Genomic DNA, 57671 nt, shown 5'->3' with positions numbered 1-57671 from the left:
AGCAATGAAGCATTATCAAATTGTTGTATCAATTGTAGTTTTAATGATGATTTTAGGTGCTTTGGGTTTAAAAAATATGCCAAGACGCGAATTCCCTGAGTTTACAGTACGTCAGGGTATCGTTGTTGGTGTTTTTCCGGGCGCAACATCATTAGAAGTAGAAGAAAAATTAACAAAAGTTGTTGAGGATTATATATTTGGTTATGAAGAAGTAGATAAATCAAAAACCCATTCGCAATCCAAAGAAGGGCAAATGATTGTTTATGTTGAGCTTAATGGAAATATTAAGGATGCAGATAAATTTTGGTCTAAATTTAGACACGGACTTAATGAATTACAAGTACCGGCAGGCGTTTTGGCTTTAATAGGAAGTAATGACTTTGGAGATACCTCAGCATTATTAATTACAATGTCTTCAGACCAAAAAAGCTATAGAGAACTTGGAGATATTATGGATGATTTAGAAGCTGAAATACGAAAAATACCGGAAGTTTCTAAAATAAAAAGTTTTGGTGAACAAAAAGAAGAAATCTATGTATATATAAAACCTGAAAAACTCAAAGAATTTAATTTAAAACCCACCACAATCTTAGGTTCATTTCAACTACAAGAATCAATCAATTATTCGGGAACTTTAGATAATGATGATTTGGTAATGCCAATTCATTTACCTCCAAGATTTGAATCGGAAGAAGATTTGGAAGAACAAATAGTATATTCAGATCTTCAGGGAAATATTGTACGATTAAAAGATGTAGCTTATATAGAACGACGTTACGAAGACCCTACAAATTTTATTAGAAACAACGGGAATAATTCATTACTTCTTTCTTTAGAAATGCAAAAAGGAAATAATATTGTGCATTTTGGAGAAGATGTTCAAGCAGTATTAGATAAATTTTCAGAACGAACAGATAGTGATGTCAAATTAAATATCATTTCAAGTTTACCAGAAGTAGTAGATGCTTCCATTTCTCATTTTTTAAAAGAATTTGTTATTGCAATTGTTGCGGTAATTATAGTTACAATGTTGTTATTGCCATTTAGAGTAGCGGCAGTAGCAGCTGTATCAATCCCCATTTCTATTTTAATTACATTAGGAGTAATGCAGTTGGTAGGTATTCAATTACATATTGTGTCTTTAGCCTCTTTAATTGTAGTTCTTGGAATGGTAGTAGATAATGCCATTGTTGTAATAGATAGCCATGTAGAAAAATTAGACCATGGCGAAAATCCGTGGGATGCGGCTTGGAAGGCGGCAACAGAATTATTTATACCAGTGTTAACTGCTTCGCTATCAATTTCAGTTGCATTTTTCCCAATGTCACTTTTCTTAACAGGTATTGCTGATGATTTTGTGGGGAGTTTACCTGTTACTATTGGCATAGCTATAGGTATTTCTATGCTTGTGGCACTTTTGCTAACGCCTTTTATGTGTTATGTCTTTATAAAAAAAGGACTTCATGATGAGACCAAAAAAGATAAGGAAAGTCTAAAAGATAAGAAGAGCTTATTGGATTATGTGCAATATTGGTTTGATAAAGCGCTTAGTATTTGTTTCAAAAACCCTAAACTAACCATTTTTGCAGGAATTTTATCTATAGTAATCGGAGTATTGCTTTTTATGGGCTTAGACCAAAAATTGTTTCCTGAAATGGAACGAAAACAATTTGCGATAGAAGTGTATTTGCCTGAAGGATCTTCTGCTATAAAAACAGAAAAAGTAATAGATAGTTTAGAAACCATTTTAAAACAAGATGAGCGCATCACAAATATTGCCAGTTTTATAGGAAATGGTTCACCAAGGTTTAACGCATTATATGCACCTCATATGCCGGCAGAAAATTATGGACAGCTTTTATTGAATACGGTATCAAATGAAGCAACCGTTGATATAATTGATGAATATACGGTAAAGTATAGAAATGCTTTCCCTTTTGCACATGTAAAGTGGAAGCAGTTGGCAATGGAAGATTTTAAAGCTCCTATTGAAGTTAGAATTGCAACAAATAATATAAAAGACCTAAAAGAAGTTGGAGAAAAGGTAAAAGATATATTAAATAAAAGCGGAGATTTTGAGTGGATTAGAGATGATTGGTATGAGAAAAGACAAGGAATTTCAGTAGAACTAAACAAACATAAAGCCAGTCAATTGGGATACGCAAAATCTTTAGTGGCTTCATCATTATTAATTTCTTTAGATGGTTTGCCTTTGACAACGGTTTGGGAAGATGATTATCCTATTAGTGTAATTTTATCAAAAGAAGATTATCAAAAAAACAGTATAGATGATTTAGGGAATCAATACATTACTTCTATGCTAACACTCGAAACATCACCTCTTCGCTCTATAGGTACTTTAAAGCCAGAGTGGACCGAGGGTACTATAGCTAGGAGAAATGGAGTGCGTACACTTACAGTATTGGGAGATATAGTTAGAGGAGGAATTCCAAATACTGTTCTTAGTAAAATACGTCCTGAAATTGAAAAATTGAAGTTACCGGAAGGCGTAACTATTGATTATGGAGGTGATTATCAAGCAAGTTTAGAAAATTTTCCACCAATGGTTGCTTCTTTAGGAGTTAGTGTTGTATTGATCTTTTTCATCTTAATGTTTCAATTTAAAACCATTAGAAAAGCATTGCTTATTATGTCAACTATGTTGTTGAGTATTTTTGGTGCATCATTGGGCTTAACAATAATGGGGTATCCATTTAGTCTTACAGCTTTTATGGGAATTATGGGATTAGCAGGTATAGTGGTTAGAAACGGTATTATTCTTATAGATTACGCAAGTCAATTGGTTCATAAGGACGGAATGTCTTATGAAGAAGCAGGTTTAGCAGCAGGTAAACGTAGAATGCGTCCTATCTTTTTAACATCACTGGCAGCTGCTGTAGGTGTAATACCAATGATTATTAGTGGTTCGCCATTATGGGGTCCGTTAGGTACTGTAATATGTTTTGGTTTACTTACAGGTATGGTACTTACATTGTTGGTTTTACCGGTATTATACTGGAAGTCAGTTGGTAGAGCGGCAGAAAGAAAAGAAGCAAAAGCTATAGAAAACTAATTAATAATTTTTTGAAAAAAGAATAAAATGAAAAAATTAAATATCGTAATAATTACACTATTATTTTTTAGTTCATCTTTAATTGCTCAAAAGCTAACTTTAGATTCGTGTAAAGTGTTGGCAATTGAAAACAATAAGCGTTTAAAAGAATCACAATTAAAGTTAGAAGCTTCCGAAAAAGTTAAAAAAGATGCTTTTACCAAATATTTTCCAACAGTAAGCGCTTCTGGTTTTGCATTCAAATCTTCTAAAGATTTTTTAGATATTAAAACAGAAGCTATGGATTTACCGGTATATGATGGTAATACTGCCAATTTAGCTGCAGCTACACAATTTGCTTATGTTCCACCTATTAGTATACAAACGTTGGATTATGCAAATACTGCAATGGTTACAGCAGTACAACCTTTATACGCGGGTGGACGTATTAGAACTGGAAATAAATTAGCTGAATTGAATGAAGATGTTACTCAATATCAATATAATTTAACCAAATCTGAAATATTGGTAACTACGGAAGATTATTATTGGAATTTAGTAGCCTTAAATGAAAAGATAATAACACTTCAGGATTATGAAATGCTTTTAAAAGCATTACTTAAGGAAGTGGGGGATTTTTATGACGCAGGTTTAATTAAAAAAAGCGACTTATTAAAAGTACAATTGGAATTAAATAAAGTTGATGGAAATAAACTAAAACTTAATAATGGAACCGATATTTTAAAAATGGCTTTTTCGCAACATCTTGGTATACCTTATGATGAGAATTTTAATGTTCAGGATTCAATTGGAACTATTTTACCTCCTGAAAATTATTATACTGAAACAGGTTTAGCATTAAAAAATAGAGAAGAATATAAAATGCTTAATAAAGCTGTTGAAGCTGAAGAATTACAAAAGAAAATGACCGATGGAGAATTGTTACCTCAGTTAGCTGTTGGTGTTGGTGGAATGTATTTAGATATGATTGATCAGGATGACACATACGGACTGGCTTTTGCAACATTATCTATTCCTATTTCTGATTGGTGGGGAGGTACTTATAAAAAACAAGAGCATAAAATTAAAATAGATATTGCCAAAAATAGTTTAGAGCAAAATTCTGAATTATTACAATTACAAATGTCTAAGGCTTATAGAGATTTGACTGAAAGTTATAAACAAATTGATATAGCGCAAACATCGGTTAATCAATCTTTAGAATATCAAAAAGAAATGGAAGATAATTATGATGCCGGATTAGAAAGTTTATCAGATTTATTAGAAGCAAGAGCTATGGCTCAAGAAGCTAAAGATGCTTTAATTGATGCTAAAACTCAATACAAAATAAGAATAGCTGACTATTTGCAAACGTTGGGTAAAACAAATTTTTAATTTTTTTTTAAAAGTATGATATAAGTCATACTTATAATTGAATTTTCGAATTAGTTTTACATCATCAAACAATTGCTTAACCTTTTAAGTAATGTTTTTGATTTTTTTAGTTAGTAGTAAAAAAAGAGGGTTTTGTTAAAGCTCTCTTTTTTTGTTTTAAGAGTTCAGATACATGTTTTCAATAAAAATGCATTAAAATTTTAGAGATTTATATTATTGAATAGCACCAATTCAATATTTTAAAAAAGTATTTTGAATAATACTATCTTTAAATATTAACTTAACAGTATTTAATTAATTATGAAAATAAACAAGTTTAATAAAGTGAAAAAAGCATTCTTTTCAGTAATACTATTTTTTATTTGTAGTACAACAACATTCTATTCACAAGTTTTTTGTATCAATAAAACATCTGATCAGGTGCAAGGAGAATTAGATGGTTATCGATATGAGTTATGGAATCAAAATTCAGAAGGAACTGCCTGTATGACACTTGGAAAAGGTGCGTTGTTTAGTGGAGAATGGATTGATATACATAATTATTTAGCACGCAGAGGTTTAAGCTTTGATCAAACTCAAGAACATCAAGAAATAGGCTCGTTTTTTACAACGTACAATTGTGAATATAATCCTTCTTCAGCTAAAAAAGGTAATTCATATTTATCTGTTTATGGTTGGACAACAAATCCTTTAACAGAGTTTTATATACTTGAAGATTGGCGAAATTGGATACCTTCAATGGATAAAAATGCTGTTTTAAAAGGTTCGTTTTATGCAGATGGGAGTATTTATGATGTGTATGAGTGTGTAAGGGTTAATCAACCATCTATTGTAGGAGTTACTACTTTTCCACAATATTTTAGTATACGAAGAGATAGACGAAATAGTGGCGATATTGATATTTCAAAGCATTTTAATAAATGGAAATCTTTAGGTTTGTTAATGGGGAAAATGTATGAAGTATCATTTGTTGTTGAAGGTTATAAAAGTAGCGGTAGTTTTAATTTTAAACAATTAGAGATAGTTGTAAAGTAAGATTAAAATACAATATTTAAGAAGTTTTCTACTTAATAAAGTATATAAGTGGAGACGCCGGGAATCGAACCCGGGTCCAAACAAGCAACCAAAATACTTTCTACATGCTTAGTTTTTAATTAATTTTAGTCTTAAAGCTGATTAAAAACTACCTACTTTAAGCTTAGTTTCTTAAGTTTCAAAATAATATCGAAACACTATTATTTCTATGTTAACTTTTACGATGCCTCTATGTAGAACGCCGCTAACCAAGGCTTTCAAGAGACATTTAGCTTTCGTACCTAGTACGACAAGGCTCATCTTACTGTGATTCAGATTAAGCAGCTAAAGCGTAGTTATCTTCGCCGTTTATGGTTTTGAAATTGAGATTTACGAGTGCTATTTCATTACTCGGCATGCTTATATTTTAATTGACCTTGCAGTCAAAACCAGTCGTCCCCAATAAATCAAAGAACTAATTCTTGTAAAGGACAGCAAATGTATAAAAAATAAGTCAATTTAATTATTTGTTATATCCTTTAATTCATAATATCTTAGTATCAAAATATATACCAATTTTATAGAATGAAAATAGGAATTATTAAAGAAAGAAAAAGTCCACCAGACAGGCGAGTTGTATTATCACCTAAGGAATGTAAAAGAATTTTAAAAAAATACCCTCAACTTACTATTAATGTAGAAAGTTCTGAAGATCGTTTTTTTACGGATGAAGACTATAAGAATGAAGGAATTAAAGTTGTAAACAATGTTTTGGATTGTGATGTTTTGTTGGGTGTAAAAGAAGTACCTATAAATTATTTAGTTCCTAATAAAAAATATTTTTTCTTTTCTCATACTATTAAAAAACAAAAGTATAACAGAAAATTATTACAATCAATTTTATCAAAAAACATTGAATTATACGATCATGAAGTCATAGTAAATAAAAAAGGGCAACGATTAGTTGCTTTTGGTAGATATGCCGGTATTGTAGGAGCTTATAACGGATTTAGAACCTATGGATTAAAATTTAAGTTATTTGAGTTACCTAAGGCTGAAACACTTCACGATCAATTAATGCTTATTCACGAGTTACAAAAATTAAAACTTCCTAATATTAAAGTTGTTTTAACAGGAAAAGGAAGAGTTGGTAATGGAGCAAAAGAGATGCTTAAAGGAATGGGAATGAGGAAGGTAAATGTAAAAGAATTTTTAGAGAAAACGTTTGATGAACCGGTTTATGTTCAAATTGATGTGTTGGATTATAATAAAAGAAAAGACGGTTTAGTGAAAACTCAGAGCGATTTTTTTGACAATCCGACAGAGTATGAATCTAACTTTATGAGGTTTGCAAAAGTGGCCGATTTATATATTGCAGGACATTTTTATGGAGATGGAGCTCCTTATATATTTACTAGAGAAGACGCAAAATTAAAAGAATTCAATATAAAAGTTGTAGCAGATATAAGTTGTGATATTGACGGTCCGGTGGCTTGTACAATTCGTTCTTCAACAATAGCAAAACCAATTTATGGTTACAATCCACAAACTGAAAAAGAAGTTGATTTTAAAAATAAACAGGCAATTGCAGTTATGGCAGTTGATAATTTACCGTGTGAGTTACCCAAAGATGCATCAGAAGGATTTGGAGATAGTTTTGCGAAAAATGTTATTCCGGCTTTCTTTAATAATGATGACGAAGGAGTTCTTTATAGAGCAAGAATGACTGAAAATGGAAAACTAACCGAACGATATAGGTATCTTCAAGATTATGTAGATGGAAAATAATCAGCAACATGAATTGGAGAAATTAGCCAATACTAAAATGCCTTACGGAAAATTTAAAGGAAGATATTTAATTGATTTACCGGAACATTACTTAGTTTGGTATCGTAATAAAGGTTTTCCTAAAGGTAAATTAGGTGAAATGTTAGGATTAGTATACGAGATTCAATTAAATGGATTGGAAGATTTGGTTAGAAAACTAAAAGATAATAACTAAAAGGGAGTAAATTATACTCCCTTTTTTTCATTTTTTAATATTCCCAGTCAATTTTTCGAGACGCATACATTACTATTGATAAAATCACAAATAATCCTAAACTGCCTACTAATAGGGCATAATTTTCTAATTGTATAATTATAAATATAAACGTGTATAAAGCAGTTAATGATAAACCGATTAATAAAGGAAATTTATAGGTTTTTAGTATGGATTTTGAATACAAGGTTATTAAAACGATGACAGAAATTCCTGAAATTATGTATGCTGTTAAAAAATTGGTATGTTCAGAAATTGAAATAAGTAACGTATAAAAAACGGTTAAAGCTAATCCAATCATAAAGTATTGAAATGGATGAATGTTAATTTTACTTATGCTTTGTATTAAAAAGAAGATTAAAAAGGTTAAGGCAATCACTAAAAAACCATATTTAACCGAACGTTCGCTTTTTTGATATTCATCAATAGGAATCATAAAATTTACACCAAATGCAAACTTGTTAAGATTAGGTAATATTTCAAAGTATTCTTGCGAAAAAGGTCTATTAATGTGTAATACTTTCCATTTAGCATCAAAACCACTTTTGGTAATTTTATCTGAATTTAAAGGTAGAAAATCACCAATAAAATTTGTAGTATTCCAGTTAGAAACTATGTTTAAATTTGTTTCTTTTCCAATAGGAATAATTCTAATTTGTTTGCTGCCGCTAATATTAAAATTAATGCTGAAATTAGAATCTAATTTATCAGTAGGTAATACTTTTTTATCTAAAAAGGCAGTTTCAAGTTTGTTTAAGGTAATGTCGTTTAAATTGAGTTTATTTTCAACTTCATATTGAGGTAAAAAAGAAAATATTTGTTGGTCAAAATTAATAGACACTTGATTGTTAATACCTTTTAAATTTGATGTTTTAATTATAATGGTAGCCTTGTTCCACATAATATCTGTTTCATTTACATTAATGGTTGTAAAATCAGGTTTTTCATAAGTGCCGTTTATTTTAAATTCACCTTTATAAACTGATGTTTTGTAAATGCCTCGTTTTTTTTCTTGCGGTGTAATATTTGCATACATATCCAATTTTTTCGGAAAAAAATAGGCGTAATTAATGTGTTCAATTTTTTCTGTTCTGTTTTCTCTTATGTTTGTTGATGTAATAATTTTTTCAGAATACGTTTTATAAGGGATTTTTAAAATAGGTCCGTAAAATAAAACTTCGTTTCCCCATTTTTCATTAATTTCATTTACAACAGATTCTTGTCTGTTCGATCGTTCGGTAATTAAAGTGTTAATGTAAGATAAAGGAATTAGTAACACTATTACTAAAAAACCTACCATAAGCATTCTTGCAGTTACTGATGTTTTAAGCCAATTGCTAAATTTGTTTTGTTGTTTTTCCATGTTTTAAATATTAAAAGAACTTTGAAATACAAAGTAAAATTGTAAAAAAATTAGTTATTATTTAATAGTTTTTCAAGAGCGTTAATGTGTTTAATAAATTCAAGTTTTCCAAGTTTTGTAATGCTGTATTTTGTATTGGGTTTTTTCCCAATAAATTGTTTTTTTATACTAATATATTCTTCTTTTTCCAATGATTTTATATGACTGGCTAAATTGCCGTCAGTAACTCCTAAAATATCTTTTAATGAGTTAAAATCAATAGTATCATTAACCATTAAAGCAGACATAATTCCTAATCTGACTCTATGATCAAAAACTTTATTTATATTTTTTAAAATATCTTTCAATGTATATTCTTATCATATTTATTGTACAAAACTGCACCGTAAACAATATGCATAACTCCAAATCCAAATGCCCAAAAATACAGTCCGTATCCTATAAATTGAGTTGAAACTAAACCTATAATTATTGTAGCTAAACCTAAATATCTTATATCACCCAAGGTGTATTTACTGGCATTTAAACAGGCTAAACCATAAAAAATTAAAGTACATGGAGCTATTAGGCCTATTAAATTATTTTGGTACAATACAATACAAAATGCACCTCCGGTAAATAGAGGTATTGAAAAATTTAAAATAAGTCTTTTTGAAGTAGCATCCCATAATTTTTCTCCACTTTTTTTAGCTTTTTTTGCTGATAGAATATAAGCTGATAAAATAGAAAGTAATAAAACTAACAATGCAATAACAATTAACGTGTATTCTAGATAAGAGATTGGAAGCAGTGAGTAACTGCTACTTGAATTTTTGTAATTTGTAAGTATTAGTTGAGCGGTAATTGCACCAATAATTGCATAAATACCTGCTAATATTCCAGATAAACCACTTAATGAAATAAAACGTGATGAGCGATTCATGATGGTTTTTATTTCTGCTATCTCTTTTAAATAATCTTCTTTGTTCATAAAAAAGTACTTTGAAAAACAAAGTAAGTGAATTTTATTTAATATTCAAATTAATTTTTAAACTTTTCAACAACAAAATGTTATTAACTAATTTATGTAAAAGACAAAAAGGTTTTAATTATTCAATAATTTTAATGCTCAAATTTCAATAACAATAAACCAACTTAAAATGACTGAACAATTAGTTTTCCCAAAAACTTATACGTATAATGAGGTGTTAAATAGCGCTTTAGATTATTTTAAGGGTGATGAGCTTGCTGCAACAACTTGGATGAATAAATATGCCATGAAGAATAAAAGTGGCGAATTTTTAGAGGCTACACCTAATGATATGCATAAAAGAATGGCAGCTGAATTTGCCAGAATTGAGCAAAAATATGGCAAAAGAAAAAATAATGTTGAAGGGTTATCTGAATATGGACAAAAGCGTGAATTTTTGTCAGAGACTGAAATTTTTAATTTATTTAAAGATTTTAAATATATCATTCCGCAAGGTAGTGTAATGTCATCTTTAGGCAATTATAACGTAATAGCTTCATTATCAAATTGTGTTGTTGTACCACCGGTTTTTGATTCATATGGGGGAATTTTCTATACCGACCAACAATTGGCACAGTTGTTTAAACGAAGATGTGGAGTTGGAGTAGATTTATCTAATTTAAGACCAAATGGAGCTAAAGTTTCTAACTCGGCGGGTACTACTACCGGAGCGGTTTCATTTATGAACAGGTTTTCAAATACAACTCGTGAAGTAGCCCAAAACGGCCGCAGAGGAGCTTTAATGCTTACAATGGATATTGCGCATCCTGATATTGAAGATTTTGTGAAAGTGAAGCAAGATTTAACGAAGGTTACCGGAGCAAATATTTCTATTCGTTTATCAGATGAGTTTATGATTGCCGTAGTAAATGATGATGATTTTACCTTACGTTGGCCAATAGATAGTAAAACACCTAAATATACTAGAACAATAAAAGCAAAAGAGCTTTGGGAAACAATTATACAATGTGCACATAATACAGCAGAACCTGGCTTAATATTTTGGGATCGTCAACATTATTATTCAACATCATCCATTTATCCGGGTTTTAAGAACAGCTCAACAAATCCTTGTTCCGAAATTGCAATGCAAGGAGGTGACAGTTGTCGTTTAATAGCCATTAATTTATACAGTTTTGTAAAAAATCCTTTTACTGAAAATGCTACGTTCGATTTTGACAAATTCTATAAAGTGGTTTATGAATCTCAACGACTTATGGATGATTTGGTTGATTTAGAGTTGGAAGCAGTTGATAAAATATTCAACAAAATTATGCACGATAAAGAACCTACCGAAATTAAACAAGTTGAAATTGACACTTGGAAATTATTATATAAAACAGGTAAAAAAGGAAGACGTACAGGTTTAGGTTTTACCGCATTAGCCGATGCAATGGCAGCTTTAGGCAAAAAGTTTGATACTACTGAAGCAATTGAAGTGGTTGATGAAATTATGAAAACAAAACTTAGAGGTGAGTTTGATAGCAGTATTGATATGGCTATAACCCGTGGTAAGTTTGAAGTATTTAATCCGGAAATTGAAAAATTCTCAGAATTTGTTCAAATGATGGAAAAAGAATTTCCTGATATATATGAAAGAATGATGCAATATGGTAGAAGAAATATTTCAATAAGCACAGTGGCTCCAACAGGAAGCTTAAGTATGTTGGCACAAACATCATCAGGAATTGAGCCTGTATTTTTATTATCATATAAACGAAGAAGAAAAGTAAACCAAGATGATACCAATGCCAAAGTAGCTTATATTGATGATATGGGTGATGCTTTTGAAGAATTCGAAGTTTACCATCCTAAATTAAAAAAATGGATGGAGGTTACAGGAAAAACAGATATAAAAGAAAGTCCTTACAGCGGTGCAACTGCTCCTGAAATTGATTGGTTAAAACGTGTTGAAATGCAAGCCTTGGTTCAAAAATATACAACACACTCAATAAGCTCAACTATCAATTTACCAGCCGATGTATCTGTTGATTTAGTAGGTGATATTTATATCCAATCATGGAAAAAAGGTTTAAAAGGTATTACAGTTTACAGAGATGGATCTCGAAGCGGAATTTTGGTTTCTAATGAAGATAAAAAAGAACAAAAAAATAGTGAATGTTATGCCGAAACCAAGTTTCCGAAACGACCTAAAAAAGTAAAAGCAAAAGTGGTGCGTTTTCAAAATGATTACGAAAAGTGGGTGGCAGTTGTTGGTTTAATTGATGGTAGACCTTACGAAATATTTACAGGTAAAATTGAAGATGCATTTATTTTACCAACATGGTTAGAAGAAGGTTGGGTTATTAAAAACAGAGATAAAAACGGAGAATCTCGTTACGATTTTCAGTTCTTAGATAAACAAGGATATAAGGTTACTTTTGAAGGACTTTCACGTACGTTTGATAAAGAATATTGGAATTATGCTAAGTTAATTTCAGGTATATTACGTCATGGCATGCCAATACCTTATGCTGTAGATTTAATTAATAATTTAAACATGTATGATGATAATATTAATACATGGAAAAACGGTATTGCACGTGCGTTAAAACAATTTGTTGCTGATGGTACGCAAGCCGTTGATAAAAAATGTCCTGAATGCGGTGACCCTGAAGGGTTAATTTATGAAGAAGGTTGCTTGAAATGTAAAAATTGCGGACATACAAAGTGTGGATAATTTTAATTGAGTTAATATGTAAATTAAAAAACGTCATTCATTTTATATTGAATGACGTTTTTTTAAGCACTATTATATAAATTTTTATAGTGAATTTACTGTTTTTCTAATAGCAACCAAATTACTCAGTAATTTTTCTAAATATTTTATATCCAGCATATTAGCGCCATCACTTTTTGCTTTTGCAGGGTCAAAATGAGTTTCTAAAAACAATCCGTCAACACCAACAGCAACACCGGCTCTGGCAATCGTTTCAATCATATCCGGTCTTCCGCCTGTAACACCGCTTGTTTGGTTAGGTTGTTGTAAAGAATGCGTTACATCTAATACAACAGGTGCAAATTGTTTCATTTCAGGAATTCCTCTAAAATCAACAATCATATCTTGGTAACCAAACATAGTGCCTCTATCAGTAATCCACGCTTTTTCGTTTCCGCTGTCTTTCACTTTTTGTACAGCATGTTTCATGGAAGAAGGACTCATAAATTGCCCTTTTTTCAAGTTTACAACTTTACCGGTTTTAGCTGCAGCAACCACCAAATCTGTTTGACGAACTAAAAATGCAGGAATTTGCAATACATCAACGTATTCAGCTGCTTTTGTGGCATCAGAAATCTCATGAATATCTGTTACGGTTGGAATGTTAAAAGTTTCTGAAACCTTTTTTAGAATTTTTAACGCTTTTTCATCTCCAATTCCCGTAAAACTGTCAATTCTACTTCTATTAGCCTTTTTAAAACTTCCTTTAAATACAAAAGGAATTTCTAACGTATCTGCTACTTTTAAAATATGTTCAGCAATTTTTAAAGCCATTTCTTCTCCTTCAATAGCACATGGACCGGCTAATAAAAAGAAATTACCACTATTGGTATGTTTTATGTTTGGTATAAGAGATAAATTCATTTATTAAAATTTTTACAAAAATATGAAATAATTATTGCTTTTGATTTTATAACTTTAAAGATAAAAAAGGGATTGAAAATGATAATTTAGTTTTTAAGGATTATTAATGCGTAAGTTTTAATTATTAATAACAGTAAATTCTTTTAATTATGACAAAAGTAAGATTAGAAATTGATGAAGTTACTATTTATCGACCTAAAAAAAGATGGAAGTTGTATTTTGTAATTGTTGCTGAGCATCCTACAGAAGATGATAAGATGATTGTGGCTACGTTACCTCAAGAACCTATTAAATTAAGTAAACGCCACGAAAACTCTTTTCAATTTGATACTGATGAAAAAGGCTCAGAAGGTTTATTTGTTTTAAGTAGAGAACTTCCAAAAGATAGAGAGTTGAATGTTCATATTTATTTAAGACACACAAGAAATTCAACAAGAGATTTGGGAGAAATACTTAAAGATATGGAAAGCGGTATTGGAGGTGATGCTTTTGGTATTGTTACCGATATTGTTGGTACAACAACAGTACCTTGGCTGGTTATTGCAAAAAAGGCAATTCCTATGATTGGAAAAATTTTGGCTAAAATTCCGGATAGAGATTTTGGATTTCTTAGTGCATTTGAAAGATTTGGAGAGGAGTTTGAGGAGCAAATAGAAATAGATAGAGCAAAAGATTTTAGCGGAGATGCTTCTTTAGTTTACAGTTGGTCTGTTGATAATGAAAATTAAAGTATATAAATAGGAAATTTATAAAGGTTAAAGACTAATTTTGTTAAGAGATTCAAGCAAATTTATTATGATGAAATATTTAAGATTTAGTTTGTTGTTTTTAGTAGTAGCTTGTTCAGCTCCAAAAGTAGTATATGATTATGATACAAAAGTTGATTTTAGTAAATATAAAACTTTTGATTTTTATGATGAAATGAATACTGGTTTAAACGAATTGGATACAAAAAGGTTAACTGAAATGATTAGAGGTAAACTTACTTTTAAAGGGTTACAACAATCTAATACACCTGATTTCTTTATTAATTTAGCTTCCGGAATGCAAGAAGTTTATAATAAAAATACTGTAGGTGTAGGAATTGGTGGAGGTGGAAGAAATGTAGGGATAGGAGTTTCCGGTCAAATTCCAATAGGAGGAAATCAAATCAACCAAGATTTAATTTTTGAGTTTGTTGATGCTAAAACGAATCAGCTTTTTTGGCAAGGAATAATTACTAGCAGTACTGATGAAAATATGACACCTCAAGAACGTGAAGCATATCTTGGAATGATTGTAGACAAGGTTTTAAGCGGTTATCCTCCGGTAAAGAAAAAGAAATAATACTTCGGTTTCGCTCCTATAGAACACACTTCGACTCCGAGAAGTATTCAATTCAAAATGAAAACTTAAAAATTTTCTTTAATCGTCATTCTGAACTTGTTTCAGAATCACATCATACTGTTTTTACAGTTGAAGAGAAGTTAAAACAAGTCTAATTTGACATATTTTTTAGATGTTTACTACTCAATAGTAACTCTAACGCCTTCGCTATGGCTACTAAACTCTGGAGCATACATACTTTGTATGGTGGTAATTCCATTACTAAAATCCCCTTTATTATTTACTCTTAAATCGTATTCAAAAACATAAACGCCTTTTGGCAAATCATCAAAAAAGAAATTGGTACTGGCATCTTTTGTACTTTCATAATAACCCAAACCATCTTGCCATTTGTATTGAGAAAGTACGCTTACAGGTTCCAAACCACTGGCGCGCATATCTTTCATATGTACAAATTCCATTGCTCGGTCAACTTTCAATTCAATTCTAACAGTAATTAAATCACCTATTTTTAAGGTTGAATTTGGTTTGATTTCAACCAATTCTTCACCTGTGTCACTATGTTTTTTTAAGAATAGCTTTTTCGATAATTTAAGTGGAGTTTCAGCAGATGTTATTTTATCTAAATCTTCAAAATATTGCCAGTACAAAGCTCCCCAAGCAATACCTTCTGTATTTTTGGTTAAAGTAACTGTTGCCATTTCAGGTACAATTTCATTTTTATAAAATGAGGTTTTAAAATAACCTGTTCCTGCTTCAATTTTTGTTTCTTCCAACGCTAAAGGGTTTATTTTTTTATTACCTATTTGAACACCTAAAAAATCACTTGTTTTTAACCAATTAGTTCCTTGCAACAATAAAGCATATACAGCTTCGGTTGTAGATTTGGTTGTAGCCCAGCGGTTTGTTTGTTTATTTTTTAACAGCCAAATTTTAAGATTGTCAATAGTTTCGGTATTATTTTCTATCTCTGAAAAAGCTTCAATCAATAGCGCTTGTGTTTCAATTGGTGCTTGAAACCAATACCAACTTGCTGTATTTTCTTTCCAATACATTCCTAACTCTTCATTGGTAATGCTATTTTCTTTTAATGATTTTAAAATCTTTTCTGAAACAGTTTTATTACTGATTCTATGTTGAACCAATGCAATTAAACCTTTTGAATACAGATTGAAGTCTTTCCAAAACTCGGCAGCTTGTTTTAAGTAATAATTGGATGCAGTTTTTACACTATCATTTTGCGAAATATCAGGATAAAAACTTCTCATATACAAATACTGTAATTGAAAATGACCTAAATGATTTTTTGCTAAAAATTCCTTTTCGGCTTTAATTCCTTCTGCTTTAGTTTTTGCTCTCTCTTTTATTTTTTGAGCTTGTTCTAACAGTTTAGTATAATCTTTTACAATTTCAATATCTAAAAAATTTACTGTTTTTTTAATTATTTTTTCTGACATCTCGACTTCGCTCGATGTGGTATTGCTTGATATTATTCCTAATTTTCGTAAATGTCCAAAACCGGAAGCAATATGTTGTGTTATAAATCTGTTCGGATAACGATTTCCTTTAAACCAAGGAAAACCACCATTATTAAATTGCATTTCAGCCAATTTAGTAAGTGTAGTTTCAGCTTCATTTTTCATTTTATTAAGGTCAAAAAGCAGTGCAATGCGCTTTTTTTGTTCTGTTTCACTTTGTGCATCTCGTAACCAAGGCGTTTCTTGTATAATAATCGATTTTAATTCTTCTTTTTTTTCTAAATTAGAAAGTAAAGCACCACTGTTTTTCCATTGGTTGAAAACTTCTTGAATTCTCGGATTTGAATTTGCAATATGTGTTGCTAGTATATTCGCATAATAACGTGCAAAAGTTTGTTCGGAGCATTCGTAAGGGTATTCCATTAAATAGGGCAATGCTTGTACTGCATACCACGCCGGGTTTGAGGTAACTTCTAATGTTAATTTATGATTACTTAGTGTAGTTGATGTTTGATTTCCTGTAGGAGTTGAAGTTTGGTCACTGAGCGGAGTCGAAGTGTTCTTCAACTTATCAAGCGTAAATGTTTTGGTTTCGTTACTCTTAATCCACATTGGTAAGGTTTCAGTAACCAACATTCTGTTAGATAAAACAGGTAAAGCATTTTGTTCTCCATCAGAAAAATCGCCGGCTTTTGCCACAATTTTATATTGAACAGCTTGTATATTTTCCGGAATAGTTAAAAACCAACTTACGCTAGTATTTCCTTTGGCATCAATGGTAAAATTCCTCTCTGCCTTTGGCATCTCTCCCGAAGGGAGAGAAAGTAAGTTTTTTGTAATATCTTTATTTGTTATGGCATCGGTTAATTGTAATTGTGCAATACCTATAATTTGTTGTTCAGTTAAATTTGAAATTTTGCTTGAAAACACAATTTTATCACCTTCACGTAAAAAACGAGGAGGATTTGGTAATACCATCAGCTCTTTTTGAGTAATTGTTGTTAATGTTTTTGTTGCAGATTTAACCTCTTTGGTATGCGCCAGTAATTGTAATTTCCATCGTGTTAAAGCTTCAGGAACTGTAAAATTAAAGCTTATAGTGCCTTCTTTATCTGTTGTTAGATGTGGAAAGAAAAAGGCGGTTTCATTAAAGTTTTTTCTGATTTTTACAGATGAAAAATCTATAGGTTCTAGTTTTACTTGAGGAATAGAGTCTTTTTTCATACCATAGCCAACTACCACAACTTCATCAAGTGAATCATTTTCTGAAATTTCCATAAAAGAAATGTCTTCTAATTCTTCAGAATCTTCAACTATTTCAATTACATTATTTCCTTTTTGTAAAGTTTTAGCCGAACTTATACCTCTAATTCTTAAATTATTATAAAACCCAAACCCAAACCAATTTAGTTCATCATAATTGTTTGTTGGATAGCTAAAATAAGTTCGTTCTAAATTTCTAACATTGAAGCGATTTGTTCCAAAACTTTTATTTGCCGAGCTGTTATTATACGTATAATAATAGGTTGGATTAATTGGATTAAAATTCCATTGATGTGCTTTAAATTCATCTAAAGAAGCATCGTACATTGAGGCTAAAATTTCCGCAGTTACTTTTTCTTTTTCACTTCCTTTAATTTTAAAACTCCAAGTTTGTTCGCTTCCCGGTTGTAATTTATCTCTAAATGTAAGGGTTTCAATACTTAATTTATCAACATCAAAAGGCACAGTTATATTTGCTGTACCATTTTCAAAACTATTATAATTTACATAATGATATTTGATAGCAAAACCACCAATATCTTCTTTAGTTACAGGAATTTTTAGCGTTTTTGTTTCATTATTTAAATGAATAAAGTACGAATCAATTATTTTGTGCTGCTTTTCAACAAAAATGGTAACTGTAATATCTTTTGAAGCAGATCCTATTTTCAAAAGCACTTCATCATTTGGTAAGTAGGATATTTTATCGGTATTTATAAAAAATAATTTGCTGTCTGCTACTTGCTTATCTTTAGTACTAAAAACCGTAAAACGTTGTTCATCTTTAACGGGTTTGCCAAATTTATCTTCACAAGTAGCAATTATAATGTATTTACCTGATGTCCAATTTTGTGTATTTACAAGAAGTATTTCTTTGGGTTTTTCGGTATTAAATTCTTTTTCAAAAACCAGCGTTCCTTTTTCCCAGTTATTTTCATCACCTTCATCATCGGTATAAGGGTCGTGTGGGAACAATTGTTTAAATTCTTCTTTGCTAAATCCTTCATAATCCGGAGCATTCCAAGGGCGTTCACGCAACGGTTTTTTAGGAGCTTTTAATTTGTAAATACGCACCATACCTTTTGCCGGTACAAATTCGCCATTTAAATTTTTTGTATTGATAGTTATTTTGTTGTTAGTGAGTAGTTTATTGATATTGGAGTCAATAGAAATTGATGCTTCCATTGTATGATAACCTACTTTTACATTGGTTTCGGCACTTCGGGTTTCACCATTAATATCGGTAACATCAGCATATACTTTATAATTAAAAGTGGGCAGATCTTCAGGTAGAATTTTAGTATCAGGTATTGCTTTAAAGGTTATTTTGTAATTTCCTTCAGCATTTGTGCTCGTTTCACCGTGTGTAATTTCCATTTCTTCTGAATAAAATGAAGTACGCGAATACCAACGTGGAAACTGAGCTGTTCTAACCACTCGGTAGCTTACTTTAGCATCGCTAATGGTACTTCCTGCAAAGGCAGTTGCATTGCCGTTTACTGTTATGCTGTCATTCAATGTAAATGTTTCGGTTATGGGCTTAAATGAAGTTTCAAATTTTGGACGTTTGTATTCTTCTACAGCAATTGGAAATTCCGTATCAAAATCAAAATCATAGTCGGCATTGTCATAAAATTTACTGTCATATTCATAACTTTCATCAATATAAATAGTATATTCTCCTGTTAAACCATATGAAGGCAATATAAATTCTCCCGAAACGGAACCAAATTCATTTAGTTTTAAATCCAATTGCTTAACTTCTTGCCCGTTAAGATCTTCTAAAAGTATTTCTACATATTCATTGGTAAAAACGGAAGTTTTATCACCTTGTTTTTTTAGTAAAATAGCTTTAAAATACACGGTTTGTCCCGGTCTATAAATACTTCTGTCAGTAAAAACAAAAGGTTTAATCAGTATTTCTTCATCTTCTTCCGTTGTATCTTCATCATCGTATTTATACAAATAATAATCGCCAAAAGTAGCGGTATCATCTTTGTAGGTTACAGTAGCAACAACATTCCGGTAATATTCCTTATTATTAAATGTAAATTGCCCGTTTTTGTTGGTTACAAAGTTTTTGTTTAAAGGTTTATTGTAATCACCTGTTCTATAGTTTTTAAGGTTTATTTTGGCATTTTTAATAGGTTTTCCGGTATTTCTATTTACAACCTGGTATGTTTTATTGTTGTTTTCAATAAGTACTAAATCGGTAATTTGTACATAATTAGTTGCATAGCTGTTTTCAGCATTAAATTCTTTTTCTGTGGAAGCAAAAATCAAATAATTTCCGTTAGAAAATTCAGGTACTAAAATTTCAGTTGAATGTTGTTGAAAGTCATTTTCATTTTTTAAGTCACTTTTCCATTCATTTAGCAATTTTAAATTTTTTAAATAATCAATTTTAGCGGAATCATTGTAAATTTTATTGAAAGCTTCCATCTGTATTTTGGTAATTTTAAAAGTTTTAAAATACAGTTTATCAATATTTTTATAATTGATAAGTAGGCGAGAAGGTGTATTTATTGGTATATATTTTTCAGAAGTGATTGCAAGATATTTTTTAAGGATCTGATTTTTTAAAGCCAAACATTTTTCAGCACCTTGTGATTTTGGAAAAGCAGTAAAAGCTTGTTCGCAAATTTCTAATGCTTCTTTTCTTTTGAAGCGATGCACTTTATTGTCTTTAGGATGGTAAGTATTGGCTAATTCATTGTAAAAGTGAGCAATTTCAAAATCAATTTCTGTAGAAGTTTCGTTTTTTTGATAGGTTGATTTTAGTTGTTGTAAGGTATTTAGATAAATACTGTCCTTATTTTCAAGTACATAATTGTTTTTAACAAAATGCAATCTTTTTAAGGTTACATCAATCAATGCAGTAGGGTTGTTATCTTTTGAATGAAATAAAGTAAGATTTTTATAAATTTTTAAAGCGTATAAATGATTGGATTGTTTGTCTTTTGAAGTAAAATCAGCATTTAGAAATGAAGTGTTATTTTCTAAGAAATCCGGATTGTTAATTTCAAATTTATATGCCGGTTTAGAAAGATATCGTTCGTCTTTTTCAAAAAAATCCAAGGCATTATGTGCTAAAAAATCGTACAAAGTTGGTCTGTATATTTTAGAGTCTTTTTGAAGTTGTAAAATATCATTGATAGTATTTAAATCGTATTGTTGAGCAAGTAACCCATTTTCTAACGATTTTTGAAAATGCGTTTGTATTTCGGTAAAAATGGTAGCTAAATCCCACGTTCTAAAATCGGTAGTATCAATTTTTTCAGAAGTTTTTGTTCTGTTGTAAAATTTCCATCGGTTTTGTTGAAAATACTGCCAGTACATATTTGCCAGTACATTTTCCAACATATTTTTTGAAGGAAAATTACTTTGTGAAATTTCTGATTTTAAATTCTCTATAACTTTTAGTTGCGCATCTTCTTCTAAGGTAAGTGCAAATTTTGATTTATATAAAAGCGTTTTTACAAGTTGAGATGTATTGTTTTCTTTTTTTGCTTTTATAAAGATCTTTTCAACTTCAATTAAAGCCGATTTTGGTAAAGATTCTAACTCGAATTGATATACTTTATCCCAATCTTTTTTATAAGAATCAAAAGGTGTCTGAGCGTTTGAAAGTTGGATGCTAAAAATGAATACTAAAAATAAGATTATTGCCTTTTTCATTTATATAGGATTTGATATATAAATGTAGCAAAAGTTATACCTAAATTTAAATGATTGGTTTAAAATATGCTTAGTTAAAATAAAAAAGCCGCTTTATAGCGGCTTTTAGTATAAATTAGTTTACGAGTACAAATTCGCATCGTCTGTTTAAATCGTATTCTTCCTGTTTACACATTCCAGGTTTAACACAATTGTTTACAGGTTGAGTTTCTCCATATCCAACTGATTTTACATTGTTATTAGAAATACCTTTACTAACTAAGTATTCTCTTACAGATTGAGCTCTTTTTTCTGATAACTTTAAGTTGTAATCGTCACTACCAAAACAATCGGTATGTGCGCCAATTTCAATAATCATTTTAGGATATTTTTTCATAATGGCAACTACGTTATCTAACTCAAGCTCAGCATCGTTTCTAATATTCCATTTATTAAAGTCAAAATAAATTGGGTTTGCTTTAATTTGAGTTTTACCATTTTCTTCAACAATTTCTTTTTCAACATCTTTATAAAGTTCTAATTGCAAATTTAATGTTTTATTAATGTCTCCATTTAGGTCAGTTGTAAACTCAATTTCACTAGGTACATATAATTTTCTAGAACCGGAAAGTTTATATTTTTTATTCTTTTCTATTTCAAATGAATAAGCAGCATCGTTACCTACTATGATACTAGAAATTGTTTTATTATTTTTATCTAACAAAGAAATTTTTGAATCAGGTAATAATTCTAAAGTATTTTTATCTTGAACTATACCATTTAGAAAGTAGCTTTTTTCTTGAGTAAAACTATAAATGTCATCATCTCCAACACCTTCGGCTCTATTAGAAGAAAAGTATCCGGTTTCAGTTTTATCATCAATAACAAAAGCAAAATCATCTAAATTACTATTGATTTTGTCACTTAGATTTACAGGTGTTGCAACTGTTCCATTAGTAATTTCACTTTTAAAAATATCTAATCCACCCATACCAAAATGCCCGTTAGAGGCAAAATAGAGTGTGTTATTGCTACTTATAAAAGGGAACTGTTCTCTTAGTTCAGTATTTATTTTTGATCCTAAATTTTTAGGAGTTCCATAAGTTCCATCTGTATTAATATCAACAACAAATAAGTCAAAAGAACCTATGCTTCCCGGCATGTCTGATGCAAAATAAAGTTGTTTTTCATCCGGACTTAAAGCAGGATGCTCAACAGAATAGTTATTGCTATTAAAAGGAAGCTCAGTAATATTTGTCCAATTATCATCAACCAATTGAGCCTTGTAAATTTTTAAATGGGTTATTTTATTGGAATCTTTTCCTTTTTTACCATCAATATAGTTATTACGAGTAAAATACATGGTTTTGCCATCTTTAGTAAATACAGCGTTGGATTCGTGCATTTTTGTGTTTATTTTACTTGAAAAAGGAGTAACGTTTGCAGAATCTTTATTTATAATTTCAGCTTCATATAAATCTAAATAAGGTTGGTTATTCCAATCATATTTTTTCCCATCGTTTCTTGCTGAAGAAAAAACTATTTTATCACCATAATACGAGACACCAAAATCTGAACCAGGTGAGTTTATTGGTACTTTATGGATGGTATAAGATATTTTTATTTGACTGTTTAATGTCTCAAAAAATGATAAAGTCTCAATATCGTTATCAGAAAGAAGTTGTGCTTTCGAATTGTATTTTTTAAACCATTTGTCAGCTTCACTAAAATTTTTAATTCCTTTTAGAGCTTGAGAATATCTGTAGTAATAGGTTGGAGTAACATCATTTTCATATTTGGTAAGTAATATTTTATACCATTGAGCAGCGTCACTCATTTTTGTATTGAAATAATAACAATCTCCCAGTTTTTGATAAACATCCTGCGTTTTATTTTCTTCATTCAAAAACAATTCTGCGGCATCTAAATAAGCACGCTTTTCAAATAAATGATTGGCACGTTTTATATTTTGTGCAACCATAAGTTGTGTTGAAATTGTTAGTATAAATAGAGTAGTTAGTATTTTTTTCATTTTTGATGCTGTTTTATTAAAAGAATCTTGGAGATTTATCAAAACCATTGTTTAGGTTAAGTATATCAAGGTCATATAAAATAAATAATTCGTGTGATCCTGAACTGAAAGGTCCAAGATTTGAAGTTGTATGGTCATAGGCATAGCCAACACGTAACTCGGGAGTGGCTCTAAAATTAACCAATCCGCTTATTGCATCATCAAAGCGATAACCAATACCAAATTCTATTCTATCCTTATATAAAACATTAGCAGTTATATCAACTGATAAATCTGCACCTTCTACAGTTTTTGCCATAAATGCAGGTTTAAGTTTAACAAGGTCATTTATATCAAAAACATATCCTCCGGTTAAAAATACATGTGTTTGTTCAGTGCCTTGGTACTTCCCATTTTTTCTGTCCAAGTATTCTCCATTTAGAATATTTGGTACTGATAAACCTATATAATAATTATCAGTATTATAATAAACTCCTGCACCTATATTAAAAAAAGATTTATTGATGTTTTCTTCAAAATCAGGATCTGTAAAAACGTCGCCTGATTCTAGAACAAAATCATTAAAATTTACATCAAAAAAAGTAACTCCGGTTTTTAGACCAAATGATAAATTACCGGACTCTTCCAAATCTAATTTGTAGGCAAAATCTGCGTATAGGTTATTTTCTTTTACAACATTACCAATATCATCATTTACAAAAGAAAAACCAACTTCAATTTTTTCATTTATGGGAGTATGAACAAATATATTTGAAGATTTTGGAGAGCCATTTACACCAACCCATTGGGTTCTATGTAATGCTCCTAAATTTATAACTCCAATGTTATCTGTAGTATATGCAGGATTTATAACACTCATATTATACATGTATTGTGTGTATTGGGCATCTTGTTGAGCCCAAGATGTAGTAATTGAAAAAAGTGTAATAAATAGTAAAATTATTTTTTTCATATTTTATCTTTTAAAAGGAACGTTACTTAAAACTAAACTTAACGGCTTAAGTATAATCTTCGTTGAATTGGTTTTTTGTTATCTTTATTGAAATGAATTATAAAATAATAGACACCTGAAGGAACTAAAACTCCATCACCGTCTAATCTACCGTTCCAATCGGGTTTAGAACTATTAGCTGTGTAAACTGATTTACCCCAGCGATTATAAAATTCAACCTTAAAATTTGGATATAATTCTCGAAGATATTTAATTTTAAAAGTATCGTTTGTACCATTACCTGTTGGCGAAAAACCATCATAAATTTCAACATCATAATCGTCACATACATCTAAAGTAACTGTTACGGAAAGTGGATTTATACTTAAACAACCGTTAGTGTCACTTTCAATAGCGTAATATGTTTCTCCATCAATTAATAGTTCTGATAAACTTAATTCGTCACCATCTGGATATGCGTTATACCATATAATTGCACCACCGTTTACAGGAGATACATTTGCATTTAAATCATTAATTGTAGGTTGGTCAATTAAACAAAATTCATTTCCTAAAGAAATTAAGCTTGGAGTTCCAGGATCTGTAATAGTTACGTCAACTGATACTCTAGTTGAGCTTTCGCAACCAGTTGTAGTATTTATTTGTGTAACCCAGTACTCTTTTTGCTCTAATTGAACTGTTGGACTTAAAGGTTCAGTTTCTGTTTCAGAATTATACCATCTAATATTGCTCCCGGAAGGTTGTAAATCAGATACTATTGGAGTATTTGATTCACAAAAATTTTGGGAAGAATCAGTAGATACAGGAGCAACTTCATCATAAAAAGTTACGGATACCATTAATCTGGAAATACTTTCACATCCTGTAGCTATATCTGTTTGAGAAGCCCAATATTCTCCTCCATCAATTAAAGAAGTAGTATTTTCTAAAGGGGTAGTACTTGTTTCAGTTTCATACCAAATAATACCATCTCCGCTAGTGCTTAAATCTGCAACTGTAGGATTTAGATTTGCACAAAAAGACCTATTGGTTTCAAATGTAGTTGGAAACTGAGGAGATATTATTGAAGGAGTTACATTTAATCTTGTTTTACTTTCGCATCCCATATCAGAATCCACAATAGCAGCCCAATAAACTTTACCATCTTCAAGCGGTTCATCACCAGTATATTTTTCATCACCAGTTTCATTAATATACCAGATAATATTTTCACCATTAGTATCTAAATCATTTACAGTTGGATTTGGAGAACTTATAGTACAGAATACTTGAGAGGTTACAAAATCTGTCGGAAATTCAGGTTCATTAATTGTAACTATAACTTCAGAAACATCATCAGGACAAGCTCCATTTTCGCTTGAAACGGTATAAGTATAAGTTCCTTCAACGTTTACTTCAGGATCAAAAGTTCCTAAATATCCTCCAGATAATTCGCTTGGCCCACTCCAAGTTCCTGTAATATCAGCATCAGTACCAAGTAATTCATACAAATTTGTAGTAACTAGGTCTATTTTACATTCAGTTAAAGAAGCATCTTCACCGGCGTATGGAGCAGTATCTAAATAAACTAATGTATTAACTCTGGTAATACTCTGGCAATCTGTATTAGGATCAATTGCTGCTGCCCAATAAGTTGTTTCATTTTCTAAAACATGATCAAGAGGTAAAGGTTCTGTAGATAAAGGATTAGAATACCACGCTATGCTTTCTCCTCCAATTAAGTCAGCTATTGTTGGAGAGTCTGGTAAATATTCATCTAAACAAAAAGACTGTGTAGTTGTAATAATTGTTGGCGGAGGAACTGTAATAATTTTTATTGTCACATCAGCAGAATCTTCTGGGCATAAACCAGATTGGCTTACAACTTTATAAGTATAAATACCTTCAATATTTACATCTGGATCAAAAGTGCCTAAGTAACCACCGGTTAATTCACTTGGTCCAGTCCAACTACCATCAATATCAGGAGTACCACCTAATAAATCAAATAAATTTATTGTTTCTAAATTTACTTCACATTCTGTATATGAAGTGTCTTCTCCGGCATAAGGTGTTTTCTCTAAAGTAACTGTTGTTTTAACACGTATTGTACTTTCACAAGGATAAGAAGTTTGAACAGCCCAATAATCTTCTCCATTTATCAAAAGTGTTTCTGAGTCTAAAGGAATAGTAGAGGTTTCACTTTCATACCATAAAATATCAGTTTCAGCAGCTTGTAAATCAGCTACTGTTGGATTTGGAGGAAAGCAAAATGATTGTTCTTCTTCAACCGTTGCAGAAGGAGGATCTATTATGGTAACAGTTGTTGGTAGTCTATCACTAGTACAACCATTTTCAGTTTGTTGAACCCAGTAAGTTGTATCGTTTTCTAAAGGATCAGATAACGAAAGTAAATTCCCTCCTGTTCGAGCATCGAACCATTCAATATTACTACCGGTAGCTGATAAGCCTCCAATAGTAGAGTCATCATTAGCACAAATACCAACAAATACGTTAACGTTTGTAGGCACTTCCCCATAAATTGCAACTTCCACAGCCAGTCTATTAGGACTGCAATTATTATTTGCAATATCATCGGCATAGTAAATTGTTCCGTCTATTAACGGTGTTGATGTGTCATATTGATTTCCTCCAGTTGGAGCATCAAACCATACTATTTGTCCTCCATCAGCAACTAAATCACCAATCATACTATATTCTGTTGCACAGAAAGTTTGAAAAGAATTACCTGTAGGGTCAGGATTAGTACATTGAGAGTGAATAGATTGAGGGATAAAAAATAAAAAAATTACGAAAAGAAATATAATTTTTTTGAAGGTTAAAGAATTTTCTTTTTCCATTGAAATTAAGTTTGGTTAGTTGTTTTTTACAGTATTTAAAAGTTTAGGGGTTTAACTGTAGTCTAAATTTAGATAAAAAAAATGATTTATAGCTTTATAATATTCTAAAAATATGAAACTTTTAAACAGAGTTATTAAAAGAAATGAATACAATTTAGTTCTTTTTAAAAGTTTAATTACATTTGAATTTATTAAAATTTGGTTAAGAATGAATATACATTTTATAGCAATTGGAGGAAGTGCTATGCATAATTTAGCTTTAGCACTACACGAGAAGGGATATATTGTTACAGGTAGTGATGATGCAATTTTTGAACCTTCAAAATCCAGACTTAAAGCTAAAGGTTTATTACCTAATGAGTTTGGTTGGTTTGCTGAAAATATTACCTCTAATATTGATGCTGTTGTTTTAGGAATGCATGCAAAAGCTGATAACCCTGAATTATTAAGAGCTCAAGAATTAGGATTGAAAATTTATTCTTACCCAGAGTTTTTATATGAACAATCTAAAAACAAAACACGTGTTGTAATTGGTGGTTCTCATGGTAAAACAACTATTACATCTATGATTTTACATGTTTTAAATTATCATGGGATTAATGTAGATTATATGGTTGGAGCACAATTGGAAGGTTTTGATACTATGGTACATTTAACTGAAGAAAATGAGTTTATTGTGTTGGAAGGAGATGAATATTTGTCGAGTCCTATTGATTTACGACCTAAATTTCACTTATATAAACCTAATATTGCTTTATTAAGTGGTATTGCTTGGGATCATATCAATGTTTTTCCAACCTTTGAAAATTATGTGGAGCAGTTTTCAATTTTTATTGAATCGATAACAAATGGCGGCATTTTAGTTTATAATGAAGAGGATATTACGGTAAAAAATATTGTTGAAAAAGCTAACAATCCAATTAAAAAATACCCATATAAAGCTCCAAACTATAAAATAATTGACGGCACAACTTTTATTGAAACTAGCTTTGGAGATATGCCTTTAGAAATTTTTGGAAAACATAACTTACAAAATTTAGCAGGAGCAAAGTGGATTTGCCAACATATGGGGGTTGATGAAGATGAATTTTTTGAAGCAATTTCTGCATTCAAAGGAGCAAGTAAACGTTTAGAAAAAATAGCCGAAAATATATCAACAGTTGTTTTTAAAGATTTTGCGCACTCACCTAGTAAAGTTGCAGCTACTACTAATGCTGTAAAAAATCAATATAAAGATAGAAATGTGTTGGCTTGTTTAGAATTGCATACTTATAGCAGTTTAAATGCAGATTTTTTAAAAGAATATCAAGGAGCTTTAGATAATACTGATGTAGCTGTTGTTTTTTATTCACCAGATGCTGTGGAGATTAAAAGACTTGAAAAAATTACAGAACAACAAATTAAAAATGCTTTTAAGCGTGATGATTTAATAGTTTATACAAATCCTGATAAGTTTAAGCAATTTTTGTTCAATCAAAAATTAGATAATACTGTTTTATTGTTGATGAGTTCAGGAAATTATGGTGGTTTGGATTTTAATAAATTTAAAGAGTTAGTTTAATTTTTCTTCCAAAAAAATGGAGTAAACAGAATGAGAACAGTAAACAATTCTAATCTGCCAATTAACATTAAAAATGCACAAAACCATTTTGCATGTATTGATAGGTGAGCAAAATTATTGACAGGGCTAACAGAACCAATTGCGGGACCGATATTTCCTAATGAAGAAGAAACTGCTCCCATTGCCGATTCAACATCTAATCCAAAAAAAGTTAAAATAATAGAACTCACAATAAATATAAGCATGTATAATATAAAGAAAGCAAGTATATTATATACAATATTTTTTGGAACACTTCCTCCATCATAGCGAACAGGAATAATAGCATTTGGATGTAATAACTTTTTAAATTCTAAAAAGCTATTTTTAATCATAACAATATGTCTCACAATTTTAATACCGCCACTAGTTGAACCTGCAGAACCTCCAATAAAAAATAATGAAAACATTATCATTGTTGCAAATGAGTTCCACATAGTAAAATCGGCAGTAACAAAACCTGTTGTAGTTAGTACTGAAGTTATTTGAAATGCAGCATGCCTAAAAGCACTTTCGGTTTCTCCCCATGGTTTTGGATGATGTATGGTTGTAACTAAATTTGGGTCTTGAAAATGAAGTATTAAAACAGCCATTAACATAGTTAGCCCTATAACACCAAAAAAATAGTATCTAAATTCTTCACTTTTAAATACTTTATATATTTTGCCTTTTAATGCAAAATACGTAAGAATGAAATTAGTACCAGCTACAAACATAAAAGCAGTAATAATGTATTGTATAAATGGAGTATCATTCCAATGAGCAATACTTGCATTTTTGGTTGAAAATCCTCCTGTACTCATTGTAGCCATTGCATGATTTATAGCATCAAACCATGACATTCCTGCAAATTTGAGTAGAAAAAATTCAGTAAAGGTCAAAGAAAAATAAATTAACCAAAGTCTTTTTGCTGTTTCAGTAATTCTAGGATGCATTTTATCAGCCGAAGGACCGGGCGCTTCAGCCATAAAAAGTTGCATACCTCCAATGCCTAAAAGTGGTAAAATGGCAACCGTTAATACTATAATACCCATTCCACCAATCCAATGTGTGGCGCTTCGCCAAAATAAAATTCCTTTTGGCATGGATTCAATATCAGTTAATATAGAAGACCCTGTTGTAGAGTATCCTGAAAGTGTTTCAAAAAAAGCATCGGTATAACTTGGGATAGCTCCTGTGAAAGTGTAAGGCAATGTACCGGTTAAAGTTAACATAAGCCACCCTAAAGTTACAATTAGATAACCTTCTTTTTTTCCAATATTTTTTTTTGCATTTCTGTTAAAAAACCAAAGTGAAAAACCAATAATAATAGTTGTAATACCAGCTTTTAAAATACCCCATTTTTCCGGCTCGTTATGGTACATGCTGAAAGGAACTGCTATTAGCATGAATAACCCATTTAAGATAGATGTTAAGCCTAAAAAACTTACGATAATTTTAAAATTAAGCTGTTTCATAAATTAGTTAAATAATTTTTCAACTTTATGAATAGCTTCAGGCAAGCAAAATACAACGGCTTTATCACCGGCCATTATTTGAAAGTCACCAAAAGTCATGTGGGCTACACCATTTCTAATAACTCCTCCAAAAACAGCCTTTTTTGTTAATTGAATATCTCTAACAATTTTTTTAGTTACAGGAGAGCCCTCTTTTACTCTAAATTCAAGAACTTCGGCATCAACATTATGCAAGTTGGCAAGTTTTAATACTTCGCCTTTACGAACATGTTTAAAAATAGCACTGGCTGCCAATAGTTTTTTATTGATTAAAGTATCAACTCCAATAGCTTGAGAAATATTTATATAATCCATATTTTCAACCAAAGCAATTGTTTTTTTAACACCTTTAGATTTTGCTACTAAACACGACATAATATTAGTCTCAGAATTTCCTGTAACAGCAACAAAGGCATCCATGCCTGCTATATTTTCTTCTTCTAAAAGTTCAACATTTCTACCATCTCCTTTAATAACAAGAGCGTTAGGTATTTTTTCAGCAACTTCTTTTGCTCTTTCTTTATCTATTTCAATTAACTTGATTTTAAACTTGTTATCACAAAGATTTCTTGCAGCTTTTACACCAATTTTACTTCCACCTAAAATCATAACATCTTTAACTCCAAACTGAGTTTTACCCATTAGTTTGTAAAGTTTTTTGATACTTTCTCTAGGTGTAGAAAAATAAATTTGATCATTAGCTCTATAAATTGTTTTTCCTCTTGGAATAATTGTTTCATCACTATTTTCAGGTTTAATGGCAATAGTTATAAATTCAACATCCGAAAAACGTTCCCGAGCTTCTTTAACTGTTAGGTTAATTAAAGGGGAATTATATTCTAATGTACTGCCTAAAATATTTAAAGTTCCGTTTTCAAATTGGATGGTATCATTAAAAGCAGATTGATTTAGCAACATTTTAATTTCATCTGCAGCAAGTTCACCCGGAGAAATCATACTGTCAATACCAATTTCTTGAAAATCAATTTCAGTACTTTGAACAAATTCGTGACTCGATATTCTGGCAATAGTTTTTTTTGCTCCTAATTTTTTAGCAAGTACAGCAATAGTAAAATTAGTATTTTGAGATTCTGTAACAGCTAAAAAAATATCAGCATCCTGTATATTTAACTCTTTTAAAAGTTTAATTGACGTTGCATCACCTTTTCGGGTAATTACATCTATATGGTTACTGGCATAATCAAGTCTTTCAGTATCCTGATCAACTAAATAAATATCTTGAGATTCAAAAGAAAGCAGTTTAGCTAAATGAAAACCAACATCTCCTGCACCAGCAATAATTATTTTCATAGGTAGAAATATTTGTACAAAGATATATTACTTATTTTTGAAAAAAAAATTTGTTATGATATATGAAAATAAAGGGATGTCTATTAAATCCTGGGCTGAGGATGATAGACCAAGAGAAAAATTACTTTTAAAAGGAAAAACAGCTTTATCGGACGCCGAATTGATTGCAATTTTAATAGGATCAGGCAGTAAAAATGAAAGTGCGGTTGATTTATCTAAAAGAATATTAGCTTCAATTGATAATAATTTAAATAAGCTGGGTAAATTATCAGTTTCAGAATTACAAAAATTTAAAGGAATTGGTGAAGCTAAGGCAATTTCAATTATAACAGCTTTAGAACTGGGCAGAAGAAGAAGATTAGAACAAGCTTTAGAATTACCAAAAATTACAAGCAGTAAAGCTGTGTTTGAAATTATGCAGCCATTAATTGGTGAGTTACAGCATGAAGAATTTTGGATAGTTTATTTAAACAATTCTAATAAGGTTTTATTTAAAGAACAATTAAGCAAAGGTGGATTAACAGGAACTTTGGTTGATGTTAGGTTGGTATTTAAAAAAGCAATTGAACTTTTTGCAACGGCAATTATACTATGTCACAATCATCCTTCAGGAAAATTAAACCCTAGTAATGCCGACAAAACAATAACAAACAAATTGAAGTTAGCAGGAGAAACTCTCGATATAAAAGTTCTGGATCATTTAATTATTACTGAAAATGCGTACTTTAGCTTTGCCGATGAAAATTTATTATAGAAGCTATAATTGTATAAACTAATGCTACTAATATACACACATAAAATAACGCCGAGGCTTAATTATATTTTTAAGCATTTTTTTACCAGAATATTACAAATACCGGTAACTTTTACTACCAGAGTTGATGAGTTTGTAGCACATAATGGTCCAAAAATTACCTATTCAAAATCAGCATTAGGATCAGAGTTTTTTATAAGAAGTCACGATCTTTTATTTGAACAAGGAATAAATGATATTGATATAAATATTTCTATGTGGGATGATGTTCCTTGCTTTTTTCCGTCGGGAGAAATATCAAATATTCCGTATGATATTTTTGCTGCAAGTTTTTATTTAATAAGCAGATACGAAGAATATTTACCACATGTACAAAATGAACACGAATGCTTTCCTCCTGAAGAGAGTATAGCTTTTAAAAACAATTTTTTAGAAAAACCTGTAATTGATATTTGGGCTTTTAAATTTTTGGAGTTATTAAAAGAAAAATTTCCTAAATACTATTTTAAAACAAGAGAATTCGATTTAACATCAACAATAAATGTTAATAGAGCATTTACATACAAACACAAAGGAATTGTTAGAACAGTTGGTGGTTTTTTTAATGATTTTTTTCATTTAAGATTTGTAAATTTATACAATCGTTTATTGGCAATTTTTAATTTTAGGAAAGATCCGTATAATACTTTTTCAGAAATTTTAGAAATAAAAGATCAATTAAATATTAATACACTATTTTTCTTTTCCATTGGAGATTTTACAACATACGATAAAAATATTTCGTTTTCAAACTACAAGTTCAGATCATTAATAAAATCGGTAGCCGATTATGCAAAAATAGGACTTCAGCCATCATATTTTTCATATAAAAACGCAGAAAAGCTAAAAAAAGAAAAATTAAGGTTAGAAAATATTATCAATACTCCTGTAATTTTTTCGCGTCAGTATTATTTACGTTTAAGCATTCCCGAAACCTATCAAAATTTAATAGATTTGGATTTTGAAGAAGATTATACTATGGGCTATGTAAGGTGTGCAGGTTTTAGAGCAAGCACATGTACACCTTTTTATTTTTACGATTTGGATTTTGAAATTCAAACACCTTTAAAAATAATACCATTTGCATTTACAGATTTTACTCTAAAAGAACATATGGGACTTTCTAATGAAGAGAGTTTACATAGAATTTTGAAATTAAAACAAGAAGTGAAAAAAGTAAACGGAACATTTGTGTCGGTATTTCATAATGAAACGTTAAGTGAAAATAATTACTGGAAAGGTTGGAGTTCCATTTATAAAACAATGGTAACAAAATAAAAAAACACCAAAAAAAGAATTTTAATAGAATGAATATAAAGCACATTTTTTTTGATTTAGATCATACGTTGTGGGATTTTGAAACAAATTCTGATAAAGCTTTTGAAGTAATTTTTGAAAAACACAAAGTAAAAGTTAGTTTGCAAAAGTTTTTAAATTATTATAGAGACATTAATCAGCATTATTGGAAATTATATCGAGAAGAGAAAATTTCAAAAAACGATCTTAGATATGGAAGGTTAAAAGATACTTTTGATAAAATAAAACATAACGTTTCTGACGATTTAATTCATAATTTATCAGTTGATTATATTGAAGTTCTTCCGGAGAATAATGAACTTTTTGAAGGTACTCACCAAATTTTAGAACATTTATCTACAAATTATAAGCTTCATATAATTACCAATGGTTTTAATGAAGTTCAGTATAAAAAGATTGAAAATTCAGGATTGAATAAATATTTTGATAAAATTATTACATCAGAAGATGCCGGTGTAAAAAAACCAAATCCTATCATTTTTAACTATGCCTTAAAAGTTGCAAATGCAACCTCACAAGAATCTATAATGATTGGCGATAACTGGGAAGCTGACATTATGGGAGCTAAAAATGTTGGTTTTGATGTAATTTATTTTAATTATTATTCACAACCTGTTTCCGAAAATATAAAATCTGTAACAACTTTAGAACAAATAAAAAAATATTTATAAGTAATAATATTGTTTTTTAGATGTTTAAAAACTATGAGATACTTAAAGTATATATCAATATTTTTAATAAGTTTTCTGATTAAAAGTTGCACCAAAGATGTTGATTTTGATCAAATTGATGATGCCAGTATTAAAACGGAATATATTTCAACGCTTGTATATTTTAATCTAACTGCCACAAATTTTTTAGATGAATTTAATAATGAAATTACAAGTATAGGCGACATCATTGATGCGCCAATTTCGGATGAATCACAAGATTATTTGGAAAAAATTGAATTCACCATTATTACAGAAAATTCATTTGATAGAGATTTTTTAGTACAAATTGCTTTTTTTGATAAAAACAATACGCTAATTTATACTTTACAGCCAGATGTTTACATTCCGGCAAATACAACAACTTTAACAACAATTATAGAAATACCCGAAACAGATATTGATGTAATTTACAATACCGAATATTTTGGTTTTATATTATCTCTTTTACCAAGTTCTGACGGAAGTGTCATTTCAAATTCCGATACATCAACATTAAATTTAAAATCATCAGCAAAGCTGTTTTTTAATTTTAGAAAGATATGAGGAAATTGCAAATATTAGTACTTCTTGTTTATGCCATAAACTATTCTCAAAATAAACAAGTGTTATACGATTTTGCTGGTTTGCCTCAAACTTTAATGATGAATCCAGGAGCCGAAGTTGACAATAAATTTCATATTGGTTTTCCCATTTTATCACAAATTTCAGTACAAGGAGGATTTACAGGATTTTCTACGTACGATATTTTTGCCGACAATGGAGTTGATATTAATGATAAAATTAGAGATGCCATACATGGTTTTGGTAAAACCGAATTTACCATGGTAAATCAACAATTAGAAATTTTAAGTGGTGGCTATCGTCTAAAAAATAATGATTATTTAAGTTTTGGTTATTATCAAGAGTTAGATTTTTTAGCAAAAATTCCACGTGATTTGGTCGATTTATTTTACGAAGGAAATACAAATATAGGGAGGCGTTACTCTATGAAAAAAATGACTGCCAGAGCCGAGATGTTGGGCGTTTTACATGTTGGTTTATCTAAAAAAATTAATGATAAATGGCAAATAGGTGGTCGTGCTAAAATTTATTCAAGTGTTTTTAACGGAAAAACAAAACAAAATAAAGGAACATTTTATACTGAATATGGTACTAATAACATTTACAAACACAATTTAGAAAATGTAGATTTTTTAATGCAAACATCCGGAATGTTTTTAGATGATTATGATGATGTAACACCATCGTACGTTCAAAGTAAATTATTTTTTGGAGGTAATTTGGGACTTGGTTTAGATGTAGGATTTACACATCATTTAAAAAAGCAATGGACAGTTAGCGGAAGTATACAAGATATTGGTTTTATATACAATACAAAAGATGTAGAAACGTATCAAATAAAACATGGATATTATCAAATTGAAGGAATTCAGGTATATTTTGACCCGAATAATCCGGAAGATTATTGGAAAGATTTAAAAGATGATTTTGATGAAAAAATTGTGTTAGATACAATTTACAAAAAGTACATTTCTATCAGACCCGTAAAATTAAACGGAGCAGTGAGTTATTCTTTTGGACGTCCGTATTATGACGATTGTCGTTTTTTAACAAGTAACGAATTATATACTAATAAATTAGGATTTCATCTTTATTCTACAATTGGTGCAGTTCATTCTTATTTGGCAGCAACGTTATTTTATGAGCGAAGAGTAACTAAACATTTAGATACCAAATTTACATATACTTTAGATCCGTTTTCGTATTCAAATTTAGGTGTAGGGCTATCTACACAATTTGGAGCTTTTAATACCTATTTTATAGCAGATAATTTATTGAAATTAAATAATGTGTATAACGCTAAAAGTGCAAATTTTCAACTAGGGATTAATTTTATTTTTAACAATAAAAATTAGTACATTTACAAATAATAAATGAAGAAAAATCAAAGTTTTTTAATTATGAATAAAGCATCTAAATTCAGTTTTATATTTCTACTATTAAGTTATTCAGCAATGTTTGCTCAAAAAAGTATCAACTCATATAAATATATAATTGTACCAATACAGTACGAATTTCAAAAATCTGAAGATCAGTATCAGATAAATTCGTTAACAAAATTTTTATTTAATAAAGCAGGTTTTACTGCAGTTTTATCTAATGAAACATATCCTGAAGAGCTATTAAAAAATAATTGTTTAGCATTAAAAGCTGTTGTAAATAATAACTCAAGTTTATTTACAACTAAGGCTACTATTGATTTGATAGATTGCTACAACAACAAAGTTTTTTCTACCAATGAAAGAAAAACGAAAGAAAAAGAGTATAGAAAAGCTTATCATGCTGTAATTAGAGAAACTTTTGAAGATATTGAAGCACTTGGATATGCTTATAATGGTTCAGAGAGTGTTATTATTCCGGAAGTGGAGAAAAGAGAAATAATTTCAAAAACAGTAGAACCTGCAAAAGCGGAGAACAAACTTACTGAAGCTCCTAAAAAAATATTGGGGGAAGATAGAATAGAAGAAGTAACAGTTCCTTTAGTAGAAAAACCTGTAGTGGTTCCTGAAATTGTAAAACCTATGTCTAAAAGTGCTTTTGTAAAAGCTATTGAGGGAACATACAATTTTGGCAAATGGGGAAATTCAAAAATTACATTAAAAGGAGAACATTATTCTGTTGTAAGTGGCGAAGAAAACTTTGAATTTGCAACCTTGTATAAAACATCTAAACCTAACTTTTATATTATTAAATGGAATGCATTTAAGCAACCTCAATTAGTTGAAATGGATAGTGAAGGTAGCTTAAAAGTTGATTCTGAAAATGGTGTAGCTATATACAAACGAATAAACTAATATTTATATTTGTTTTTCCAACGATTTTTTAAAAAATCACGAATAGCATTTTCACGAGCGTTATTTCCCGGTTCGTAAAGTTTAGTATTCTTTATTTTTTCAGGTAAAAATTCTTGTTCAACAAAATTACCATCGTAACTGTGAGCGTATTTGTAATCTTTGCCGTAATCCAATTCTTTCATTAATTTGGTAGGCGCATTACGTAAATGCAATGGAACTGATAAATCACCTGTTTCGTTTACCAAAGCTTGTGCTTTCCCTATGGCTTCATAAGAAGCATTACTTTTTGGAGAACTTGCCAAATACACAGCACATTGACTTAAAATGATGCGCGATTCAGGAAAACCAATAATATTTACCGCCTGAAAAGTATTATTAGCTAAAATTAGCGCAGTAGGATTTGCATTTCCAATATCTTCCGAAGCTAAAATAAGCATTCTTCTGGCAATAAATTTAGCATCTTCACCACCTTCAATCATTCTGGCAAGCCAATAAACAGCTCCATTAGGATCACTTCCTCTAATAGATTTTATAAAAGCCGAAATTATATCGTAATGTTGTTCACCTGCTTTATCGTATAAAACAGTGTTTTTTTGAATTTTACCAAGCACCATTTCGTTAGTAACTATAATAGGCTCTTCTTCAGAATTTACAACCAATTCAAAAATATTCAACAATTTTCTGGCATCACCACCCGAAACACGTAACAAAGCTTCTGTTTCCTTTAGGGTAATATCTTTTTTAGAAATCACTTCATCTTTTTGTAATGCACGTTGTAGCAATTCTTCCAAATCACTTTTACTGAAAGAATTCAAAATATACACCTGACAGCGCGAAAGTAATGCCGGAATCACCTCAAAACTCGGATTTTCAGTAGTAGCACCAATCAAAGTAATCCAACCTTTTTCAACAGCTCCTAAAAGTGAATCTTGTTGAGATTTGCTAAATCTATGAATTTCATCAATAAATAAAATTGGGTTTTTAGTGGTAAACAAGCCACCGCTTTGTTTCGCTTTTTCAATAACATCTCTAACATCCTTAACACCCGAACTAATAGCACTAAGCGTATAAAAAGGCCTTTCAGATTCCTTAGCAATAATATAAGCCAATGTAGTTTTTCCAATTCCCGGCGGTCCCCCAAAAATAAGCGAAGGTATAAGTCCTTTTTTAATATGCTGAGTTAAAGCACCATTTTTACCCACCAAATGTTGCTGGCTAATATAATCGTCTAACGTTTTTGGCCTAATTCGTTCTGCTAAAGGTTCATTCATAAAGTAAAAATACTAATAAATTGGGTAAATAATTGTTACATATTTAGGTTTAATTTTCTAGTTTCATTAAATAAAGTTAATATTTTGTGCGTTGCACTGCATTATATTTGTGCCGGGCTATCCGTTATATCTTTTTTGGTGGTTGAGCGGAGTCGAAATCCAAAAAAGGATGTCACTTCTATCCCTAACGCTTAAAATTAAAGTAAATTTCATATTTTTATACAATGCCACAAAATCAAATTAAATACAATTCTAAAGCTTTATATGTACCTGTTTTAGCTTTAATTATAATTTGGATAATTTATGTTATTGAGATAAAATTCAAACTGAATTTTAATTCATTAGGAATTTACCCAAAAACGGTAAAAGGACTTAGAGGAATTTTGTTTTCGCCTTTCATACATAGCGATATTAAACATTTGCTAAATAATTCAGTACCTTTATTTGTAATGTTATGGTGTTTGTATTATTTCTATTATAAAATTGCTAATAAAGTATTGATTCTAGGAACAATTTTAACAGGTTTATTAACTTGGCTTATAGGTAGACCATCCTTTCATATAGGTGCAAGTGGCGTTATTTATTTATTGGTGAGTTTTATTTTTTTTAGTGGAATTTTTAGAAAATACTATCGTTTAATAGCGCTTTCATTAGCAGTTGTGTTTTTATATGGAGGTATGGTATGGTATATTTTACCGGTTGAAGAAAGAATTTCTTGGGAAGGGCATTTAGCCGGTTTTTTGGTAGGATTGTTATTTGCTTTTATTTTTAGAAGATTAGGTCCTCAGCCGGAGAATTTTACATTCACTAAAAATGAAGAATTTGAAAAACTATTTGACGATAACGGAAATTTTATTCCACCCGTTGAAGATGAAGAAATCCTGGAGCAAAAAGCTGACAGCGAATAGTTAATAGTGAAAAGCGAATAGGAAATAGGGAATAGGGAATAGGAAATAGGGAATAGACAACACCCAACAACTAATAACTAACCCAATCTTTGTCTAGTAGCTTCATATAAAAATGCACCACAAGCAACAGAAACATTTAAAGATTCTATTTCTCCTTGTAAAGGTAATTTAGCCTTTTTATCTACAATTTTTAAAATAGATGGATTTATACCTCTATCTTCCGAGCCCATAATAATAGCAGTAGGTTGTGTAAGGTCAATGTCGTAAATTAAATTATCAGTTTTTTCAGTAGCAGCAACTAATTGTATTTCTGCCGCCTGAAATTGAAAAATAGCATCTTTAATATGATCTACTTTACAAATAGGAACTTTAAAAGCAGCACCTGCTGATGTTTTTATGGTGTCAGAACTTACAGGAGCATTTCCTTGCTTTTGAATAATAATACCATTTACACCGGTACATTCAGCAGTTCTTATAATTGCACCAAAATTCCGAACATCGGAAATTTGGTCTAACAATAAAAAGAGTGGAGTAGAAGTAGTTTCTAAAGTTTTAGAAATTAATTCATCTAAATCAGCAAATTTTATAGGCGAAATTTCTGCAACAACTCCTTGATGATTGCCATTTTTTGAGAGCCTGTTTAATTTTTCAACAGGTACATAACTTGTTGCTATAGTATTCTTTTTTATAAGCGTGTTCAATTCAGAAAATAAATGACCACCTAAACCTTTTTGTAAAAAAACCTTACTTATGGTTTTTTCTGAGTTTATAGCTTCAATAACAGCTCTAATACCAAATATTTTTGAAATTTCGTTTTCCATTTTGCAAATGTAGTTATATTGTGGGAATAAAGTCTAATACAAATATTCTATTTATTTAAATTAAGGTATAGTTTTTGCTGATATTTTTTCAAAAGTTAAAAATTTATTATTATGAAATATGTATTTTATTTAAGTTTTATTTTATGTTTCACAAGTGTTTTAGGGCAGAGCCCTGTAAGTGAGAGTCTTAATAAAGAAAAAGGAGGGCGGTTAGAGATTAGTCAAAGTAGAGAAATTAAAGGGACAGATTTTATTTATGATGAATGGAATAAAGGAATACTTGTATTAAACGACAGTGTTTTTTCAAAGCAAGATTATTTAAAATACGATACATATAAAGATCGAGTTTTAATTAAAAATATGAATAACATTAGTGAAGTTATAGAAATTAAAGATAAATCTTTTACCGGTTTTTCTATTATTGAGGGTAAAAAAAATATAAAGCATGATTTTGTTAAAATTCCAAGTGAAAATTTTAAAGATGAAGACCAAGGAGGATTTTATGAAATAGTATTTAATAAAGAAAATACTAATTATTTTATAAAAAAGAATAGTAAAGTTTTATATGACCCAAATAGAAGCAAAGGAACACAAACTATAAATAATTATCCTTTGGAATATCGCGATATAGTTGAGTATTATATTAAAAATAATGAAGGGTTATATGTTAATGTTAAGCTTAAGAAAAAAGATATTAAATCAATTTTAACAAACCACTCGCAAGATATAGATTTTTATATTAAAGCTAACAAAATAAAATTTAGTAAAGAAAATGACGTGATGAAGTTGATAAATTATTATTATTCTTTATGATATGATAAAAAAACCATCTCAAAAAAGAGATGGTTTTTTGGTATTAAAAAGTTTTATATTTTAATAACCTGTATTTTGTTCCATATTAGAGTTAGCATCCATTTCCGATTGAGGGATTGGCCATGCCAATCTATAATCACCATAAGGAATAGTATTTAAAAAATTTTGTTCTAATTCAATTTTCTCAATATCTTTTCCTGTTCTAACTAAATCGTCAAAGCGAAATCCTTCAAAAATTAATTCTTTTCTTCTTTCATTAAGAATATCATCTTTTGTTACTGAAGTATATGCAGTAGCTCCTCTATTAGAGGTAATTAAGTTTAATTGCGTTAAAGCATCTCCTCCTGTTTCAAATAATGCTTCGGCATAGTTTAAAATTACTTCTTCATATCTTATTAAAGGAATATTATCGTACCCTTGGTTATCAGGGTATTTGCCAATATTGACAAGATAGGTATTTCCTCTTCTGTTTGTATCATAACCTAAAATATCAGCACGTACATCACCTTCTTCATATAATGTAGCAACATTTGGTAAAGCAGAAACATCACCATAGCTACCTACACCATTATCTGTTCTATAAATATATGCTAATCCATTAATACCTTGATTATCAGTAGCACTAAATGCCAATTCAAATATCGAGTTAACATTTTGGTTACTTTCCCAAGAAGAAATATAGTTATCTTTAGGTATTATTGAGTATTTACCAGAATTAATAACAATTTCAGCAGCTGCTTTAGCCTCTCCCCACATTTCAAAATATAGAGCAACTCTAGATTCTAATGCTTTAGCAGCATATTTTGAGAAAAATTCTTTATTAGAGCTAACACTCATTAAATCATAAGCGGTACCTAAATCGCTTAAAATAAAGTTTTTTACTTCTTCAATTGTATTTCTTGATCTGTATAATTCTTCTTCGGAACTTGTAGAACTTAAAAATTGAGTTATATAAGGAACTCCTAAATTTCCTCCAACATGCTGCTGTCCATAAGTTTTTAATAAATCAAAATGTGCCAAAGCTCTTATTGCGTATGCTTGCCCTTTAATATGATTTCCTTCATCAAGATCTCCTTCAAGTGAATTGAGATCAGTATTTATGATAAGATTTGCGCTTGAAATAACAGAATAACAATTATCCCATATATAACCGGTATTGGCTGAATATGTAAAGCCAGCTTGAGTTGTAAATCTTCCGGAGTTACCATTTGAGAAACAGTTATCTGTTCTTACTTCGTTTGTTACAATATAATCTCTACCATAGTATTCTGAATTTGTCATACGACTATATGCTCCTTTAATTAAGGCATAAAGATTATCAACACTTACTATTCCTGTTTCAGAATCCTTGTTTTGTTTAAGTGCAGGATCCAAATCATCGGTTGTACACGCATTTAGTATAACTAAAAATATTAATGCGAATACAATTTTATATAAATTATTTATTTTTTTCATGAGTTTTTAAAATTTAACATTAATACCAAAAATAATTGATTTAACAGGAGGTGTAGTTAATGAAGTAAAACCTGTTGCATCAACTTCAGGGTCATATTTTAAATTATCATCTTTAACCCAAGTATATAAGTTCGTTCCACGAACAAATACTCTTAAGCCATCTAAACCAATAGTATCCATCATTTCGTTGTTAAAGTCATAGCCAAAAGTTACATTCTTTAATCTTATATAATCACCATCGTATAAAAATTTTGAATGACTCATCCAAGGTCTTCCTGTATATTCAAATTTACCATATCTAGTACCTTCATCTCCTGGTTGTTGCCATCTGTCTAATAAAGCATCGACACCTTGATAATATACTACAGAATATACATCAGTACCATTTGTATAACGAGCCCAATCTTCATATACTTTATTACCTCCTGAATAGTAGGCGTTAGCATCAACAAAAAAGCCTTTAAAATCAACATGTAAGTTTAAGCCTGCAGTTAATTTTGGTAAAGCACTTTCTCCTTGCCATACTTGGTTAGCCTCATTAAAGTTAGAAGTTGTTTCGCTTCCTTTACCATCTATATACCATGTTTCATTACCTGTATCAGGATCTACACCTGCCCAAGTTGGCATATACCAACCATAAACAGGATGGCCAGACTCAACTCTTCTTGTAGAAGTAGTTATGTTAATTTCTTCACCATTTAGGTCTTTTGCTAATTTAGTAACTTCGTTTTTATTTGTTGCTAAATTACCACCCAAGCTTAAATTAAAATCTTCTGATCGTACAATATCAAAATTAATTTCCATCTCAAACCCTTTATTTTCCATTTCACCAATATTTTTGGTTTGATAGATAGATCCATTACTGTCCGGTATACCAGTAGTTTGTGAAAGTGGCACATCTAATAAAAGATCTTTTGATTTTCTATTGAAGTAGGCTAATGAACCTGAAATTCTATTATCAAACAAGCCAAAATCAATACCTAAATCTAGTGTGTTTGATGTTTCCCATGTTAAATCTTTATTACCAAAAGTTCCAGGGTAAGAAGCTCCTTCTCCAGCATAATCTGCATCAAAATTTAAAAGAGACTGGTATCTATTTAAACTAATGTTAGCATTACCGGTTTTACCATAGGAAGCTCTTAATTTTAAATTGGTTAAGAAGTCTGCATTTTGTAAGAAATTTTCTTTGTGCATATTCCATGCAGCACCAACAGACCAAAAATTACCCCATCTATTGTCTGAACCGAATCTTGAATTACCTTCTCTTCTGTAGGTTGCATCTAAAATATATTTACTGTCAAATCCAGCATAATGAATAGTTCCCATATATGAGGCTACATGCCAGTCATAATAAGTTGAATTTGCAGTTGTTGGATTTCCTGCTGTATTTAAATTTGTTAAGCCTACATCACTAAAATTATCAGCATCAGCTTCTAAATAATAGTCTCTGTTTGTTTGATATTCTTGTAATACTTTAAAATCAAACTTATGACTATCATTTAATTGTAATGTATAGTCTAAGGAGTTTTGGAATACATAAGTGGTATTACTATTATGAGCTTGCCATCCATAACCATTTGAACTGGATCCATCACCACTTATTGGGTTTCTATATCTTTTATAATTATAAACTATATAATCAATATTCGCTCTGGTTGTGAACTTTAAATTTTCAATAGGTGTTTCCCATTCTAAAGAGTTATTGGAAATAATTCTGGTATATTTAGAATCATCAATATCTTCTTCAGCAATCCACAGTGGATTTGGTAATGTTGTATTTAGATTAAGAGTACCATCTTCATTATATGGCTGTTCAATTGGAGGCATAAAATATTTAACAGTTCTAGGAGATGAAAAATATGAACTTGCTTCTAATAATCCATCTTGATATGTATATGAAGCAGAATTTAATGTGCTGAATTTTAATTTTTCAGTTAGATTTTTGTTAAAATTTAAATTGCCAGTATATCTTTCAAATTCAGACCCAATTACAGTAGCTTCTTGTTTAAAATATCCAAAGGCAGCATAGAAATTAGAATCTTCATTACCTCCTGTAGCAGAAATATTATATTCTTGTACTGGAGCATCATTATTTTTGATTCTTTTATCCCAATCAGCTTCAGGGCTTCCAGCTTCTCGCCAAGCAGCATATTCTTCTCCTAAATACATGTCATAAAATTCTCCTGCTTCTTCGACATTAGCTAAATTATAAATAGGACCATATGTATTGTAAACAGCTTCATAAGCAAGTTCCATTCTTTCTTGCCCTGTTAAGACATCAGGGCCATCAGTTGCATCATTTGAAAAACCATATGAAGAAGTAAAGTTAAAAGAAGTTTTACCTTCCTTACCTGTTTTAGTTGTAATCACAATTACACCATTTGCTCCACGAGCTCCATAAGCAGCTGTTGCTGAAGCATCTTTTAGAACAGTAATACTTTCAATATTATTACTATTGATACTTGATAATGCTGATAATGATGAGCCAGAAGTAGTTGCAGAAATATTTGAATTATTCATTGGTACACCATCAATAACATAAAGCGGTTCATTACCTGCTGTAATTGAACTAATACCACGAATTCTTATATCTGTTGTTGAACCAGGGGTTCCCGAATTACCACTAAATACTAAACCTGCTACTTTCCCTTGTAACACTTGATCAACGGAAGCTACTGGGACTTGAGCAATTTCATCAGATTTAATTTGAACAGTAGAGCCGGTAAGTTCAGTCTTCTTTTGAGAACCATATCCCATAATAACAACTTCTTCAAGTATATTAGAGCTAGATAAAAGAGCATTAATAGTGTTAGATGCACCAATGGCTTTTTCAACAGTAGTCATACCAACATAGCTAAAAACCAGAATATCTCCTGTATTCGCTTTTATGGTATAATTACCGTCAAAATCTGTTTGGGTACCATTTGAAGTACCTTTAACTATAACATTCACTCCAGGTAATGGTCCACTTTCATCAGAAACTGTACCTGAAATTGTTTTTTCTTGTGCAAAGGTAAATTGCACGAGTAACGCTAGAATAAGCGTTAAAATTCCATTAAACTTTGTTTTCATTGTAAAATTGTTTGAATTAAATTTTGTCAAAAATCTTAAATAATTATTAAATTACCTAATTAACGGATAGAAATCAGTTAAGTGTAATTACTAATAAATTATAAAGATATTTATTTTTAGATGAGTAAATATTAATATGGTTGCTTTTAAATTAATACAATTTGGTGGTATCAATAAAATTATATATTAAAGCTATAAAATAAAAGTTAAGGTATATTAATAATGAATAATCATATCCCATTTAGGATAATAAAAAAACCATCAAAATTTAATTTTGATGGTTTTTTTTATGGATAAAAAATTACTATTCCTTTATCAAATTTGCTTCAAAATAAGGGGTAGTTAAACCACCTGCGCCGAACCAATATCCATCTACTGACCAGCCATCTTGGAATAAATTATATTGAATATTTAATTCACCTGTTGCTTCATCATAGGTACCGGTACCTGAAACGGTATAATCGTATAACGCTCCACTGTAAAGAGTAGTAAATATATATTGCTCTTCAATTGTTACAACACCTTCAGTATCAATTGTATAATGAACTACACCTTCTTGTTGAATAGTTTCTCCCCATACTTCATATATCCATTCTTGGTTTAATCCTGAAATAACTAATAAGCCTTCACAGTCGATACCTGTTATAACATGACTTGGCCAACCATCTGGTGCGTAAAAATCTTTTACATCTGTTCCTCCCCAAATAATTTCATTATTTTTGAAATTATTGATACCAACTTCTTCAATTGTATATGATTCACCTGATTTAATAATTTTAGCTAAAACAAAGAAGTTAGCTTCACAAATAAGTTCATTATCAATTGCTCCTTCAAAAACATAATTTTCATCATTAATTAAACCTGCTTGATTGAATGTTAAGTCTAAATCTAGAGTTCTTATAATTTCTTCATTAGCAGCATAAAAATCTGCAACTACATAATATTCACCATCAGGAGTGTCTGAAGATAGTACATAGCTTTCAAATGCGCCACCATCAGCACCACCAACTATATCTGCATTGTTTGGTGCACTTGATATAAGTAATCTCATGTCAGCAAAATCTGTTGGATCAATTTCTTCTCCAGAGCTATCAGTTGTTGTTTCAGACATAGCCCAACTTAAGTCAATAGCTAAATCTCCGTCTTCATAATTTAAAATTGTAAATTCCATAGTTGCTGGAGTAAGTAGTGCATTTGCAGTAGTATTATCTCCAATTTGAATTTTAACAGTTTCTTTATCTTCAACCAAGTCATCAGATAGAATTTTAATCTTCCCTGTTGCACTTAATGAGCCTGCAGGAATTGTTAAAGAACCATCTACAGTATAATCAGCTCCAGATGTAGCGTTACCACCAATTTGAAAAACTTTTAGTTTAATATCAACTAATTGCGCAGTGCTCAATGTAGCTGTGAATTGATATTCAGAGTCGTCTTCTATCAATGTTTTGTTACTAACTGATGTGGTAACTGTCAATGATGGAGACGTAGGTATAAATGTAGAATAACCATCATTATCTTCCTGATCACATGAAACCGCAAACAGTCCGATAGTTATTACTGCAATATATAAAAATATGCTTTTATTTATTTTTGTTATCATCTCTTTAATTTTTAATATTGTTAATTTACTCAACTATTTTTACAAGTCTTTCGTAAAATTCTCTCGGTCCAGATCCTGCAGTTAAATAACCAACAGTAATTTGTAATACATCCTCACCGGTTTCATCATTTTTAGTTGCTATGTTTGATCCTTCGCATGGAGCTGTTGTAAAAGCAAAATTTTCACAAGTAATTATAGGTTGTGTATTTAGTGTTACAGCATTTCCATCAGGATCAGTTTCTAAAACTGTAATAGCACCGGTATCACTATCAACTGTAAAATAAAAATCATTAGGTTTTCCAGTATCGTCACTTGGCCATGCACTTATACCGTAATGCTTATAAATAGCTGCATCTACAGATTCAATTACTACCGTATCATAGAAATAATCAGGATAATAAACACCTATCCTCCAATAATCTCCTTCAATTACACTATAGGTTCCTGCAAAACGTGTAGAAACGGTTACTTTTGTACTAGCATAATTTATGCGCTCTCCGTTACTAGTTGTTACATAATAGTCAAATATCCAGTAGTCACCAACTTTATAATCTGTATCTGATGTTGATAATGCACTACCATCGGCTTGTAATCCTTCAACCATTTCTGAGAAGTTAAAAGTGAAGCTAACCATACTATTTTGATCTGTAGTTGGAACATCAATAGTTTTAAAATCACTAACTGTATTAGAAACTACAGTTTCTTTTACTTCTTCTCCATCAGTATCTAAAACTGTTTTTGTTGTATAAAAAGTTTTAGCAACTCTAATACTTGTAGTTTTAACATCACCTTGGAATACTCTTATATTTGAGGTGTAAGGACCATTATTCCCAACAACGTAATTTATAGAAGTGTTTTTTACGTCTAGCAAACCACCTTCTGTAATTTTACCATCTGGGTTATCAACATTTAAATCATCATCATTACATGCATAAAAAGTAATTAATGATAAAAATAAGATGCTTAATTTTTTTATTGCTTTCATATTTTTAATTTGATGTTTTAATTATTTAGTTCATCCACCATATAGGGGTTGTTAATAAATCAGGGCCTTGTGATGCAACTGCTGCATCATAATTTGCTTTATTAACTGAACTTTCTGTTGTTGGATAATTATATCTAGAAGGAATTTCTTTTAAAGCACCTTCAATAGCCGGAGTTAATTCAGGGTATCCTGTTCTTCTCCATTCTGTCCATGATTCAACACCTTGTGAAAATAAAGCAACCCAGTTTTGTGTTGCAATTTGTTTTAAAGCAGCAGATTTTTCAGGATTTAGAATTTGAGAATCTAAAAAAGATGTAGATTCAGCCGCCGGAACTTCATTAAATTCTAAAGAAGCAGCAATAGCTTCCTTAAAGTAATTATTAGCATTTCCAGAAATATATCCTTTTGTAGCAGCTTCTGCCATTAAAAACTTTAATTCTGAGTTTGAAATAAAGAAACCAGGTAGCTCCGGACGTAAATAAAACTCACCTAAAGGAGATACATTTTCATAATTATAATCATCATTAGGAACATCAGTATAACCAGAAGGTTTACCTCTAAACTCTCCGTCTGCATTTTCCCCGGCATACACACTTAATCTAGGGTCACCGCTATTTTGTAAAATTTCTACTATTGCAGAATTAATTTTCCATTCACCTCTTGTTCCAAAAACTATAGTTTCATATAATGGATTAGCACTTGGATCTGCACCTAAGTATACTAATTTAGCTTCATCATCATTAGTGTTAAATAAATTACCTGCACTAACTAATGCTTGTAATTGAGAGGCAACATTCATTTTATCAGAAGCTCTCATAAGTACTCTAAATTTTAATGAACTGGCAAATTTTTTCCATAAAGAAGCATCTCCTCCATAAAGGATATCATTAGTTGCATCTATAGATCCAGAAGTATTTAATAAAGCTATAGCATTATCTAACATAGATAAAATTCCTTTATAAACAGTTTCTTGACTGTCATATGCTGGAGCAATAATTCCTTCTTCTGCTTTTATAGCTTCAGTAAAAGGTATATCTCCATATACATCTGTTAAAAATGCAAAACCATACGCTTGAAGTGTTAAGGCAACTCCTTTCATATTATTATTATCTTCACTTTCAGCATTTATGTACATTGCATTTGCATCAGAAATAACATCTTCATAAAAATTATTCCAAACAGATGTAATTACATTTTGACGAGGTGTATAACGTTCTTCATCATTATATTGAACTTTAGCAAAATGTTGTGACCAACATGCACCCATATCTCCACCAATAAATGTACTGTATGAATTGTTTTGGGCAGATCTGATTACTCCAGGAATAAGTAAGTCTGCCGGAACAGCGGTAGGATTGTTAGGATCCTGATTTATTTCATCAAAATTACTATCACAACTTACTGATACCAATAAGCCAAATAATAAAAATGTTATAATTTTTAAATGTTTCATATCTTTAAATATTTTTTTAATAGTTTACGTTATAGTTTTAATTGAATATTAAAACCAACACTTCTGGCAGAAGGTAATTGACCAAATTCTTGTCCTTGCTCAGCATTATCATCACTAAAAGATGATTCAGGATCAATATGAGGAACATTCTTATGTAATATTGCTAAATTACGTCCCACTAATGAAAAACTAATATCAGTAAATAATGTATTCTTGATTAGGTCTTTAGGCATTTTATAAGTAAGCATTACTTGTCTAAGCTTAACATAAGATGCATCAAAAACTGAACTTTCTACTACACTGTTAGAATAAGCTCTTTTATTGTATTGTTCTGCACTAACTACTACTGTGTTAGGAACATATTCCCCATCAACTAACATTACACCGTCTCCTACTACACCAGTTTCTCTACCAACAACAGTTTCTGCTAAAACACCCGCATATCTTCCCCATGTATTTGTCATAGTATGTATATCTCCACCAATTTTAGCATCTATTAAAGTATTTAAACTAAAATCCTTATAAGTAAAAGTGAAACTAGCTCCACCAGTCCAATCAGGACTAATATTACCTAATACTTTTGTGCCGCTTGCAATTACAGGTAAACCATCTTCATATAAAACTTTTCCATTTGGTCCTCTTTCAAAGTAAGTTCCAACGATTGAACCATAAGGTTTACCCTCTCTTGCTTCTAATGTCATATTCCATTGGCCACCTAAAACTAATGATTCTAATCCTCCTAAAGATTCTACAGTATTTTCATTTTTAGCAAAATTTAAATCTAAGTCGAATTTAAAATCACGGCTATCAACTATAGTTGCACCTAATTGTAATTCAATTCCTTTGTTATTCATCTCACCAACATTTTGTACTGTACTTAAGTAACCTGATGAAGCAGATATTTGAACAGGAACTATTAAGTCTTCACTAGTTTGATCGTAATAAGTAGCATTTAAACGTAATCTGCTATTAAAAAATCTTGCATCCATACCAACTTCGTAACCATTTGTTGTTTCTGATTTAATGTTTGGATTATTTAATTGAGAAGGTAAAATTGCTACAGAGTTTCCACCCCATGTTTCTGTTTCAAATTCATAAACAGGTTGTAATTGATATGGGCTTAATGCTCCAATACCACCTACTTCAGACCAGCTTCCTCTAACTTTCAAAAATGATAAAGCATTAGAATCAATTTTAAACATATCAGTAATAACAGCACTCATAGAAACTGATGGGTAAAAGAATGAATTATCTTCAACAGGTAATAAACTAGTCCAGTCATTTCTACCAGAAAATTCTAAGAATAGGTAGTCTTTATATGACAATTTACCAAAACCAAATAAGCTATTAATTCTTTGCTCACTATATTGGTTGTTTACTACCCAACTGCTTCCCGCTGCTAAGTTACTAACATTATAAAGGTTAGGTAATTGAAGTTGAGGAGCAGCTGTATAACGTAATTCAGCTCTTTTATACATGGTATTACCTCCAACACTAAAATCTAAATTTAAATCATCAGTAATTTTTGTTGTGTAAGAACCTATAACCTCAGCATTTGTTTCAGAAAAAGTACGAGCAGTTTCAGAATAAAAACCGTTTGGCGATTCATTACTTCCAAAAGCTTGTCTTCTGTTTTGTCTCATATTCCAAAAGTTAGTACCAACTTTGGTAGATAGACTAAAATGTTCATTAAAGTCATAATTTAAAGCAATGTTACCCACAATTCTATCTCTTTCATATTCTCTTCTATTTGTGTCTAACACCCAATAAGGGTTATTTTGAAAAACAGTATTCCAGTTTAAAGGAGTTCCTTCAGCAGCAGTACCTACAGGTGAAAGAGGTAAATTTCTCCAGTCTTTAAGTAAAGTAAAATCAACGTTTCTACCAGACCAAAGCATTTGTTGTACAGGGTTTTCATTATTATAACCTTGTGTAACAAAATTGTCACTTGTAGAACGTGTATAATTAAAATCTATAGAACTTGTTAACTTTTCTGAGATTGTGTATGATGAAGAACCACCAACAGAAAATCTTCTTAAATCGGTATTAGGAACCATACCTGTTTGACTCATTGAAGCAACAGATAATCTATAACCAATATTTTCTGCACCACCACTAAAAGAGATACTATTGTTTAAGGTAACTCCCGTATCATAAAAATCTTTAATATTATCTGGTTGAGACACCCAAGGTAATGGTGCGCCATCAACTGTATATGAATTCCACTGAACAAATTCTAATCCTACATCTAAAGGAGGTCCCCAACTTTCATCAACTCCTCCGTCTCCCGAAGAACCATCAATCCATTCAAAATAATCTTGATTACCACCTTGACCATATGAATTTTGGAAATTAGGTAAAACTAAAGGAGATTCGAAAGATGTTGTAGTATTAAATGAAATACCTAAGCCTCTACCTTTAGATCCAGATTTAGTTTTGATTTGTATAACACCATTTGCTGCTCTAACACCATAAAGTGCAGCAGCAGCAGGTCCTTTAAGTACTGACATTGATTCAATATCGTCAGGGTTAATGTCAGAAACACCATTTGGCATATCAGCACCACCACTTGAATTTGAAGTCCCATAATTACCACTTTCCAGCGGTACACCATTCACAACATATAAAGGCTGATTATCTCCTGTTATAGAACTGGCTCCCCTAAGAACTACTCTAGATGATGATCCAACGGCACCAGAGCTATTTGTAATTTGTACACCAGCTACTTTACCAGATAATGAATTAACAATATTGGTTTCTCTGGCTTGAGTCATTTCATCACCACCAATCTGTTGTACAGAATAAGTTGCCGATCTTTTTTCAACTTTTCTACCGAAACCAGTAACAACAACTTCTTCTAGAGTTTCAGCACTTTCTGTCATTACAATATCAATTTTATTAGATGCTCCAACTGCTTTTTCTACAGTTTTCATACCAATAAAACTGAATTGAAGGATGTTTCCAGGGCTAGCTTTGATAGTGTAGTTACCATCAAAATCGGTTTGAGTACCAACATTTGTACCTTTAACTAAAACTGTTACTCCCGGTAGAGGTCCACTTGCGTCGGAAACTATACCCGTAACAGTTTTTTCTTGTGCAAATGAAATTTGCACTAGTAACGCTAATAATAGCGTAAAAAAACCATTTAACTTTGTTTTCATTATATAATTATTTGAATTAATTGTGTCAAAAATCTTAATAATTTGTTAATACACCAAACTTTTTTGTGTTAAAAATCTAAAATTTTTAGAAATAGGTTAAGTTAGTGGTTTAAAAAGAAGGAAATTATTGCTCATTTAGTAATGAGTTATAATGTTTAAAAAAAGTTATTAAATCGTTAATAGACTTTAGGTTTAATTGATTTTCTTTAATAAAAGAAGCCATTTCTTTTTGATGTTTGCTATCAATAGTTGAAATTATTTCTTTTTTTCTCAGTTTTATAGGTTTTGCAATATTTTCTGAATTTTTTACAAGGTAGTATGTAATATGGTCTACATATTTTGAAGGGAAAGAATTTGTTAAACTAGTTTGCGCTTTTTTTCCTTCTTTTATTTTTTTTCTTTTGCTTTCTAAAAGCATAATTTTTTTGCCATTAAAAACACATTTAAAAAAACCCAATTTAATATTTTTATTTTTTTCTTTTGATTGAAATGGAAAATATATGTATTTATCAGTTCCGATAGTGAGACTTACATTTGTGTTTTTAATTAAAAAATCAAAGCCATTGTTATTTTGGACTTCAACTTCATCTGTAAAGGCATTGTATCTTAAAGAGTAAATTTTATCTTCAGGTATATTTTTTATTAAAATTTTTCCTTCTTGAAAATTATCAAAATAATAAGGACTTCCTTCAACAGGTTCTTCAAGTGCAGTTCCTGATTTAGTTATTTTATATATAAGCTTATTGTATGCGTTTTGAGTTCTATATGCATTATAAGTTTTTTCTTGTTGTGAAAAAATAATCAAGGGTGTAAAAAAACAGAAGTATAAAAGTTTAAAATTCATATTTTCAAAATATTATTATATTATAAATATAGAGTTTTAATAGTATTAAAAAAACCGCAATATTGCGGTTTTTTCGTTAGATTTTTAATTACTCATCACATAAATTTAATGCAATTTCTCCTTCTATTGGACCTGGGCCAACGTCAGCAATTAAATTTCCACTTGGTGAATATATTTGGAAAGTAACTTCTGAAGGATAATCTCCTGCGGTAAAAGAAAATATAAGTGTACTTGTTCCTTCAGGAACAGTAACTGTTTCTTGCCAATCATAATAGATAGGTCCATAAGGTTCACTTGAACTCCAATAATCTAAAAGAAAAACATCGGTATTTTCACCATCAATTTCTACAGTTATTTTAGAACCTTGCCATCCATCTCCGTATGAATCTTGCATTTTAATAACATAATCTCCTGTAAATGGGCTTTCAGGAATACAAAGCATACCTACTTTGTATTCGTAAGGTGAACTAAAGTATGAACCTGATAAAGCGGCACTAGAATCATCAGAGCTAAATGTTCTTCCATCTGTTAGTACCAGCTCTAATCTAAAATAGAATAAATCTCCTCCATTATATTCACCATCAGCTAATTTAAGCGCAGCTAATGTTTCAGATAATGTGGTAAAAATACTTGTTGAAGGAAGTCCATTAGCACTTTTGGTAAATTCACTTGCGTCAAATGAGGTAACTAAAATTTCCGGTTTAGAGTAATCGGTACCATCATCTTTATTATCTTCAAAACTTACATATACATCAACTTTAGATAATAATGCTCCGTTTTCTACATCTTGTTCTTCGATTACTACTTCAAAAGTTGATGATGGATCAAATAAATTGAAATTAACGCTAACATAATCAAGTGTTCTTAAAATTGCTCCTTGAGTAGTGTCATCAAACACATCGTATATTGCATTGTCTGGATCTTTACAACTTGAGATGGCTGAAAAGACCAATGCTACTAAAATTATTTTATTTATTATTTTTTTCATGTTTATAAGTTTTTATTAATTAGCAATTGGGAAGCCTGGTGATGAAGGGTTTGTATCCCAAAAAACTTGAACATCTACACCGTTTTTTTGTTTTGAATTCGAATTTGTATTAGCGTAATTGGCAGGGTAGAAAAAAGAGCGTATAAACCCTCCTGGATTTGGTTCAATGTTTGGTTGAAGTGATGTTGGGTAACCCACTCTTCTGTAAAAATTATAAGCATCAATACCGTTACCGTACAATGCTATAAAATATTGAGATGCTACAACTTCCATTTTGTCACTTGCATCATCATAGGCTCCTTCCATATCTAACATATGTGATTGAATATTAGCTTCTTCTTCTTCACTACCACTATCAGCAAAACTTATAACTTTTGATACGGATTTTTCTATACCATTTAAAAAGTAATCTTTTCCGGCACTTTCATTTTTATCAACCAAAACCTTAATTTCTGCTATCATAAAATCAACCCAACTCGAAAGCATAACAGGAGTAATTCCATCACCGCCTCTTCCGTCACCATTAACTTTTGCTTCAAAAGAACTATCATCAAAAGCTCCTCCGGCAGGGTAAACTCCAACTAAAGTTCTTTCAAAACCATCTGGCGGAATACCTGCATCGTTACCGTGATCTCTTCCCCAGTAACCATTAGGGAGTGTACAATAGGTGTATCCATCATAATGGGCAGGAGCAGTATATAGTGAGCAGTCTAGTTTTTCTTCATCTGGTTCTGCTTCACTACCCGGTGTGAATTCGTTTTGACGATAGAAGTAATAAAATCTTCTAGGGTCGTTTGTGCTTAACAGTTCATTCATAAACCAGTTAGACATGTAATCTTCACCTCCGGTTGAAGTATAACTACCTACATATCTTGGGTGGCGTGTATCAGGTTGAATTTCATTAGTTCCCCAAGTAAATTGAAAATCTTCAGATATAGAACTAATGTAATTTCCTGAATTTACAATATTTTTAAAATTATTTACAGCACTATCATCAACTAATCTTGTGGTGATATAAGCTTTCATTTTAATAGTATTAGCAGCTTTTATCCATAATTCCCAATTTCCGTCGTAATAAAAATCATATTGAGGTTCTGCTGCTGCTTTACTATTAAAGTTTTTAATTGCATTGTCTAATAAAGAGATGGCAGTAGTATAAATGCTTTCAGAAGAATCTGCTTTAGGGTTTAAATTTTCACTACCTAATAAAGCTTCAGTATAAGGAACGTCACCAAAAAAATCAACCAAAGTTATCATGATATAGGCCTGAAAAACTTGTCCCATACCTATATGATAACTTAATTCTGATTCTTCAGCAAGTATATTCATTAATCTTATATCCTCCATCATACCTTTGTAAGCCGATGTCCATTCACTATCAAAATCGGTTGGAGAATAGGCATTTGTATAGTCTCTACCACTCATATGGTCTATACGAGTAACTTCAGCTCCTGTTGCACCAAAGCTTTCTACAAACCTTGCAAAATCTTCTTGGATAGAGTTTAAGAAAAAGTCGGGATTAGCCTGACTTGGTGTTAGGGCGTTTGGATTTTCGGTTAAATCCAACTCAGTAGTTTCGCATGAGCTAAAAATGAATGCCCCACAAAACAACATTAGTTTTATTAAATTATTTATTTTTTTCATAATGTAAAATCTTAATTTAGTTGATTAAAATGAAGCTTTTATACTTACTCCGTATCTTTTTGAACTTGGACCGTTTAAATACTCAAATCCTCGACCGTTTCCAATTCCTAAACCGGCAACGTTAGGGTCAAAGTTAGAATTTTTAGGCATGTTAGGAGCATCAAACCATAAGTTATAACCAGAAAGAGTTATGCTTAAATTACCAAAAGGAGTTTTATCTAAATATTTATCCGGTATACTATAACCTAAGGATACTTCTTGTAACCTGTATACTGTTGCATCGTACACACCCATCTCATCAGGACCGTATAGTACATTATCAAAATAATAAGCAGAGTTATTAATTTGAGTAGTATTAGGTTCACCAGTCGGGTTAACGCCCGGTAAAATAAAGGAGTTTGTTCTATCTCCTTTATCGTCATTAATACTTCCCCTACCTAGTAATGTTTGAACAGTTTGGGCATAAATATCACCTCCTTCTACCCAAGTAAATAAAAATCCTAATTTAAAGTTTTTATAGGATATTGAGTTTGACATATTAAAGTTGAAATCAGGATTAGCATCACCAATAATATTATTTCCATTTTTAATCACATAATTACCTGCGGCATTTACTTTAAAGTTGCCATTTTCATCTCTATCAATAGCTGTACCTATCATGGTGCCTAAAGATTTTCCTTTAATGGCAGCATTTCCTAAATTAGTAAAACCAGCATAAACTACAATATCAGTATCTAAACCTAAATCAGTTACTTTAGATTCACTTGTAGACCAGTTAAAATTTGTAGTCCAGTTAAAACCATTTCCACTTTTTCTAAAAATGTCATAACTTAAATCAATTTCAACACCATCATTTTTTATTTCACCAACATTGGTTTGTGTGTAAGTATAACCTGTTGATGGATCTAAAGGCCTTTCAACAATTAGATCTTTGGTTTTTCTAGTATAGACAGAAGCGTCTATTGATAAACGATTATCAAACATTCGAGTTTCAATACCAAATTCTAGTTCATCAATTCTTTCAGGTTTTAAATTAGAGTTCCCAAGTTGAGTTCCGGTTGTGTTTGTTACAACATTTACGCCTGTTCTGTCTTGAAAATCTTGTGTGTCTAATACTAAAGTTGAAGATATTGGGTAACCTGTTGGGAAGTTAGCTGATGTACCATATCCGGCTCTTAGTTTTAGATAATCTAAAACAACACCTTCACGTAAACCATCAATAGCTTTGGTAGGTATAAATGATATACTGGCAGAAGGATAAAAAATAGATCTATTATCTTCTGATAAGTTAGAAACCCAGTCATTTCTTCCTGCTAATGTCATGTATAGGTAATCTTTAAAACCGAATTCTGCTTGACCATAAGCACCTAAAACATTACGTTCAGAATAGTATTCAATTTCATCTTGTTCCGCAAAATTAAAATGTCTTAGTATACCAAAAAAGCACTATCTCATAAACTGTGTAAATAAAAATATCGGGGGTTGCAACCCCCGATATTTTTTTGTTTAATTTTAAACTTTTATACAGTCATGAAGAAAGAAGATTTATTAAGTAATGATTTTCTG

39 protein-coding genes and 1 other RNA gene (1 of these 40 running past the window's edge) are annotated in these 57671 nt (G+C 30.6%); 17 read left to right on the top strand and 23 right to left on the bottom strand.

Annotated elements, in window-relative coordinates; all coding sequences use genetic code 11:
- The 3 genes from HGB55_RS11545 to HGB55_RS11535 all read left to right on the top strand — a co-directional run.
- On the top strand, positions 1-3073 hold the 3' portion of the coding sequence (locus tag HGB55_RS11545; RefSeq protein ID WP_168817055.1) for an efflux RND transporter permease subunit. The gene continues 29 nt to the left of window position 1, outside the view; the window shows 3073 of its 3102 coding nt (coding positions 30-3102); its start codon lies beyond the left edge, outside the window; it ends in the stop codon at positions 3071-3073.
- 27 nt (positions 3074-3100) lie between these two features.
- Complete coding sequence (locus HGB55_RS11540) at positions 3101-4447, top strand: TolC family protein (protein WP_168817054.1); 1347 nt, start codon at positions 3101-3103, stop codon at positions 4445-4447.
- 300 nt (positions 4448-4747) lie between these two features.
- Positions 4748-5482 (top strand): glycoside hydrolase family 11 protein, encoded by a 735-nt coding sequence (locus HGB55_RS11535; protein ID WP_168817053.1) that lies wholly within the window; start codon positions 4748-4750, stop codon positions 5480-5482.
- 46 nt (positions 5483-5528) lie between these two features.
- Here HGB55_RS11535 and ssrA read toward each other — a convergent pair.
- Positions 5529-5922, bottom strand: a transfer-messenger RNA (tmRNA) gene (ssrA, locus tag HGB55_RS11530).
- A gap of 124 nt (positions 5923-6046) precedes the next feature.
- On the opposite strand from ssrA, the gene HGB55_RS11525 reads away from it, so the two are divergent.
- Together HGB55_RS11525 and HGB55_RS11520 are read left to right on the top strand one after the other, a co-directional pair.
- Complete coding sequence (locus HGB55_RS11525) at positions 6047-7249, top strand: NAD(P)-dependent oxidoreductase (RefSeq protein WP_168817052.1); 1203 nt, start codon at positions 6047-6049, stop codon at positions 7247-7249.
- A complete protein-coding gene (locus tag HGB55_RS11520; protein ID WP_168817051.1) occupies positions 7239-7463 on the top strand; it encodes a DUF3820 family protein in 225 nt (74 codons plus the stop codon). The genes HGB55_RS11525 and HGB55_RS11520 overlap by 11 nt, the downstream gene beginning before the upstream one ends.
- A gap of 34 nt (positions 7464-7497) precedes the next feature.
- On the opposite strand, the gene creD is transcribed toward HGB55_RS11520, so the two are convergent.
- Genes creD through HGB55_RS11505 form a run of 3 tightly spaced genes read right to left on the bottom strand, consistent with a single transcriptional unit; the run spans position 7498 to position 9835 of the window.
- Positions 7498-8865 carry a cell envelope integrity protein CreD gene (creD, locus tag HGB55_RS11515; protein ID WP_168817050.1) on the bottom strand — a complete coding sequence of 456 codons (1368 nt, stop codon included), beginning with the start codon at positions 8863-8865 and terminating at the stop codon, positions 7498-7500.
- Positions 8866-8915: 50 nt separating this feature from the next.
- Positions 8916-9212: a transcriptional regulator gene (locus HGB55_RS11510; RefSeq protein ID WP_168817049.1), complete on the bottom strand. Its 297-nt coding sequence runs from the start codon at positions 9210-9212 to the stop codon at positions 8916-8918.
- Positions 9209-9835 carry a hypothetical protein gene (locus HGB55_RS11505; RefSeq protein WP_168817048.1) on the bottom strand — a complete coding sequence of 209 codons (627 nt, stop codon included), beginning with the start codon at positions 9833-9835 and terminating at the stop codon, positions 9209-9211. Before HGB55_RS11505 ends, HGB55_RS11510 begins: the two co-directional genes overlap by 4 nt.
- Positions 9836-10004: 169 nt before the next feature.
- Here HGB55_RS11505 and HGB55_RS11500 point away from each other — a divergent pair, with 169 nt between their 5' ends.
- Positions 10005-12554 (top strand): adenosylcobalamin-dependent ribonucleoside-diphosphate reductase, encoded by a 2550-nt coding sequence (locus tag HGB55_RS11500; protein ID WP_168817047.1) that lies wholly within the window; start codon positions 10005-10007, stop codon positions 12552-12554.
- 84 nt (positions 12555-12638) lie between these two features.
- Here the strand turns inward: HGB55_RS11500 and kdsA are convergent, their stop codons facing one another.
- On the bottom strand, positions 12639-13457 hold the full coding sequence (kdsA, locus tag HGB55_RS11495; protein ID WP_168817046.1) for a 3-deoxy-8-phosphooctulonate synthase: 819 nt from the start codon (positions 13455-13457) through the stop codon (positions 12639-12641).
- 149 nt (positions 13458-13606) lie between these two features.
- Between kdsA and HGB55_RS11490 the strand changes: the two genes are divergently transcribed.
- Positions 13607-14185, top strand: a complete 579-nt coding sequence (locus tag HGB55_RS11490) for a hypothetical protein (protein WP_168817045.1) — start codon at positions 13607-13609, stop codon at positions 14183-14185.
- 67 nt (positions 14186-14252) lie between these two features.
- Positions 14253-14783, top strand: coding sequence for a DUF4136 domain-containing protein (locus HGB55_RS11485; protein WP_168817044.1), 531 nt, complete (start codon positions 14253-14255; stop codon positions 14781-14783).
- A gap of 179 nt (positions 14784-14962) precedes the next feature.
- On the opposite strand, the gene HGB55_RS11480 is transcribed toward HGB55_RS11485, so the two are convergent.
- The 4 genes from HGB55_RS11480 to HGB55_RS11465 all read right to left on the bottom strand — a co-directional run bounded on the left by HGB55_RS11480 (position 14963) and on the right by HGB55_RS11465 (position 27005).
- Positions 14963-21202 carry an alpha-2-macroglobulin gene (locus tag HGB55_RS11480; protein WP_168817043.1) on the bottom strand — a complete coding sequence of 2080 codons (6240 nt, stop codon included), beginning with the start codon at positions 21200-21202 and terminating at the stop codon, positions 14963-14965.
- 115 nt (positions 21203-21317) lie between these two features.
- Positions 21318-23213, bottom strand: coding sequence for an OmpA family protein (locus HGB55_RS11475; RefSeq protein ID WP_168817042.1), 1896 nt, complete (start codon positions 23211-23213; stop codon positions 21318-21320).
- Positions 23214-23229: 16 nt separating this feature from the next.
- Positions 23230-24165: a type IX secretion system membrane protein PorP/SprF gene (locus tag HGB55_RS11470; protein ID WP_168817041.1), complete on the bottom strand. Its 936-nt coding sequence runs from the start codon at positions 24163-24165 to the stop codon at positions 23230-23232.
- 38 nt (positions 24166-24203) lie between these two features.
- Positions 24204-27005 carry a gliding motility-associated C-terminal domain-containing protein gene (locus tag HGB55_RS11465; protein WP_168817040.1) on the bottom strand — a complete coding sequence of 934 codons (2802 nt, stop codon included), beginning with the start codon at positions 27003-27005 and terminating at the stop codon, positions 24204-24206.
- A 208-nt stretch (positions 27006-27213) separates the two neighbouring features.
- Between HGB55_RS11465 and murC the strand changes: the two genes are divergently transcribed.
- On the top strand, positions 27214-28566 hold the full coding sequence (murC, locus tag HGB55_RS11460) for a UDP-N-acetylmuramate--L-alanine ligase (protein WP_168817039.1): 1353 nt from the start codon (positions 27214-27216) through the stop codon (positions 28564-28566).
- On the opposite strand, the gene HGB55_RS11455 is transcribed toward murC, so the two are convergent.
- Both HGB55_RS11455 and trkA read right to left on the bottom strand, forming a co-directional pair.
- Positions 28563-30062 carry a TrkH family potassium uptake protein gene (locus HGB55_RS11455; protein WP_168817038.1) on the bottom strand — a complete coding sequence of 500 codons (1500 nt, stop codon included), beginning with the start codon at positions 30060-30062 and terminating at the stop codon, positions 28563-28565. The genes murC and HGB55_RS11455 overlap by 4 nt on opposite strands.
- A gap of 3 nt (positions 30063-30065) precedes the next feature.
- Complete coding sequence (trkA, locus tag HGB55_RS11450; RefSeq protein WP_168817037.1) at positions 30066-31412, bottom strand: Trk system potassium transporter TrkA; 1347 nt, start codon at positions 31410-31412, stop codon at positions 30066-30068.
- Positions 31413-31467: 55 nt separating this feature from the next.
- On the opposite strand from trkA, the gene radC reads away from it, so the two are divergent.
- Genes radC through HGB55_RS11420 form a run of 6 tightly spaced genes read left to right on the top strand, consistent with a single transcriptional unit; the run spans position 31468 to position 37090 of the window.
- On the top strand, positions 31468-32166 hold the full coding sequence (gene radC, locus HGB55_RS11445; protein ID WP_168817036.1) for a DNA repair protein RadC: 699 nt from the start codon (positions 31468-31470) through the stop codon (positions 32164-32166).
- A 21-nt stretch (positions 32167-32187) separates the two neighbouring features.
- Positions 32188-33483 carry a polysaccharide deacetylase family protein gene (locus HGB55_RS11440; RefSeq protein WP_168817035.1) on the top strand — a complete coding sequence of 432 codons (1296 nt, stop codon included), beginning with the start codon at positions 32188-32190 and terminating at the stop codon, positions 33481-33483.
- A 29-nt stretch (positions 33484-33512) separates the two neighbouring features.
- Positions 33513-34193: a YjjG family noncanonical pyrimidine nucleotidase gene (locus tag HGB55_RS11435; protein WP_168817034.1), complete on the top strand. Its 681-nt coding sequence runs from the start codon at positions 33513-33515 to the stop codon at positions 34191-34193.
- Between the two features lie 33 nt (positions 34194-34226).
- Positions 34227-34778, top strand: a complete 552-nt coding sequence (locus HGB55_RS11430; RefSeq protein ID WP_168817033.1) for a hypothetical protein — start codon at positions 34227-34229, stop codon at positions 34776-34778.
- Positions 34775-36151 (top strand): DUF5723 family protein, encoded by a 1377-nt coding sequence (locus HGB55_RS11425; RefSeq protein ID WP_168817032.1) that lies wholly within the window; start codon positions 34775-34777, stop codon positions 36149-36151. The genes HGB55_RS11430 and HGB55_RS11425 overlap by 4 nt, the downstream gene beginning before the upstream one ends.
- Positions 36152-36169: 18 nt before the next feature.
- Entirely contained in the window at positions 36170-37090 is a 921-nt protein-coding gene (locus tag HGB55_RS11420) for a hypothetical protein (protein WP_168817031.1), read from the top strand.
- Here HGB55_RS11420 and HGB55_RS11415 read toward each other — a convergent pair.
- Positions 37087-38361, bottom strand: a complete 1275-nt coding sequence (locus tag HGB55_RS11415; protein WP_168817030.1) for a replication-associated recombination protein A — start codon at positions 38359-38361, stop codon at positions 37087-37089. The genes HGB55_RS11420 and HGB55_RS11415 overlap by 4 nt on opposite strands.
- A 224-nt stretch (positions 38362-38585) precedes the next feature.
- On the opposite strand from HGB55_RS11415, the gene HGB55_RS11410 reads away from it, so the two are divergent.
- On the top strand, positions 38586-39269 hold the full coding sequence (locus HGB55_RS11410; protein ID WP_168817029.1) for a rhomboid family intramembrane serine protease: 684 nt from the start codon (positions 38586-38588) through the stop codon (positions 39267-39269).
- Between the two features lie 77 nt (positions 39270-39346).
- Here the strand turns inward: HGB55_RS11410 and rlmB are convergent, their stop codons facing one another.
- Positions 39347-40090, bottom strand: a complete 744-nt coding sequence (rlmB, locus tag HGB55_RS11405; RefSeq protein ID WP_168817028.1) for a 23S rRNA (guanosine(2251)-2'-O)-methyltransferase RlmB — start codon at positions 40088-40090, stop codon at positions 39347-39349.
- Between the two features lie 111 nt (positions 40091-40201).
- On the opposite strand from rlmB, the gene HGB55_RS11400 reads away from it, so the two are divergent.
- Complete coding sequence (locus HGB55_RS11400; RefSeq protein WP_168817027.1) at positions 40202-40903, top strand: hypothetical protein; 702 nt, start codon at positions 40202-40204, stop codon at positions 40901-40903.
- 60 nt (positions 40904-40963) lie between these two features.
- Here the strand turns inward: HGB55_RS11400 and HGB55_RS11395 are convergent, their stop codons facing one another.
- The 10 genes from HGB55_RS11395 to HGB55_RS11350 all read right to left on the bottom strand — a co-directional run bounded on the left by HGB55_RS11395 (position 40964) and on the right by HGB55_RS11350 (position 57503).
- Positions 40964-42358, bottom strand: a complete 1395-nt coding sequence (locus HGB55_RS11395; RefSeq protein WP_168817026.1) for a RagB/SusD family nutrient uptake outer membrane protein — start codon at positions 42356-42358, stop codon at positions 40964-40966.
- 6 nt (positions 42359-42364) lie between these two features.
- The gene (locus HGB55_RS11390) at positions 42365-45430 is read right to left on the bottom strand and encodes a TonB-dependent receptor (protein ID WP_168817025.1); all 3066 of its coding nucleotides are present in this window, start codon (positions 45428-45430) and stop codon (positions 42365-42367) included.
- A 304-nt stretch (positions 45431-45734) separates the two neighbouring features.
- Complete coding sequence (locus HGB55_RS11385; RefSeq protein ID WP_168817024.1) at positions 45735-47030, bottom strand: hypothetical protein; 1296 nt, start codon at positions 47028-47030, stop codon at positions 45735-45737.
- A gap of 25 nt (positions 47031-47055) precedes the next feature.
- Positions 47056-48015 carry a hypothetical protein gene (locus HGB55_RS11380; protein ID WP_168817023.1) on the bottom strand — a complete coding sequence of 320 codons (960 nt, stop codon included), beginning with the start codon at positions 48013-48015 and terminating at the stop codon, positions 47056-47058.
- 25 nt (positions 48016-48040) lie between these two features.
- Positions 48041-49468 carry a SusD/RagB family nutrient-binding outer membrane lipoprotein gene (locus tag HGB55_RS11375; protein WP_168817022.1) on the bottom strand — a complete coding sequence of 476 codons (1428 nt, stop codon included), beginning with the start codon at positions 49466-49468 and terminating at the stop codon, positions 48041-48043.
- A 29-nt stretch (positions 49469-49497) separates the two neighbouring features.
- Positions 49498-52629 carry a SusC/RagA family TonB-linked outer membrane protein gene (locus HGB55_RS11370; RefSeq protein ID WP_168817021.1) on the bottom strand — a complete coding sequence of 1044 codons (3132 nt, stop codon included), beginning with the start codon at positions 52627-52629 and terminating at the stop codon, positions 49498-49500.
- A gap of 124 nt (positions 52630-52753) precedes the next feature.
- Positions 52754-53473 carry a hypothetical protein gene (locus HGB55_RS11365; RefSeq protein WP_168817020.1) on the bottom strand — a complete coding sequence of 240 codons (720 nt, stop codon included), beginning with the start codon at positions 53471-53473 and terminating at the stop codon, positions 52754-52756.
- Between the two features lie 88 nt (positions 53474-53561).
- Positions 53562-54461, bottom strand: a complete 900-nt coding sequence (locus HGB55_RS11360; RefSeq protein WP_168817019.1) for a hypothetical protein — start codon at positions 54459-54461, stop codon at positions 53562-53564.
- A gap of 15 nt (positions 54462-54476) precedes the next feature.
- Positions 54477-56105, bottom strand: coding sequence for a SusD/RagB family nutrient-binding outer membrane lipoprotein (locus tag HGB55_RS11355; protein ID WP_168817018.1), 1629 nt, complete (start codon positions 56103-56105; stop codon positions 54477-54479).
- Between the two features lie 24 nt (positions 56106-56129).
- A complete protein-coding gene (locus HGB55_RS11350) occupies positions 56130-57503 on the bottom strand; it encodes a TonB-dependent receptor domain-containing protein (protein WP_371807817.1) in 1374 nt (457 codons plus the stop codon).
- Between the last annotated feature and the right edge of the window lie 168 nt (positions 57504-57671).

This window comes from Lutibacter sp. B1, from assembly GCF_012524075.1.
Classification (GTDB): Bacteria; Bacteroidota; Bacteroidia; order Flavobacteriales; family Flavobacteriaceae; genus Lutibacter.
This window is presented reverse-complemented; position numbering and strand designations above follow the sequence as displayed.

Bases quoted from the DNA above. Each gene is read 5' to 3' on its own strand.
- HGB55_RS11420 (WP_168817031.1), top strand. From the start codon at position 36,170: ATGAAGAAAAATCAAAGTTTTTTAATTATGAATAAAGCATCTAAATTC.
- HGB55_RS11480 (WP_168817043.1), bottom strand. From the start codon at position 21,202: ATGAAAAAGGCAATAATCTTATTTTTAGTATTCATTTTTAGCATCCAA.
- HGB55_RS11435 (WP_168817034.1), top strand. From the start codon at position 33,513: ATGAATATAAAGCACATTTTTTTTGATTTAGATCATACGTTGTGGGAT.
- kdsA (WP_168817046.1), bottom strand. From the start codon at position 13,457: ATGAATTTATCTCTTATACCAAACATAAAACATACCAATAGTGGTAAT.
- HGB55_RS11500 (WP_168817047.1), top strand. From the start codon at position 10,005: ATGACTGAACAATTAGTTTTCCCAAAAACTTATACGTATAATGAGGTG.
- HGB55_RS11430 (WP_168817033.1), top strand. From the start codon at position 34,227: ATGAGATACTTAAAGTATATATCAATATTTTTAATAAGTTTTCTGATT.
- radC (WP_168817036.1), top strand. From the start codon at position 31,468: ATGATATATGAAAATAAAGGGATGTCTATTAAATCCTGGGCTGAGGAT.
- HGB55_RS11535 (WP_168817053.1), top strand. From the start codon at position 4,748: ATGAAAATAAACAAGTTTAATAAAGTGAAAAAAGCATTCTTTTCAGTA.
- HGB55_RS11410 (WP_168817029.1), top strand. From the start codon at position 38,586: ATGCCACAAAATCAAATTAAATACAATTCTAAAGCTTTATATGTACCT.
- HGB55_RS11470 (WP_168817041.1), bottom strand. From the start codon at position 24,165: ATGAAAAAAATAATTTTACTATTTATTACACTTTTTTCAATTACTACA.
- HGB55_RS11485 (WP_168817044.1), top strand. From the start codon at position 14,253: ATGATGAAATATTTAAGATTTAGTTTGTTGTTTTTAGTAGTAGCTTGT.
- murC (WP_168817039.1), top strand. From the start codon at position 27,214: ATGAATATACATTTTATAGCAATTGGAGGAAGTGCTATGCATAATTTA.
- HGB55_RS11365 (WP_168817020.1), bottom strand. From the start codon at position 53,473: ATGAATTTTAAACTTTTATACTTCTGTTTTTTTACACCCTTGATTATT.
- trkA (WP_168817037.1), bottom strand. From the start codon at position 31,412: ATGAAAATAATTATTGCTGGTGCAGGAGATGTTGGTTTTCATTTAGCT.
- HGB55_RS11540 (WP_168817054.1), top strand. From the start codon at position 3,101: ATGAAAAAATTAAATATCGTAATAATTACACTATTATTTTTTAGTTCA.
- creD (WP_168817050.1), bottom strand. From the start codon at position 8,865: ATGGAAAAACAACAAAACAAATTTAGCAATTGGCTTAAAACATCAGTA.
- HGB55_RS11360 (WP_168817019.1), bottom strand. From the start codon at position 54,461: ATGAAAAAAATAATAAATAAAATAATTTTAGTAGCATTGGTCTTTTCA.
- HGB55_RS11525 (WP_168817052.1), top strand. From the start codon at position 6,047: ATGAAAATAGGAATTATTAAAGAAAGAAAAAGTCCACCAGACAGGCGA.
- HGB55_RS11520 (WP_168817051.1), top strand. From the start codon at position 7,239: ATGGAAAATAATCAGCAACATGAATTGGAGAAATTAGCCAATACTAAA.
- HGB55_RS11380 (WP_168817023.1), bottom strand. From the start codon at position 48,015: ATGAAAGCAATAAAAAAATTAAGCATCTTATTTTTATCATTAATTACT.
- HGB55_RS11355 (WP_168817018.1), bottom strand. From the start codon at position 56,105: ATGAAAAAAATAAATAATTTAATAAAACTAATGTTGTTTTGTGGGGCA.
- HGB55_RS11395 (WP_168817026.1), bottom strand. From the start codon at position 42,358: ATGAAAAAAATAAATAATTTATATAAAATTGTATTCGCATTAATATTT.
- HGB55_RS11440 (WP_168817035.1), top strand. From the start codon at position 32,188: ATGCTACTAATATACACACATAAAATAACGCCGAGGCTTAATTATATT.
- HGB55_RS11375 (WP_168817022.1), bottom strand. From the start codon at position 49,468: ATGAAACATTTAAAAATTATAACATTTTTATTATTTGGCTTATTGGTA.
- HGB55_RS11475 (WP_168817042.1), bottom strand. From the start codon at position 23,213: ATGAAAAAAATACTAACTACTCTATTTATACTAACAATTTCAACACAA.
- HGB55_RS11465 (WP_168817040.1), bottom strand. From the start codon at position 27,005: ATGGAAAAAGAAAATTCTTTAACCTTCAAAAAAATTATATTTCTTTTC.
- HGB55_RS11390 (WP_168817025.1), bottom strand. From the start codon at position 45,430: ATGAAAACAAAGTTTAATGGAATTTTAACGCTTATTCTAGCGTTACTC.
- HGB55_RS11400 (WP_168817027.1), top strand. From the start codon at position 40,202: ATGAAATATGTATTTTATTTAAGTTTTATTTTATGTTTCACAAGTGTT.
- HGB55_RS11415 (WP_168817030.1), bottom strand. From the start codon at position 38,361: ATGAATGAACCTTTAGCAGAACGAATTAGGCCAAAAACGTTAGACGAT.
- rlmB (WP_168817028.1), bottom strand. From the start codon at position 40,090: ATGGAAAACGAAATTTCAAAAATATTTGGTATTAGAGCTGTTATTGAA.
- HGB55_RS11370 (WP_168817021.1), bottom strand. From the start codon at position 52,629: ATGAAAACAAAGTTAAATGGTTTTTTTACGCTATTATTAGCGTTACTA.
- HGB55_RS11455 (WP_168817038.1), bottom strand. From the start codon at position 30,062: ATGAAACAGCTTAATTTTAAAATTATCGTAAGTTTTTTAGGCTTAACA.
- HGB55_RS11490 (WP_168817045.1), top strand. From the start codon at position 13,607: ATGACAAAAGTAAGATTAGAAATTGATGAAGTTACTATTTATCGACCT.
- HGB55_RS11505 (WP_168817048.1), bottom strand. From the start codon at position 9,835: ATGAACAAAGAAGATTATTTAAAAGAGATAGCAGAAATAAAAACCATC.
- HGB55_RS11385 (WP_168817024.1), bottom strand. From the start codon at position 47,030: ATGATAACAAAAATAAATAAAAGCATATTTTTATATATTGCAGTAATA.
- HGB55_RS11425 (WP_168817032.1), top strand. From the start codon at position 34,775: ATGAGGAAATTGCAAATATTAGTACTTCTTGTTTATGCCATAAACTAT.